We start from the raw sequence: 42,433 nt of genomic DNA, 5'->3' as shown, positions 1-42,433 counted from the left end.
CGCCCGGTTACATTCCGAACCCGGAAGCTAAGCCTTACAGCGCCGATGGTACTGCAGGGGGGACCCTGTGGGAGAGTAGGACACCGCCGAACAATTCTTGAGAAAACCCCCGTGCCATTCGGCACGGGGGTTTTCTGCGTTTAGGGTCCCATCATGCGCTATGACCTCGTCATCTTCGACAACGACGGCGTTCTCGTCGACAGTGAGCCGTTGTCCAACCGGCTCCTCGCCGCCTACCTCACCGAGCTGGGGCACCCGACCACCTACGAGGACTCGCTGCGGGACTACATGGGGGCCGCCATGCACCGCGTCCACGATGTCATCGGGGAGCGGACCGGGCGGCGGTTGCCGGCGGACTTCGACGACGTCTTCCACGCGCGCGTCTTCGCCGCCTTCGAGCGGGAGCTGGAACCGGTGCCGGGGGCCGTCGGCGTGCTGGAGAAGCTCGCGGTGGACGGGGTGCCGTACTGCGTGGCGTCGTCCGGGAGCCACGAGCGGATTCGGGTCGGGCACCGGAAGACCGGGCTGGACCGGTGGTTCGACGACGGGCGGATCTTCAGCTCGCAGGACGTCGGACGGGGGAAGCCGGCGCCGGACCTGTTCCTGTACGCGGCCGAGCGGATGGGAGTCGCGCCCGGGCGGTGCGTCGTCGTCGAGGACAGTCCGCTGGGGGTGCAGGCGGCCGTGGCGGCGGGGATGGACGTGTACGGCTTCACGGCCATGACGCCGGGCGAGCGGCTCGCGGGTGCCACCGGACTCTTCGCCGACATGGGGGAGTTGGTGGACCTGCTGGCCCGGTAGACCGGTCCGGAGCCGAGCGGAAGTCACCTCCGGCCGGATCTACCCACGGGTACGGCGGGGCCCTACGCTCGCCGCCATGACCGATGTGCTGCGGCGCGGCAGGGCTTCACTGGCGTTCGGCTTCCTGGTGCAGGGCGTCGCCTTCGCTCTGCTCGTGACGCGCATCCCGGCCGTCCAGGAGCGGTACGGGGTCACCGACGCGCTGCTGCCGGTCTTCCTCGCCGCGGTGCCGGTCCTCGCCGGAGTGGGCAGCGTGCTGACCGGGCGGCTGGTGAGGCGGGTGCGGCCCAGCCGGGTGCTGCGGTGGTCCCAGCCGGTCGTGCTCCTGGCGCTGCTCGCGGTCGGGGCGGGGGAGGGGGTGGCCGGCCTGGCCGTGGCGCTCGCCGTGTTCGGGCTCGCCGTCGGGGCGCTGGACGCGTCGATGAACATGCTCGGCGTGAGCCTGCAGCGGGCGTACGGGCGCAGCATCATGCTCGGCTTCCACGCCGCGTACAGCCTGGGCGGGATCGTCGGGGCCTCGCTGGCGTGGGCGGGGGCGCACTGGCATCTCGCGCTGTGGGTGTCGTACCTGCCGGTGGTGGCGGTGCTGTTGCCGGCGGTGCTGGCGGGGAGCCGGTGGTACGTCGACGGGCGGGCGGACGCGGTGCCGGGGACGGCGGCCGCCGGTGGCTCCTCGCGGTGGCTGCTGCCGCTGTGCCTCGTCATGACGTGCGCGTACATCGGGGACTCGACGGTCTCCAACTGGAGCGCGAAGTACCTGCAGGACGTGCTGGGGAGCTCCGAGCAGACGGCGACCGTGCCGTACAACGTGTACATGGTCACCACGCTGCTGGGGCGGGCGGTCGGGGACGCCGGGGTGCGGCGGTTCGGGGCCGTGGCGGTGGTGCGGGGCGGGGCGTTGCTGGCGGCGGCCGGGTTCGCGGTGGTGGCCGTGGCGCCCGGGGCGCGGGTGGGGATGCTGGGGTTCACGCTGCTGGGGTTCGGGCTGTGCGTGCTGGTGCCGCAGACGTTCGCGGCGGCCGGGCGGCTCGCCGTGGAGAAGGGCGGGCCGGGGGCTTCGGACGCGGCCGTCGCGCGACTGAACGTCTTCAACTACGTGGGCTTCCTGGTCGGTTCGCCGCTGGTGGGGGCGCTCGGGGACGCGTGGAGCTATCGCGGGGCGATGCTGGTGCCGATGGTGCTGGTGCTGGTGACGTCGGCGTGCGCCCGGTCGTTCGCTCCTCGACCGGACCGATACGGTGGCGGGCATGAGCGGCCGCGCACAGCTGATGTGGGACGAGGCAGTAACGGGCTATGACTTCGGCCCGGGCCATCCGATGGACCCGGTCCGGCTCGCCCTGACCCGGAGCCTGGTGAGCGCCTTCGGGCTCGACCGCGAGGTGGAGGTGGTCGCGGCGAAGGCGGCCGGGGAGTCGACGCTGCGGCTCGTCCACCGGCCGGACTACATCGAGGCGGTGAAGGCCGCGTCGGCGGATCCGGCGGCGGCGGACCCGTCGTACGGGCTGGGGACGACGGACGATCCGGCGTTCGCCGGGATGCACGAGGTGTCGGCGCTGATCGCCGGGCAGTCGGTGGGGGCGGCGGAGGCCGTGTGGCGGGGGGACGCGGCGCACGCGGTGAACTTCGCGGGCGGGCTGCACCACGCGATGCCCGGGGGTGCCGCGGGGTTCTGCATCTACAACGACGCCTCGCTGGCCGTCGCCCGGCTGCTGGAGCTGGGGGCCGAGCGGGTCGCGTACGTGGACGTGGACGTGCATCACGGCGACGGGGTGCAGGCGGCGTTCTGGGACGATCCGCGGGTGCTGACGATCTCGCTGCACGAGCATCCCCGGACGCTGTTCCCGCAGACCGGGTGGCCGGAGGAGACCGGGGGCGAGGCGGCGCAGGGGTCCGCGGTGAACGTCGCGCTGCCGGCGGGCACCGGGGACGCGGGGTGGCTGCGGGCGTTCCACGCGGTGGTGCCGGAGCTGCTGGCGGAGTTCCGGCCGCAGGTGCTGGTGACGCAGCACGGGGCCGACACGCACTTCGAGGACCCGCTCGCGCACCTCGCGGTGTCGCTGGACGCGCAGCGGGCCGTGCAGGTCGCCTGCCACGATCTGGCGCACGAGTACGCCGGCGGGCGGTGGGTGGCGCTCGGCGGGGGCGGCTACGCGGTGGTGGACGTGGTGCCGCGCTCGTGGACGCACCTGGTGGGGATCGCCGCGGGGCGGGCGATCGAGCCCGGGGCGGAGACTCCCGAGGGGTGGCGGCAGGAGGTGTACGCGCGGACGCGGCAGTTGGCGCCGGCGCGGATGTCCGACGGGCGGTGGCCGGTGTCCTGGGCGGGCTGGGAGGCGGGGTACGACCCCGCCGACCGGTTGGACCAGGCGGTGGTGGCGGCGCGGCGGGCGGTGTTCCCGTTGCGGGGGTTGCTGGCGTAGGGCCGGTGAGCGGCTGACGGGGGCCGGGGCCCGGTTCCCGGCTCCGCCGGGGCGGGGGGAGCCTGCCGCCCCGGCGGTACGCCTGCCCGCGGCTCGGGGGCAGGGGGGCCGTCGTTCCGGGGGTACACGTGTCCGCCGGTGTGGGCCGACCGTGCGGTGTCGGGCGGTTTCCGGGACGGGCGGCGGCTGTGTGGCGCACCATCGCTGCGTGTTGTCGTCCGTCGCCCTCCGGGCGCATCTGCTGGGTGCGCGGCTCGCCGGGACCGTGGCCACGCCGCGCGAGGAGAGCCTGCGCCGCTACCGGCTCTTCGCCGCCCGGGACCCCCGGGTGCTGATCGGGATCGATCCGGAAGGGGACTGGGGTCAGCGGGAGTTGCTCGGTCTGATGGCGGACCGATGCGGGGTTTCGGCCGATCCCCGACGGATTTCCGGTCATGATGTGATCGACCCGGGGCGGACGCTGGCCGCTCTGGACGCCTTCGCGGAGCGGCTCGCCGCGGCGGTGCGGTGCCGTGCGCACGTGCTGCTCGGCACCGGGCACCCCCATCGGCTGCTCGGTTTCTACGTCGCTCTCGCAGACGCCCTGTCGGCGGCGGGATGTACTGTCCTCACCCCGGCGCAGGGTCGCTGTGTCGACATAACGACCCGGTTCGGTCTACGCACGCACCACCTCGCCTACGTACGGGGGGTCGCGCTGGTGAGGGCGCCCGGCACGGAACGCCCCGGTGGTGAGCCCGGCGCGCACACCCACTCCCCCCTCCCGGTTCGTACCGCGCTGGCCGCCGCGGCGGAGGCCGGCGGGCCGCTGCCCGGGCTCGTGATCGGAGACCACGGCTGGGTCTGCGGAGCAGGTCAGCTGGGGTTCGAGGCCATCGGGCTGGCCGATACGGACGATCCCGCGCCGTTCGTCGGAGAGGCCGAGGGGTCGGTGTCCGTCGTCGTTCCACTTGATGACGGCGTGCGGTCCGATTACTACCGGCCGCTTACCCGCTACGTACTCAATCGGGCGTGTCTGTCACAGTAGGCCGCCGATGGGTGCACCTCTTCCCCACTCGCATCACCCGCCCCTAGTCTGGGGAGTGAGCACGCAGCGACGAAGAGTCACCGGAAGGGGAAGCCGGTGGCCGTCGAGTGCGGAAGGTGCAGGTGTGTCATGGCTGCAGCTGGCGAGAGGCCTCTGAACGAGGTTCAGTTCCTTACCGTGGCGGAAGTCGCCTCGGTGATGCGAGTGTCGAAGATGACCGTGTACCGCCTGGTGCACAGTGGTCATCTGCCCGCGATCCGGGTGGGGCGGTCCTTCCGCGTCCCCGAGCAAGCGGTTCACGAGTACCTCCGCGACAGCTACGTGGGGGTGGAAACGGCCTGACAGCGACCCGGGGAGATCCGCCCGGGACACGGCGTGGATCTCCCCGGCACCCTCGATTACGACCTCGGCGCGCGGTTGGGTAGGCTAGCCCCTCGTAGGTCGTGTGGGCCCATGGCGCCCAAACAACCGAGTGATGAGAAGTGAGCGAGGGTAGTCGTGGGCTCTGTTATCAAGAAGCGGCGCAAGCGGATGGCCAAGAAGAAGCACCGCAAGCTGCTCAAGCGCACGCGCGTCCAGCGTCGCAACAAGAAGTAAGCGCGACGCGGCGCCGCGAAGGCGTGCTGTGGCCCTCCACCGTCCGGTGGGGGGCCACACGTGTGTCCGGCGGCGGTGTGCGGCGGGTCGAACCCGGTGCGTACCACGGGACCGGCACCCTGGCTGATCTGGTCGTACGTCCGGGCGTTGTCGTCGCTTCGCGCTCCGGGCGGTCGTCACAGCGCGACGACGAACCGCTAAGTTGGCCACACGGGGGAACGCGGCGGGATACGAGGTCCTGGAAGGAAGGCGCTGATCTTGGGCAAGGTCGTGCTCGTGACCGGAGTGGCCCGCCAGCTGGGGGGCCGGTTCGTACGACGGATCCAGCGTGACCCCGGGGTGGAGCGGGTCGTCGCCGTGGACGCGGTGCCGCCCGAGCACCACCTGGGCGGTGCCGACTTCGTCCAGGCCGACATCCGGCAGCCGACCGTCGCCCGGGTGCTCGCCGAGTCGGGTGCCGACACGGTGGTGCACCTGGACGTGACCGGGACGCCGCTGGGCAGCGGCGGCCGGACCGCGCTGAAGGAGACCAACGTCATCGGCACCATGCAGCTGCTCGGTGCCTGCCAGAAGTCCCCGGCGGTCAGGCGGCTGGTCGTGAAGTCCAGCACCAACGTCTACGGCTCCGCGCCGCGCGACCCGGCCGTGTTCACCGAGACCACCCCGGCCAAGTCGCTTCCCAGCGGCGGCTTCGCCAAGGACATCTGCGAGGTCGAGGGGTACGTCCGGGGCTTCGCGCGGCGCCGGCCGGACGTGGCGGTGTGCGTGCTGCGGTTCGCCAACATCCTGGGCCCCACGACGGACACCCCGCTCGCCTCGTACTTCTCGCTGCCGGTGCTGCCGACCGTGTTCGGCTACGACCCGCGGCTGCAGTTCGTGCACGAGGACGACGTGATCGAGGTGCTGCGGATCGCCTCGCACGAGCCGCGCCGCGGCACGCTCAACAGCGGCACCTTCAACATCGCCGGCGACGGCGTCCTGACGCTCGCCCAGTGCTCGCGGCGGCTCGGCCGCCCCACCGTGCCCCTGCTGCTGCCGGCGGTCACCTGGGCGGGCTCCCTGATGCGTACGCTGGGCATGACGGACTTCTCTCCCGAGCAGATCCGGCTGCTCACCCACGGGCGGGTGGTCGACACGACCCAGATGCGCGAGACACTGGGATTCCAGCCGAAGTACACGACCGCGGAGACGTTCGCGGACTTCGCGCGCAGCCACGGACCCGGCCTGCTGCCGCCTCAGGCCGTTGCCGGGGCCGTCGACCGGATCGCCGCGCTGCCCCTGGCGGGCGGCGGCCACCCCCCGACGCAGAGCGCCAACTGAGGAGCGCATCAACGATGGCGGACGCCAAGGTCATTCCGTTCGACGACGACCGGTCCCGCGGGGGTGCCGCGGCGCGCCCGCCGCGGCGCCGCGGCGCGGGCAGCGGGCGCCAGGGCGCGGAGCCCGCGCGGGTGCGCGAGGTCCAGCCCCTGCCCGGCAGGGCGTCCGCGCAGGATGACGGGCCGGTGAGCCGGGAGGAAGCCGTGCCGCCGCGGCCGGGCGACGAGGGCGGTCTGGAGCGGCGCATCGCGGGCGGCCTGGCCTTCCTGCGCCGCCGCCTCACCGGCGAGTACGAGGTCGACGACTTCGGCTACGACGAGGAGCTCACCGACCAGGTCCTGATGTCCCTGCTGCGCCCGGTGTACGAGAAGTACTTCCGGGTCGAGGTGAAGGGCGTCGAGAACATCCCGGCCGAGGGCGGCGCCCTGATCGTCGCCAACCACTCCGGGACGCTGCCGATGGACGGCCTGATGATGCAGGTCGCCGTCCACGACCACCACCCGGCCGGCCGCCACCTGCGGCTGCTGGCGGCGGACCTGGTGTTCATGCTGCCGGTGGTCAACGAGCTGGCCCGCAAGCTCGGTCACACCCTGGCGTGCGCGGAGGACGCGGCCCGGCTGCTGGAGCAGGGCGAGCTGGTCGGGGTGATGCCGGAGGGCTTCAAGGGCCTCGGCAAGCCCTTCGGCGACCGCTACAAGCTCCAGCGCTTCGGCCGCGGCGGCTTCGTCTCCACGGCGCTGCGCGCCGGGACGCCGATCGTCCCGTGCTCGATCGTCGGGGCCGAGGAGATCTACCCGATGATCGGCAACGCCAAGACGGTGGCCCGGCTGCTGGGCTTCCCGTACTTCCCGATCACTCCGACGTTCCCGTGGCTGGGGCCGCTGGGTGCGATTCCGCTGCCGACCAAGTGGACGATCCAGTTCGGCGAGCCGATCCCCACGGACGGCTACCCGCCGGAGGCGGCGGAGGACCCGATGCTGATGTTCAACCTGACCGACCAGGTCCGGGAGCAGATCCAGCACACCCTGTACAAGCTGCTGGTGCAGCGCCGGTCGGTCTTCTTCTGACGGCCCCGGGCGGGTCGTGACGGCCCGGACGGGCCCGCGGCGGACGCGTACGGCGGTGGGGGCGCCCCTCGCCCGAGGAGCGCCCCCACCGCCGTGCGCGTCGCCCTAGCCGGCGTCCTCGCCGTCGATGCCCAGGCCGGGCAGCAGGCCCGGCAGGAGCGGCGGGAGCGTGACGTCCGGCTCGGTGGCCGGCGCGCTGCCTCCGGTGGACGGCGGCGGGGTGCTGGTGCCGGTGTCCTGCGGCGGGTCGAGCAGGCCGCCGGTGTTGCCGCCGAGCAGGCCGTCGCTGTCGCCGCCGGTGCCGGCCGACCTGCTGGGCGTGCCCGTGCCGGTGCTGCCCGTGTCGGTGCTTCCGCCGCCGGTGCTCGGGGTCCGGGAGCGGTCGGAGGCGGACGACTCGGTGGTGGCCGGTCCGGTGCCGCTCTGCCGCCGGTCCGGTGCGTCGCCGCCCGGGGCCGGGGGCCGGGGGAGCAGGGACTGCAGCGGGGCGACGTCCTCGTCTATGGCGTCGAAGACCGACGACACCTGCTCGCTGACGTCGCCGAGCTGGACCGGCAGTCTCTCGCGCAGGGCGCCCCAGACGTCGCGGTGCGAGCGCGAGAACGCGTCGAGGGCCTGGATGGGGGCGAGGGAGTCCGGGTCGCGTTCGTAGGCCTCGCGGAGCAGCCGGTGGCCCTCCGTGGCGTCGTGGCGCATGCCGGACAGGGCGCGGCGGACCTCGCCGAGCGACTCGTGGTCCAGGGGCCCGCCCCGGTCCCGCTCCATCAGCCGGCGGGCTTCGCTCAGCCGCGTGGAGGCCTGGTCGAGGTAGACCCGGCCCCGTTCGTCGCTGCCGTCGGCCAGGCCGCGCCGGACGTCCTCGATGCCGCGTTTGAGGCCGTAGAGCGAGTCGCCGGGCAGGGCGTCGGAGCTGGCGGCGGCCACGCCGCCGAAGGCTCCCGCGGCCACGCCCACGCTGAGCCCGCCCGCGGTGAGGCCCTTGGCCAGCCGTGAACGCGGCCGGAACTTGCCGAGCGAACCCGCCCGGTGCGCGCCCCGCGACCGGGACCGCTGCTCGGGTACCGAAGGATTCGCCGCCTCGCCCGCCGCGGTGCCCTCCTGGAGCATGGCCTCGAAGGCGGCCACCAGCTGCGCCCGCTGAACGACCTTGACCTCGGGATCCAGCTCGGGCTTGGGCAGCGCGTCGAGACCGGAGGCGAGCGCCAGCAGGCGCGCCCGCTCGGTCTGTTCCGCAGCGGCCGGGGCCGGTGCCGATCCTTCGGACTGCTCGGCCGCCGTGCCCTGTCCGGACTGCTCCTCCAGGGCCTGGGCGAAGGCGTTCGCCCGCCGGTGCGCCGATACGTTCGCGATCACTGGCGGCACCTCCTCTCGTCATGACGGTCGACTCCCCAGGGGGTCCTGAGGGTTGCACGCCCTGACCACGAGGACACGATCGTGTGATCGAAGTCGGCCAGGGAGTGACCACAGGGAGCCTGCATCCCGTGCAACGAGCGGCGCGGCACTTGGGTTACGGACGACGGTTCACCGGTTCGGGAAGTCAACGCGGTTCAACGGTGCGTGAGTTGAGTGTCGCGGAGAGTGAGGAGGGGTCAGCGGGCGTCTTCCGGGAGGAGCCGGGCGAGGGTGCGGACGGCCCGGTACTGGAGGGTCTTGATGGCGCCCTCGTTCTTGCCCATCACCCGGGCGGTCTCGGCGACGGAGAGGCCCTGGAGGAAGCGGAGCGTCACGCACTCCTGCTGCTGGGGGTTGAGCCGCCGGACGGCGTCGAGCAGGGCGGCGTTGGAGAGGGACTCCAGGACGGAGTCCTCCGGGGAGCGCTCGACCTCGTTGGCGTCGAGCATCTCGCCGGTGGTGACCTCGAGGCGGAAACGGCTGGACTTGAAGTGGTCGGCGACCAGGTTGCGGGCGATGGTGACGAGCCAGGCGCCGAAGTCGCGGCCCTGCCAGGTGAAGGTGCCGATCCGCCGCAGGGCGCGCAGGAAGGTCTCGCTCGTCAGGTCCTCGGCGGTCGCCTTGCCGCCGACCCGGTAGTAGATGTAGCGGTACACGGTGTCGCTGTACTGGTCGTAGAGGCGGCCGAAGGCGTCGGCCTCGCCGGCCTGGGCGCGCTCCACGAGGTCCATCATCCGGGCGCTGTCGCTGTCCGCGGCGGGCCGGCGCGCGGCGGGCGCCCCGGCCGAGCGCCCGCGTCTGCCGACCGCGGCGCCGCCGTCGGCCAGTGCGTAGCACGGGCCGACGGGTGCGGCGGTGGCGAATGCGGGGACGGCGTACGCGGTGGGGACGAAACCGCGCAACAGGTCTTGGACCGATTTGACCGTTGCGCGCAGCGTAGCCAGGCCCGAGGCGTCAACCCCGACGTGTGGGTACACGGGACTCCCAGAGGCAGAGCTTCCATCACGAGCAGTGCGGGACCTTTCACCCGTCGTAGCGACGGAGGGGTACCGGATTGCGTCTGAGGAGAATAACGCTTCGTGCAGGCCCTGCTACGCCCAGTTGCTCAAATCATCGATTACGTCGCTTCCGTAACCGATTCCCGGTCGATCAAGTGCATGCCGATGACCGATTGTTGACCGGAAGGGTTCGGATTGGGGGTGGAGGCGGGGCGTGTTGTGGCCGTGTGCAGCCAAGAGGACTGGACAGGCGGTCGCGGGGGTACGCCAGTCGGATTGGCCGGGTCCGGGACGGACGCGTCGTCGTCGATCCCGGGTGATCAGGTTGACCGGTGTGACCGGTGTGACCGGTGTGACCGGTCGGACGGGTCAGCGGCGGCGGCGGTGCAGGGCGATGGCCGCCGCCGTGCCGCCGGCCACCGCGCCGACGCCGGCCGCCGCCGGGATGCCGACCTTGGCCGCCTTGCGGCCGGTGCGGTAGTCGCGCAGGCGCCAGTCCATCCGGCGGGCGTGCTTGCGCAGCTTCGCGTCCGGGTTGATGGCGTAGGGGTGGCCGACCAGCGACAGCATGGGGATGTCGTTGTGCGAGTCGCTGTACGCGGCGCAGCGGGTGAGGTCCAGGCCCTCGGCCGCGGCCAGGGCGCGCACCGCCTCCGCCTTCGCCGGGCCGTGCAGCGGCTCGCCGACCAGCTTGCCGGTGTAGACGCCGTCGACCGACTCCGCCACCGTGCCGAGCGCGCCGGTCAGCCCCAGGCGTCGGGCGATGACCTGGGCGATCTCGACCGGGGCGGCGGTCACCAGCCACACCTTCTGGCCCGCGTCCAGGTGGGCCTGGGCCAGGGCGCGGGTGCCGGGCCAGATGCGCTCGGCCATGTACTCGTCGTAGATCTCCTCGCCGATCGACTTCAGCTCGGAGACGCGGTGGCCCTGCACGATGGACAGCGCGGAGTCGCGGGCGTCCTGCATGTGCTCGGGGTCCTCGACGCCGGCCAGCCGGAACCACGCCTGCTGCCAGGCGAACCGGGCGAGGTCGCGGGTGTCGAAGAACTTCCGTTTGTACAGGCCCCGCCCGAAGTGGAACAGGGCGGCACCCTGCATGACGGTGTTGTCCAGGTCGAAGAAGGCGGCTGCCTTGTCGTCGCCGTGGACCGGGAACTCCGGTTCGCCGGCGGTCTGGACGTGTTCCAGTTCCTGCGTGGACTTGCGGGCTGCCTCCGCAGAGGCCTCGCCTGCCAACACACTCCGCGCCGTGGCGGAGCGCCTACGGGGGGTGAGCCATCCGAGAGCGGCCATGGCGTGAGCATAGCCAGTTTGTTCGGGCATTCCGGCGCCGAGATGTCGGGAGGCTGTGAACTCTCCGCGACCGGGTGGTTAAAGAGCGTGTCCGGCCCGGCGCGTCGCGGCCGCCGCGGGCGGCGTCGGGCTGTCCCTCCGCTGCGCCGGCGCGCGAGAATGGCCGGCATGAGTCCCCTCTTCCGTCGCAGGCCCCCGCGGGACCGGCTCGTCACCCTCGTCCGCAAGCCCGGCTGCCATCTGTGCGACGACGCACAGGCCGTGGTGGAGAAGGTGTGCGGTGATCTCGGCGTCCCCTGGGAGCAGAAGGACATCACCCAGGACCGGGAGCTCCACGACCGGTACTGGGAGCAGATTCCCGTCGTCCTCGTCGACGGCCGCCAGCACACCTTCTGGCGCGTGAACGAGGAGCGCCTGCGCAGGGCGCTCGCCGACTGAACGGCCCCGGGACGGACTGACCGGCGAGTACAAAGTGGCCGAAAGTCGCTTAGGATCGATGGCGGTCTGGTCTCGGGGGCGGGATGCGTAAGGAGAGTGTGCGGTTTTGCCCCCAGAAGAGAAGGAACGAGGGCGCGTGTGCGCCGGTTCCCCGCGCGTGCGCCGGGGGCGCGTGACCCCTATCACGTTGGCCGGGCAAATCGGACACCATCTTTGTGCACGCGTTCACAAAGACATAGCCTGCATTCGACGGGGCGGTCATGTAGGGACGTATGACCGCCTACAGCCCCGCTCTACCCGCAGGAGCACCGTGGCAACTGGCCGAACACACCGACCGGCGACCCGCAGCCGAGGGATTCCCGAGGCCACCGTCGCCCGGCTTCCCCTGTACCTCCGAGCCCTCACCGCGCTCTCGGAGCGCTCGGTGCCCACGGTCTCGTCCGAGGAGCTGGCGGCGGCCGCCGGGGTCAACTCCGCGAAGCTGCGCAAGGACTTCTCGTACCTCGGCTCCTACGGGACCAGGGGCGTCGGCTACGACGTCGAGTATCTCGTCTACCAGATCTCCCGTGAGCTCGGCCTCACCCAGGACTGGCCGGTCGTGATCGTCGGCATCGGCAACCTCGGCGCCGCGCTCGCCAACTACGGCGGGTTCGCCTCCCGCGGTTTCCGGGTCGCCGCGCTCATCGACGCCGACCCCGCGCTCGCCGGCCGGCCCGTCGCCGGGATCCCGGTGCAGCACACCGACGAGCTCGAGAAGATCATCAAGGACAACGGCGTCTCGATCGGCGTGATCGCGACCCCCGCCGGTGCCGCCCAGCAGGTCTGCGACCGGCTCGTGGCCGCCGGGGTCACCTCCATCCTGAACTTCGCGCCGACCGTGCTGTCCGTCCCGGACGGCGTCGACGTGCGCAAGGTCGACCTCTCCATCGAGCTGCAGATCCTCGCCTTCCACGAGCAGCGCAAGGCCGGCGAGGAGGCCGCCGCGGAGGCGGCCGTGCCCGCCGCCGCCGCCCGCAAGGAGGCCGCCGCCGACCAGGGGCCCGACGGGGACATGCCCGCCGTGATGCCGGCATGAGCCTCCTCGTCGTCGGACTGAGCCACCGCAGCGCCCCGGTCAGCGTGCTGGAGCGGGCCTCGCTGAACGCGGACGCGCAGACCAAGCTGCTGCAGGACACGGTCGCCGCCGAACCGGCCGCCGAGGCCGCCGTGCTGGCCACCTGCAACCGCATCGAGCTCTACGCCGACGTGGACAAGTTCCACGCCGGTGTCGCCGAGCTGTCCACGCTGCTCGCCCAGCACAGCGGCGTCGGCCTGGAGGAGCTCACCCCCTACCTCTACGTCCACTACGAGGACCGGGCCGTCCACCACCTGTTCTCGGTGGCCTGCGGACTGGACTCGATGGTCGTGGGCGAGGGGCAGATCCTCGGCCAGATCAAGGACTCCCTGGCCCGCGCGCAGGAGCTGCACACCGCCGGGCGCCTGCTGAACGACCTGTTCCAGCAGGCGCTGCGGGTCGGCAAGCGCGCCCACACCGAGACCGGCATCGACCGCGCCGGGCAGTCCCTGGTCACCTTCGGCCTGGAGCAGCTCGCCCGGGGCGGGGACGTGCGGGCCTGGGCGCGGGGCAAGCGGGCCCTGGTCATCGGGGCCGGGTCGATGTCCTCCCTGGCCGCCGCCACGCTGGCGCGCGCCGGGGTCGGCGAGGTCGTCGTCGCCAACCGCACCTTCGACCGCGCCGAGCGGCTCGCGCAGATCCTGCGCGACGGCGACGACACGGACGTGACGGCCCGCGCGGTACCGATGGAGTCGGTGGCGGACGAGCTGACACGTGCCGACGTCGCCGTCTCCTGTACGGGGGCGACGGGACTGGTCCTGACCGCCGACGCGGTCGCGGCCGCGGTCGAGGGCCGCACCGGGGCGCCCGTCGCCTTCGAGGAGGACCGCACGGCCGGACCGGGCGAGGTGCGGCAGCTGCCCGCGCCCGCCGCCGCGGACGAGAACTGCCCGCTGGACCTGTCCGCCGCGCAGCCCGGCTTCTCCGTGATGGGCGAGGCGGCCGTGGCCGGCATGGACGCCGCGACGCTGGAACAGCACGCGGCCTGGGTCGACAAGGGCACGGTCGTCGAGCGCGGCGAGGGCGCCCGCCGGACGGCCGAGGCCGACGCCGAGCTGATCGGCGCGCTCGCCGCGACCGCCGCGACCGCCGGCCGGATCCCCGAGCGGCGCCGGGCCGAGCCGGCCGGGCCCGCGCGTCCGGAGCCCGTGCTCTTCCTGCTCGACCTCGCCATGCCCCGCGACATCGACGCGGCCGCGCACCGGCTCGCCGGGGTGCGCCTCGTCGACATCGAGTCGCTCGCCGAGGCGTCCGCGGACGCCCCGATGGCGGCCGACGTGGACCAGGTCCGGCGTATCGTCTCCGACGAGGTCGCGGCCTTCGGGGCGGCGCAGCGGGCCGCGCACATCACGCCGACCGTGGTCGCCCTGCGCACCATGGCCGCCGACGTCGTGGCCGGCGAGATCGCCCGGCTCGAAGGACGCCTGCCCGGCCTGGACGACAAGCACCGCGCGGAGATCACCCAGACCGTGCGGCGCGTGGTCGACAAGCTGCTGCACGCGCCGACCGTACGGGTCAAGCAGCTCGCGGCCGAGCCCGGCGGCGCCGGGTACGCGGACGCGCTGCGGACCCTGTTCGACCTCGACCCCGAGACGGTGGCCGCCGTCTCCCGCGCCGAGGACAGCACCGAGAAGAACCGAGGGCCAGCATGAGTACGAAGGCGCTGCGGCTCGGGACCAGGCGGAGCAAGCTCGCCATGGCCCAGTCCGGGATGGTGGCCGACGCCGTGAGCCGGGTGACCGGGCGGCCCGTCGAACTCGTCGAGATCACCACGTACGGCGACGTCTCCCGCGAGCACCTCGCGCAGATCGGCGGCACGGGCGTGTTCGTGACCGCGCTGCGCGACGCGCTGCTGCGGGGCGAGGTCGACTTCGCGGTGCACTCGCTGAAGGACCTGCCGACCACGCAGCCCGACGACCTGGTCGTGGCCGCGGTGCCGGTGCGCGAGGACCCGCGGGACGTGATCGTCGCCCGGGACGCGCTGAAGTTCACCGACCTGGCCGCGTCCTCCCCGACCGGGGTGGTGCGCATCGGCACGGGTTCGCCGCGCCGCATGGCGCAGCTGAACGCGTACGCGCGCAGCCACGGACTGAAGATCGAGACGGTCCCGATCCGGGGCAACGTCGACACGCGGATCGGGTACGTCCACAAGGGCGAGCTCGACGCCGTCGTGCTGGCCGCCGCCGGGATGAACCGGATCGGCCGCAGCGACGAGGTGACCGACGTCCTGTCGGTCGACACGGTGCTGCCCGCCCCCGGCCAGGGGGCCCTGGCGATCGAGTGCGCCGCCGACCGGGCGGACCTGATCGCGGCGCTCGCGGAGCTCGACGACCCGTTCACGCGGGCCGCCGTGACCGCCGAGCGGTCACTGCTCGCCGCCCTGGAGGCCGGTTGCAGCGCCCCTGTGGGCGCGCTCGCCGACTTGCTGGCCGACGGGCAGATTGTCAAGGAAATGCGCCTGCGGGGCGTCGTCGGCACCACCGACGGCACCGCGCTGGTGCAGCTGTCCACCACCGGTCCCGTGCCCGAGACGCACGACCAGGCGCTGGCGCTCGGTCGCGAACTCGCCACCGAGATGCTCGCCGCGGGCGCGGCCGGTCTGATGGGGGAGCGAGCACAGTGAGCCCCACCACCCTTCCCGCCGGTCCGGAACACGGGCACGTCACCTTCCTGGGTGCCGGACCCGGAGATCCGGGACTTCTCACACTGCGCGCCGTCGAGGCGCTGGCGCACGCGGACGTCCTCGTCGCCGAGCACGAGGTGCTCGACGTCGTGCGCCAGCACGCCAGGCAGGGCGTCGCCGAGGTGCACACGGACGCGGATCCGTCGGATCCCGCCGCGCTCCCGGTGCCGGGCACGCCGCAGCTGACGGTGGTCGACGGCACGTCGGCCACCCCCGCGGTCCCCGCCGTCCGGGATGCCGCACATCTTGTCATGGAGGCCGCGCGGGGCGGCAGGCGGGTCGTACGTGCCGTCTGCGGGGACCCGGGGCTCGACGCGTACGCCGCCGGCGAGATGCTGGCGTGCGCCGCGGCCGGGGTGCCCTTCGAGGTCGTCCCCGGCATCGCGACCGCGGTCGGCGTGCCCGCGTACGCCGGTGTGCCGCTGCGCGACGCGCAGGGCGCGGACGTGCGGTTCGTGGACGCGCGCACGGCGTCGGACCGGTGCTGGACGGAGGTCGGGGCGTCGGACGGCACCGTCGTCGTCTCCACCACGCTGGACTCGGTGACCGCGGCCGCCGGTGAGCTGGTGTCCGCCGGCCGCAAGCCCGACACCCCGCTCACCGTCACCGTCGCCGGTACGACGACCCGGCAGCGGACCTGGACCGCCACGCTCGGCACGATCGCGCAGACGCTGAAGCAGGCCAAGGTGCTGCCGTCGCCGGACGGTGGGCGGCCCGTGATAGCCGTGGTCGGTGAGCGTTCCGCCGCCGCCCAGCGCGACCGGCTGTCGTGGTTCGAGAACAAGCCGCTGTTCGGCTGGAAGGTTCTCGTGCCGCGCACGAAGGAGCAGGCGGCGTCGCTCTCCGACCAGCTGCGGTCGTACGGGGCCGTGCCGCACGAGGTGCCGACCATCGCCGTCGAGCCGCCGCGCACGCCCCAGCAGATGGAGCGGGCGGTCAAGGGCCTGGTGACCGGGCGGTACGAGTGGATCGCCTTCACCTCGGTCAACGCGGTCAAGGCCGTCCGGGAGAAGTTCGAGGAGTACGGGCTCGACGCGCGGGCCTTCGCCGGCATCAAGGTCGCCGCGGTCGGCGAGCAGACCGCCAAGGCGCTGGTGGCCTTCGGCGTCAAGCCCGACCTGGTGCCGAGCGGGGAGCAGTCGGCCGCCGGTCTGCTGGAGGACTGGCCGCCCTACGACCCGGTCTTCGACCCGATCGACCGGGTGTTCCTGCCGCGCGCCGACATCGCCACGGAGACGCTGGTCGCCGGGCTGATCGAGCTCGGCTGGGAGGTCGACGACGTCACCGCCTACCGGACCGTGCGGGCCTCGCCGCCGCCGGCGGAGACCCGGGAGGCGATCAAGGGCGGCGGGTTCGACGCCGTGCTGTTCACGTCGTCCTCCACCGTGCGCAACCTGGTCGGCATCGCCGGCAAGCCGCACAACGTGACCGTCATCGCCTGCATCGGGCCCGCCACGGCGAAGACCGCCGAGGAGCACGGGCTGCGGGTGGACGTCATGGCGCCCGAGCCGTCCGTGCACAAGCTGGCGGAAGCGCTGGCCGACTTCGGGACGAAGCGGCGGCTGGCGGCGATCGAGGCGGGCGATCCGGTGACGCGGCCGAGCGAGCGGCGGCCGGGGGGCCGCCGGCGGCGGACGACGACCTGAGCGACGAGCGGGGCGGACCATCGACGGGTCCGCCCCGCTCGCGCGAGGCGCCAGGCCGAGGCTGCCGGTCGTGTCAGTGCCCGGAGGCGTACGGCAGGAAAGCCGTCCAGGTGGCTGGAGCCAGGGTGAGGCGGGGGCCGTTCGGGTTCTTGGAGTCACGCACGAGGATGGTCGCAGGAGCGGTGGCGACCTCGACGCAGGACGGGCCGTCGTCTGTGCTGTAGCTGCTCTTTATCCACTCCAGCTCGGGGCTGGGATTGAGGCTCATGTCTCTCCCCGCAGTTTCTCGATGAAGGTAAGGGACTCTCGTGGCGTGAGAGCTTGCGCCCGGATGATCCCATAGCGCATATCGAGGACGGTCGTCTCTTTCGGGTTGCACAGCACACGGCTGATGAGTGGTGCCTCACTGAGTCCCACGGCCGTCCCGTCCTTGAGCTTGAGCAATCGGAAGAGACCACCGAGCCCGGAGTTCTCTTCGCTGCGCAGGGGGAGCACCTGCAGGTCGACGTTGGGCAAGCGGGCCACATCCAACAACCGTTCGAGCTGTCCACGCATGACCATCTTGCCCCCGATCAGCCGCCTCAGCGTCGCCTCGCACAGGACAAAGCTGAACAGAGGCTTGGCTGTCGTGCTGCTGACGATCTCCTGACGGGCCAGTCGCGCAGCCAGCTGCTGCTCCAGCTCTTCCTCCGTGAAAGGCGGTCGTCTGGAACCGAAAACGGCCCGCGCATAGGGCTCGGTCTGCAACAACCCGTCGATGACAGAGTTGTTGTAGGAGCAGATCTCGACGGCTTCCGCTTCCAGGCGTTGCACGTCCCGCACCTTCTTCGGATACCGGGCCTCTGCCACGTCCCTCTTCATCGCCGCGATCTTCCCGCCCGCCCCCAGCACCTCGTCCGCCGCGTCCAGGTACTCCGGGCGGGGAATCCGCCGCCCCCGCTCCACCGAGGAGACCAGTTCCTCGCCGTAGCCGATGGCCGCGCCGAACTCCGCCTGGGTCAGGCCGGCCGCCTCGCGCCACAGCTTCAGCTGCCGTACGACCGTGCGCATCACGGCCCCGGCCTCTTCGTCGTCCAGCCCCGTTTCCCACCCGCTCATGTCCGCCGCCTCCTGCCGCGCGCCCTTCCCCGGGCCAACTCCGGCTGTCCGCACCCGGTCACCCCGGGCAGTCCGGACGGAACCGGACACACCCCGGACAGCCGCTGGCCGCACGGGCTGCCCTTCTTCACAGCGTACGCACGTGTGAACACGCTGAGTCACGTGAATCAGGAAACCAACACGCTGCGGACCCCGCTCCGCCGGTTCTCCGTGCCGCTGTCCGCCACCCGCCGGGGCGCGCGTCTCGCCCGGCTGCTCGCCGCCGAGCAACTGCTCTCGTGGGGAATGCCGTTGGACCCGGCCCGGCTGATCGTGGCCGAACTCGCCGCGAACGCCGCCGTGCACGGCAAGGTCCCCGGGCGCAGCTTCCGTCTCGGCCTCGCGGTCACCGCGTGCGGGGTGCTGCGCATCGAGGTGACCGACGCCAGGGGGGAGTGCGTGCCCAGGTGCCGGGACGCCGCACCGGATCCCGCCGAGTCGGGCTACGGTCTGCTGCTCGTCGAGGAACTGGCCGATCGCTGGGGGGTGTTGCCGGGGCCGGTGCCGTGCAAGACGGTGTGGGCCGAGCTCGATCTCGGTGACCGCCGGTGACCCGCTGCCGACCGGCCCGCACCGGCGCCCGGGAACACGTGATCCGGTGCGACGTCGACCGGGGCCGCGGGCGGTAAAAGACCAAAGAACCCGGGGAAAAAACCCTCCCAACCAACCAAACCTCGCGTGTGTCACCCGGGTGGGTGAAACCGGTCGGTGCGGCTGGCGCGTCGGTGGCCCGGGCGTGCAGTCTCGCCCCGAGGCACCACCACAACCCCACACATGCATCGGCCCCCGCAGGGACTGGCATCCCAAGCGAGGGCCTGACCATCGAGGAAGCAGGACCTTCCCCATGGCTGAGAAGAAGCCTAACGCTGCCTTGCGCCCGAATCAGGGTGTTCGGCGGACCGCCACCCACTCCGGTGTCACCCACGTACGGGCGTACCAACCCGACCGGTACACGATCGTCGGCAACCACCTCGCCCAGCACCGCGAGCTGTCGCTGACCGCCATCGGACTGGCCACCCACATCCTGTCGCTGCCGGAGGGCGCCCCGGTCGACATCCGCAGCCTCGCCGAGCGCTTCCCCGAGGGGCGGGACCGGATCGCGTTCGCGCTGCGGGAGCTGGAGGCGTACGGCTATCTGGAGCGGGTGCGCGAACGGACGGAGGCGGGGCGCCTGTTCACGCGTACGTACGCCCACCACGCCCCCGGTGGAGCGGCCGGGTCTCCCGTCCCCGGCTGCGCCGCCCCGCCCCGTGCGCGCGACCGCGGTCCCCTTCCCCGCCCTCCGGCGGACGGCCGGGAAGCGGCCCGGGGGGACGATCAGCCCGAAGTGCCCGCCCCCGTCGCGCCGCCGGACCCGCCGGAGCGGGACGCCCGTCGCGGTCGGCACCACGAGCGGGCCGTCGCCCTCCTCGCGGGGCTGCGCCGTACCGACGAGCGCCTCACCCTCTCCCTCCGGGACGTGAACCGGCTCGCCTCCGCCGTCACCGCCTGGTTCGAGGGCGGTGCCACGGCCGCCGCCGTCCACCGTGCCCTGACGGCCGATCTCCCCCCGGACCTCGGACACCCGGCCGGGCTGATCGCCTACCGTCTCAGGGAACTGCTGCCGCCACCCCTTCCCGCGGCCCCCGCGCCCGTGCCGTCCGCCGCGACGGACGGCGGAGCTGCCCGCCGCCGGCTCCCCTTCCAGAACTGCGACGGCTGCGAACGCGCCTTCCGGGCCGCGCACCCCGGTCGCTGCCGCGACTGCCGGTCCGAGCCGCCGACGGCAGCCGGGGCACGTCACGCGGCTTGAACGCCCCGGTGCCGGACCGCGACGCGGTGCGCGTCCCGGGCAGTCGTGGACGTGCGCGATCCACCCGGCCGGATGCCGCGGCGCGGGCATCCTCCTCCGGTCCGCCCCGTGATCCGGACGGGGATTCCTAGCCGTCGACCTCGTACCGGCCGACCTCCAGGAAGTGGCGCAGCGCTTCCGGAGTGTTGTCGTCCAGGGCCGCGCCCGCCGCCGCGCGCAGGGCGTCGCTGCTGCCGGGGTCGGCGAGGATCCTGGCGATGGCGACGCGGTCGTCCTCGGCCTGGGCGAGGCGGTATCCGGTTTCGAGCCAGGTGCGCATCTGTTCCGGGGTGCCGTTGTCGAGGAGTGCGTTGGCCTCCCGGGTGACGCGCCTGCCGCTGTCGGGGTCGGCGAGGATCCTGGCGATGGCGACGCGGTCGTCCTCGGCCTGGGCGAGGCGGTATCCGGTTTCGAGCCAGGTGCGCATCTGCTCGGGGGTGCCGTTGTCGAGGAGTGCGTTGGCCTCCCGGGTGACGCGCCTGCCGCTGTCGGGGTCGGCGAGGATGCGGGCTATCGCGACGCGCAGGTCGTCCACGTCCATCTCGTCGTAGGGGGAGTCCGTCCCCGACGCCGCGGTGGCGGCCGGGGACGTCGTCGTGGCGGCGGCGTAGGACGGAGTGGCGAGCAGCAGGGCCGGGACGAGGGCGCCGGCGGCCACGGCGAGGGTTGCACGGGTCGGTCTCATGGAGCGAACCACCTTGGGTCGTAGTCACGGAACGGTCCGGCGGGGGGACCGCTCCACAGGAAGGCGGCCGGGACGCTACCAGGGCCGCGCGGGCTTCGCAGATCTTTAACTGCCCACGCCACGCAGGTGGTTCCGTTGCGGTCCGGGGCGCCCGGGCCCGGTCCCGCAGGACCAGGAAGGGAGCTGCGCCGGGGGCCGGGGGTGCGCCGCCCGGCGCCGCGGGGTGCCGACATTGCGTCGGTATAGGTGGGGGTGGGGCGGGCGTAGCGTAGGTGTATGACGACGTACGGATCCTTTCCCGGCACGCGGCCGCGGCGTCTGCGGACCACCCCCGCCATGCGTCGGATGGTCGCCGAGACCAGGCTGCACCCCGCCGACCTCATCCTCCCGGCCTTCGTGCGCGAGGGCGTCAGCGAACCCGTGCCGATCGCGGCGATGCCGGGCGTCGTGCAGCACACCCGGGACAGCCTGAAGAAGGCGGCCGCGGAGGCCGTCGCGGCGGGGATCTCCGGGATCATGCTGTTCGGCGTGCCGGAGGAGTCGAAGAAGGACGCGCTCGGCACGGCGGGGACCGACCCGGACGGCATCCTCCAGGTCGCCCTGCGCGACGTGCGGGCCGAGGTCGGCGACGACCTGCTCGTCATGTCCGACCTGTGCCTGGACGAGACCACCGACCACGGCCACTGCGGGGTGCTGGACGAGCAGGGGCGTGTCGACAACGACGCCACCCTGGAGCGGTACGCCGAGATGGCGCAGGTGCAGGCGGACGCGGGCGCCCACGTGGTCGGCCCGAGCGGGATGATGGACGGCCAGATCGGTGTCGTGCGCGACGCCCTGGACCAGATCAGCCGGGAGGACGTCGCGATCCTCGCCTACACCGCGAAGTACGCGTCCGCCTTCTACGGGCCGTTCCGGGAGGCCGTGGGCTCGTCGCTGCGGGGCGACCGCAAGACCTACCAGCAGGACCCGGCGAATACCCGGGAGTCGCTGCGGGAGCTGGCGCTGGACCTGGAGGAGGGCGCCGACATGGTGATGGTCAAGCCGGCCGGCCCGTACCTGGACATCCTGGCGCGGGTCGCGGACGCCGTCGACGTGCCGGTCGCCGCCTACCAGATCTCCGGTGAGTACGCGATGGTCGAGGCCGCCGCCGAGAAGGGCTGGATCGACCGGGACCGGGCGATCCTGGAGACCCTCACCGGCATCAAGCGGGCCGGGGCCCGGAACATCCTGACCTACTGGGCCACCGAGGTGGCCCGCAAGCTGGCTCAGTAGGCCAGCGCGTCGGCCATGTCGGCCTGCCAGTACGTCACCGCCAGGGAGCTGTCGTAGTACACGCCCCCGGCGGGCAGGGACGGGACCGCGGCGGGGCCGCCGTCGCTGTTCGGGGTGCGGCCCTGGAAGCCGACCGTGAGCTTGCGGGCGGTGGTGCCGTGTTCGCCGCTGCCGTCGGCGGCCGAGAGCAGCACGCCCGCGTAGCCGGACTCGCCCGGCGCGAGGGTGGTCACCGCCTGCGGCCGGGAGGCCGCGACCGCCTGCGGCACCCACTGCATCTCGTCGAAGCGGAGCACCGGGTAGTACGTCAGGTCGCAGTTCTTCGAGCCGGTGTTGGTCACCGTGATCAGCAGGTGGTTGAGCGGGCGGGGCACCGGCCGGGCGGTGACGGTGGTGTTGGAGCCGTTGCAGGAGACGCGGTTCTCGGTGGCGTCCGGGTCGCTCGTCCCGCCGGTGGTCCTGCCGGTGCCCTTGCCGGTGTTCTTGCTGGAGACCGCGGTCTTGCCGTTGCCGGGGGTGGTGCCCGTGGCGCCGTCCTGGGCGGTGCCCGAGCCGGCCGTGGGCTTCGCCGCGGGCCCGGAGGCCGGTGCGGAGGGGGACGCGAGGGCGGCGGGCCGGCTGGTCGTCGCGGTCGCGGCGGGCTGCGAGGCGCCCTCGTCCTGCATGCCCGTGCCGTCCTCGCACGCCGTCAGGGCGAGGGCGGCGAGGGCGACGCCGGTGGCGGCGAACAGGGCCGAACGGGAGCGGGCGGTGCGGTGCGTGCGGAAGGTGCGCATGGCGGAGTTTCCTTTCGGACAAAGGCGGTTGGGCGGGAGCCGAAGCGGGGCCGCCCGGCGTGGTCACCAGGGGCGGCGTGCTTGGATGACCAGAGCTTGTGCGGTGATCCGTCCCGGCCGCCACACCCGGCGGACGATCGGGGACGGTGGAACGCCCGCAGGGGGAACGACCTGGTGAAACACCCGCCGCCTGGAACGGTGGAACGGGACGCGGGGGAGGGAGGAACGGTGTCGGAGGGCACTGCCGCGGCGCACTTCGCCGCGCTGCTGGGGGAGTTGAAGGAGCGTTCCGGGCTGAGCTACGGCACGCTCGCCCGGCGGCTCCACATGAGTACGTCGACGCTGCACCGGTACTGCAACGGGGAGGCGGTGCCGGCCGACTACGCGCCCGTGGAGCGGCTGGCGCGGCTGTGCAAGGCCGCGCCGGAGGAGCTCGTCGAGCTGCACCGGCGGTGGGTGCTGGCGGACGCGGCCCGGGGACGGAAGGGGGCCGGGGCACCGGGAGCGGTCGCGGCGGCCCCGGCCGCCACCGGGCGCGCGGGGGCGGCCGCGGCTTCGGACACCGCCGCGGAGGCGGCTGTGCCCCGGGACGCGGCTGCGGGGGCGGCCGCCGAAGGGGGTGCTTCCGGGAGTGCCCGTGCGGCCTCCGGCGCGGGCGGGTCGGGTGGGCCCGGGTCCGTCCCGGTGGCGCCGACGGTCGCGACGGACGCGACGGCCACGACGGACGCGACGGCCACGACGGACGCGACCGCCGGGACCGCGGAGGTCGCGGAGACCGCGGGGGCCGTGGGGGTCGATCCCGTACCGGCCCGGCCCTCGGAAGCCGGTCCCGCGCACCCGCGTCGGCGTCGCCGGGCCCGCACCGCCCTCGTCGCGGGGGCCGCCGTGGCCGCCGTGCTCGGTGCGGTCACGCTCGCCGTGAGCCTGCCCTCCGGCGGGACGGACGACGACACGGCCCGGCGCGGCCCCTCCGCCGGTGCCGCCTCCGGCCACGGCGGGGCCCGCGCGGCCGCCTCCGCCCCGCTGTCCGCGTCCCCGTCGCCGTCGGCGTCCGCGTCCGCGAAGGACAAGGACGAGGACGAGAGCGGGGACAAGGGCAAGGGCGCGGCGAAGGACGGCGGGTCCTCCCCGGCCCCCGCGAAGCCCGCCCCGAGCTCCGGCGGTGCCGCCGGGGGCGGCACCGCGGCCGACGCCGTGCCGCTGACCGTGACGACCTCCCCGTACGCCTGGGAGGGACCCTGCTCCCAGCACTACCTGATCGACCGGCCGCCGGCCCGGGTGGGCCCGCCGCCCCTGGAGCAGGAGGCGGGCGCCTGGGTGTCGGCGAACGGAGCCGTCTCGTCGGGCGAGCAGTTCCTGAAGATCACCGTGCAGGGGACCGGGGACGAGACGGTGGTCGTGGACGGGCTGAAGGTCCGTACGGTCGGCAAGCGCGCCCCGCTCGCCTGGAACGACTACGTCATGGGCGTCGGCTGCGGAGGCGACGTGCAGACCCGGGCGTTCACCGTCGCCCTCGACGACGCGCGGCCCGCCCTCGTGCCGCAGGCGGGGCAGGAGGACTTCCCGGCCAAGGTGAGCGAGTCCGACCCGGAGGTCTACTACGTCAAGGCCAGGGCGCTCTCCTACGACGTGAGCTGGTACCTGGAACTGAGCTGGTCCAGCGGCGGCCGGAGCGGCACGGTCCAGGTGAACGACGGCGGCCGCCCGTTCCGCACCAGCGGGAACGCCGGGCGCCCGGCCTACGGCTTCCCCCTCGGCAGCGAGGAGTGGCAGCAGGCCGCTCCCTCCGAGGGGTCCTAGCGGGGCGCGGCGGCGGGGACGTCCGGATGCCGGAAACCTGTTTGTAGACGGCACCTATTTTCCTAGGCTACGGGCACGAGCCGTCACCGCAGACCGAGGAGCCGTGTCATGACCGTCGCCGAGCCCGCGCCCGCCCCCGGCTCCGTCCCGGCCCCCGGCTCCGTCCCGGCGGCCCCCGCCTCCGGGCCGGCTCCCGTGCCCGGGCTCGCCGCGCGGGCGCGCGCCGTCGGCGGCTCGCCCGTGCGGGACATCCTCGCCGTCACCGCCCGCCCCGAGGTGATCAACTTCGCGGGCGGGCTGCCCGCGCCCGAACTCTTCGACGCCGACGGCATCGCCGCCGCCTACCGGGCGGTCCTCGTCGGGGACGCCGCGCGGGCCCTGCAGTATTCCACGACCGAGGGCGAACCGGCGCTGCGGGCCGCGCTCGCCGGCCGCACCACCGCGCGCGGACTGCCGACCGGCCCCGACGACCTGCTCGTCACCAGCGGCTCCCAGCAGGCGCTGTCCCTCCTGGCCACCGCGCTGCTCGAACCCGGCGACACCGTCCTCGTCGAAGACCCCTGCTACCTGGCGGCACTCCAGGTCTTCCGCTTCGCCGGGGCGCGGGTGGTGGCCGTGCCCGGCGACGCGCACGGCGTCGACCCCGAGGCCCTCGAGGAGCTGGTGGTGCGGACGCGCCCCAAGCTGCTCTACACCGTGCCCACCTTCCAGAACCCCACCGGCCGCACCCTGCCCGCCGGGCGCCGCGCCGCCGTGGCCGCCGTCGCCGCCCGGCGCGGGCTGTGGATCGTCGAGGACGACCCGTACGGGGAGCTCCGGTACGAGGGGGAGCGGGTGCCGTGGATCGCCGCCCACCCGGGGGCCGAGGACCGCACGGTGCTGCTCGGCAGCTTCTCCAAGGTGATGGCGCCCGGCCTGCGGCTGGGCTGGCTGCGGGCGCCGGCCGCCCTGCGCCGGGCCTGCGCCGTCGCCAAGCAGGCCGCCGACCTGCACACCCCGACCGTCAACCAGCTCGCCGCGGCCCGCTACCTGGCCGACAACGACCTCGACGCGCACGTCCGGCGGGTCGCCGGCGCGTACCGCGAGCGCCGCGACGCCATGCTCGCGGGCCTGCCCGGCGCCCTGCCCGAGGGCTCGGTCTGGAACCGTCCCGAGGGCGGCATGTTCCTGTGGGCGCGCCTGCCGGAGCGCTACGACACGACCGCGCTGCTCCCGCGGGTGGTGCGGCACGACGTGGCGTACGTCCCGGGCGCCCCCTTCCACGCCGGCGAGCCCGACCGGGCGACGCTGCGGCTGTGCTTCGTGACGCAGACGCCCGAGGAGATCCGGGAAGGGCTGCGCAGGCTCGGGAAGGCGCTCGGGGAACAGGAACCGGTGGCCTGAGGGCGCGGGGCCCGGGACCGGCGGACCGCGGCCGTCCGGGCCGAGGGGCCGCGGGCCGCCGCCCGGCGCGTCCCGGACGAGGCGTCCGGGACCGGGGCGCCGCGGGGCGCGACCCTGCCGACGTGATCGGGTCCCCGTACGGCACTCAGCGCACGCGGCCGTCGAAGCACTCCCTGCCGCCGCCCGCCGCCGGCCGGAAGCAGACCCGGACGACGGTGCCGGGGCGGGCCGCGGTCATCGGGGTGTAGACGAAGGACCGGGCGTCCACGGCGTCCTCGATCTCCACGCCGCGCACACCGCCGCCGCGCCCGGCCGCGGTCACCTCCAGCCGGTCCCCGATCCGCGTCCGCCACATCCGGGCCCAGCCGCTGCGGCAGGCCGCGCTGTAGCGCAGCTCCAGCTCGGCCCCGGTGGCCGTGCGGTACGTGGTGAGGGTCCGCGGGCCGACCCCGCACTTCATGCGCATCGGGTCCTCGCCCTCGCAGGCCTCGCCCCGGCAGCGGGGGGCCGTCGCGGCCGCGGACGGGGGCGCGGCCGCGCGCGGCCCGCCGTCCGGCCGGGGCAGCAGGAACAGGGCCGCGGCCACGCTCCCGGCGGCCACCGCGGACACCGACGCGAGCACGGCCACGGCCGTCAGACCCCGGTGGGCGCGCGGAGCGGCACCGCGCGGAACCGGTGCCGCCCCCGGTCCGTCCGCACGGGGCCCGGCCGCCTCCGGCCGGCCCTCGCCCGGCCGACTCGCCCCGGGGCGGTCCGCCCCCGGCCCCGTCTCCGTGCGCGGTTCCTGCGCCGCGCGTCCGCTGCACTCCGACTCCGCGATCTCCCACAGCGCCAGGCAGCGCCCGCCGTCCTCGCCGGCCAGGCGGCACAGCTCCCGCACCGCCTCGCGCGGCGGCAGCGTCCTGCCGTTGAGATAGCGCTCCCAGGACGACTTGCTGTACGTGGTCTTCGCCGCGAGGCCCGCCATGCTCAGACCGGTGCGCGCCCTCAGCTCCCGCAGCGCCCCGGTCAGCCGGGCGCGTCCCGGGGCCGGCGGGGGCGGCGGTGTCGGCCGGGTCATCCCCGCAGGGCTTTCCAGGTGTGCGGCCCGACGATGCCGTCCACGACCAGGCCGGCCCGCTGCTGCGCCTGCCGGACCGCGCGGCGGGTCAGCGGCCCGAAGATCCCGTCGACGACACCGGGCGAGAAACCCGCCCTGCGCAGCAGGCACTGCGCCTCGGCGACCTCCGGCCCCGCGTGGCCCTCCGCCAGGACGGCATTTCTGGTGCGGCTGTGGCCCGCGTACCAGCGGCCGTCCACCCGCTCCACCCGGCAGGTGTACGCGGGGGACGGCGAGGCCGGTGCGGTGGCGGCCGCCGACACGAGGGGAGGCGACGCCGTGCCGTCCCCCGTGCCGCCGCCGAGCCGGACGGCCAGCAGGACCGCCGCGCAGAGGACCGGCACCAGCGCCACCGCCCCCGCCACGAGCGCGATCCGCAGGGAGCGTCCCGGCGGGCGGGGCGCGTCGGCCGCGGCCGGCAGGACCTCCGGCTCCGGCGTCCCGGCCGCCGCGCCGGGAGCCGTTCCGCGCCGCCCGGCCCAGGCGTCGGCGGCGACCTCGTGCAGCGCGAGCAGCCGGACCGGGTCGTCACCGCCGATCCGGGCCAGCGCCTCGACGGCCTCCCGGGGCGGCAGCGTCCGGCCGCCCAGGTACCGCTCCCAGGACTTCGCGCTGTATCCGGTCTTCGCGGCGAGCCGCCGCAGGCTCAGCCCGGCGCGGTCCTTCAGCAGGCGCAGCCGTACCACCAACTGCCGCACGCGGGGATCCAGTTCCGCGGGCAGCGCCTTCCAACGCGACATGTTCCCCCCACTCGCGTACCGCGGACCGGGGTCAGCGGTCCGCGTGTCCGGGCGCATTCTGCATCAGCATCCACGACGGGCCCCGGGCACCGGTTCCCGTCCCGGCCCGATCCGGCCACCACCCGTCGCGGCCGTCCCGCCGCGGCCGTCCCGCCGTGCCGTCCCGGCGGACGGTGCCGTGGCAGGTCAGGGGGCGGGACGTCCCGCGCCGGCGTCACTTCCGCGGCGACCGTGGCGGGCGGCGCCGCCCGCGCCGCAGTCTCGTTGCCGGGCCGGCCGCTGCGGCCGGACCACCATCGCACCCAACGGAGGGGACAGTATGCGAGCTCTGACGAGGACCGTCGTCAGCGTCACCGCGGCCGTGGGCATCGCCGCCGGGACGCTGGCGGGGGCGGGCACCGCCTTCGCGGACTCCGCACGGACCACGACGCCGGCGGTGAGCACCCAGGACGTCTCCGTCCTCGCGGTCGAGAACCTCGGCCTGAACACCACGCAGGCCAAGGGCGTCCAGCGCTGGCTGGCGGCGAACTGGGGCTACACCGGCGCGATCGACGGGCAGCTCGGCACCAACAGCTGGAAGGCCTTCCAGCGCCACCTCAAGGCCTACCACGGCTACACGGGCGCGATCGACGGGATCGTCGGAAGCGGCACGATCAAGGCGCTGCAGCGGTTCCTGAAGAACAACGGCTGGGGCTACACCGGCGAGATCGACGGCATCGCCGGCTCGGGGACCCGGGCGGCGTTCAAGACCTTCGCCGACTGGTGCGTCGCCAACTACTAGGCCGCACCCACGCCCTGCCGGGCCGCACACACGCCGCGGCCCGTCCTCCCAGCGGGGGAGAGGACGGGCCGCGGTCCGCGTGCGCCGCGGAGGCGCGCGTGTGTCTCAGAGGCGCTCGGGCGTCCGGATGCCCAGCAGGTCCATGCCCCGGTGCAGCGTGCGGGCCGTGACGTCGCACAGGAACAGGCGGTTGGCCACCTGCTCGGGCGTCTCGGCCTTCAGCACCGGGCACTTGTCGTAGAACGACGTGAAGAGCGACGCCAGCTGGTACAGGTAGGCCGTCATCTTGTGCGGGGCGTACTCCGCCGCCGCCTCGGCCACCGTCTCCGCGAACGCGTCGAGGTGCAGGCCCAGGGCCCGCTCCGCCGCGTGCAGCTCCAGCTCCGGGTGCGCGGCCGGACGGACCTCGCCGGCCTTGCGCAGGATCGACTGGATCCGGGCGTACGCGTACTGGAGGTAGACGGACGTGTCGCCGTTCAGCGAGACCATCTGGTCCAGGTCGAACTTGTAGTCCCGGTTCGCCGACGTCGACAGGTCCGCGTACTTCACCGCGCCGATGCCCACCTGGGCGCCCCGCTCGGCGATCTCCCCGTCGGACAGCTGGTGCTGGACGTCCTTCTCCCGCACCACCGCCGTCGCCCGCTCGATCGCCTCGTCCAGCAGGTCGACCAGGCGGACCGTCTCGCCCTCACGCGTCTTGAACGGCTTGCCGTCCTTGCCGAGGACCGTGCCGAAGGCGAGCTGCGCCGCCGTGACGCCGTCGCCCAGCCAGCCCGCCCGGCGGGCCGTCTCGAAGACCATCTTGAAGTGCAGCGACTGGCGGGCGTCCACCACGTACAGCAGGGTGTCCGCCTTCAGGTTGAACACCCGGTCGCGGATCGCGGACAGGTCGGTCGCCGCGTAGCCGTACCCGCCGTCCGACTTCTGCACGATCAGCGGGACCGGCTTGCCGTCCGGGCCCTTGACGTCGTCGAAGAACACGCACAGCGCGCCCTCGGAGCGCACCGCCACGCCGGACTCCTCCAGCAGGCGGCAGGTCTCGGCGAGCATGTCGTTGTACCCGGACTCGCCGACGATGTCCGCGTCCCGGATCTCCATGTCCAGCTTCTCGAAGACGGAGAAGAAGTAGATCTTCGACTCGTCCACGAACTTCTGCCACATGGCCAGCGTCCGCTCGTCGCCCGCCTGGAGGTCGACCACCCGGCGCCGGGCCCGCGTCTTGAACTCCTCGTCGGAGTCGAAGAGCCGGCGCGCGGCCTTGTAGAGGCGGTCGAGGTTCGACATCGCCTCCTCGCCGGTCACCTCGCCGGCCCCGTGGTCCAGCTCGTGCGGGTGCTCGTCCAGGTACTGGATGAGCATGCCGAACTGGGTGCCCCAGTCGCCGATGTGGTGCCGGCGCACCACCGTCTCGCCGGTGAAGTCCAGCAGCCGCACCACCGAGTCGCCGATCACCGCGGACCGCAGGTGGCCGACGTGCATCTCCTTCGCCACGTTCGGCTGGGCGTAGTCGATCACCGTGGTGCCGGGGTTCCCGGCGAGCGGCACGCCCAGGCGCTCGGGGTCCGCGTAGCGCGCGGCGAGGTTCCCGGTGATCGCCCGGTCGGTGACCGTGATGTTGAGGAAGCCGGGCCCGGAGACCTCGACGTCCCCGATCAGGTCACCGGTGTCCACCCGGGAGACGACCTGCGCGGCCAGCTCCCGCGGGTTGGCCTTGGCCTTCTTGGCGAGCGCCAGGATGCCGTTGGCCTGGAAGTCCGCCCGGTCGCTTCGTCGCAGCAGCGGGTCCGCGGCGCCGGCCTCCGGCAGGGCTGCCGAGAGGGCGTCCGCGAGACGCTGGTGGACGGAGGCGGTGAGGGACGTGACCGAGGCCATAGGTAGGGGTGCCGTTCTCCTCGTGGGGATGGATAGACACGGTCAGTATCCCATGGGGGGTAAAGCGGTTTTTCGGCCGCGAGGCCGTCTGGGAGAATGAAGCGGTCGGCCGTGCCACCGCACCGGCCGCTGCTCGCGGAGAAACCTCCAGCTAACTCCCAGGGAAAAAGAGGACGTGCCGATCGTGGCTCAGAGCACCGAGACCACCGACTGGGTCTCCCGTTTCGCGGATGAGGTCATCGAGGAGTCGGAGCGTCGGGCCCCGGGCAAACCGGTCGTCGTCGCGTCCGGGCTGTCGCCGTCCGGCCCCATCCACCTGGGGAACCTGCGCGAGGTCATGACCCCGCACCTGGTCGCCGACGAGATCCGCCGCCGCGGCCGGCAGGTCCGGCACCTGATCTCCTGGGACGACTACGACCGCTACCGCAAGGTCCCCAAGGGCATCGCCGGCGTCGACGAGGAGGCCTGGGCCGAGCACATCGGCAAGCCGCTCACCTCCGTCCCCGCCCCGAAGGGCTCCGCCCACCCGAACTGGGCCGAGCACTTCAAGGCCGCCATGATCGAGTCGCTCGCCGAGCTGGGCGTGGAGTTCGACGGCATCAGCCAGACCGAGCAGTACACCTCCGGCGCCTACCGCGAGCAGATCCTGCACGCCATGAAGCACCGCGGGGACATCGACGCCGTCCTCGCCCAGTACCGGACCAAGCCCAAGCCCGCCGACCAGAAGAAGCGGCAGGCCCAGCAGAAGCCGGTCGACGAGGCCGAGCTGGAGGCCGCCGAGGGCTCCGGCGCCGCCGCCGAGGACGACGGCTCCGGCTCCGGCGGGTACTTCCCGTACAAGCCGTACTGCGGCAACTGCGAGAAGGACCTCACCACCGTCACCGCCTACGACGACGACTCCACCGAGCTGACCTACGCCTGCACCGCGTGCGGCTTCTCCGAGACGGTCCGGCTCAGCGAGTTCAACCGCGGCAAGCTGGTCTGGAAGGTCGACTGGCCGATGCGCTGGGCGTACGAAGGAGTGATCTTCGAGCCGAGCGGGGTCGACCACTCCTCCCCGGGCTCCAGCTTCCAGGTGGGCGGCCAGATCGTCGGCATCTTCGGCGGCGAGCAGCCCATCGGCCCCATGTACGCCTTCGTCGGCATCTCCGGCATGGCCAAGATGTCGTCGTCGAAGGGCGGGGTCCCCACCCCCGCCGACGCCCTGCAGATCATGGAACCGCAGCTGCTGCGCTGGCTCTACGCCCGCCGCCGCCCCAACCAGTCCTTCAAGGTCGCCTTCGACCAGGAGATCCAGCGCCTGTACGACGAGTGGGACCGGCTCGACGCCAAGGTCGCCGAGGGCACGGCCCTGCCCGCCGACCTCGCCGCGCACTCCCGCGCCGTGCGCACGGCCGCCGGCGAACTGCCCAGGACGCCCCGGCCGCTGCCGTACCGGACCCTGGCCTCCGTCGCCGACATCACCGCCGGCCACGAGGACCAGGCGCTGCGCATCCTCAGCGAGCTCGACCCCGAGCAGCCGCTGACCTCCCTGGACGAGGCCCGGCCGCGCTACGACAAGGCCGAGGCGTGGATCAACACGCACGTCCCCGCCGACCAGCGGACCATCGTGCGCGACGAGCCCGACACCGAACTGCTGAAGTCGCTCGACGACCAGGGCCGGGAGTCGCTCCGGCTGCTGCTCGACGGGCTGGCCGACCACTGGTCGCTGGACGGGCTCACCCACCTCGTCTACGGCGTGCCCAAGGTGCAGGCCGGCTTCTCCGCGGACGCCACGCCCAAGGAGCTGCCGCCGGAGATCAAGACCGCCCAGCGGTCCTTCTTCGCGCTGCTGTACCACCTGCTGGTCGGCCGGGACACCGGCCCCCGGCTGCCCACCCTGCTGCTGGCCGTCGGCCAGGACCGGGTGCGCAGGCTGCTCGGGGCGTGACCGCGGCACCGCACGACGAGAAGGGGCCCTCCCTCGAGGGCCCCTTCCTCATGCGATGTGCTCTTCCTCCAGCTCCTTGTTGAAGCGCCCGCTGAAGCGCTCCACCATGCGCTTGGCCTCCGCACCGTCGAGCCGGACGCCGAACGCGGCCTCGACGTTGTCGGCGAGCTGGTTCGCCGTCGGGTAGCTGCCGTTGATCGACTGCTTGAAGACCTGGTAGAGGGCCTCCTCGTCCGGCTCCGGAACGCCCCCGCCCTCACCCAGCTCACGGGTGCGGCCCGGGCCCGCCGGGACCGGGAAGGTGCCGGTGTCCTCCGGGGACGGCTCCTGGGGCGGCTCCTCCTGGTACTGGTCCTGGTACTGCTCGGCCTCCTGCTGCTCCGCGTACCACTGGGCGTACTGCTCGGCCGGGTCGTAGTCCGGGTCGTAGCCGCCCTGGTACGCCACCTCGCGGGGGACGAACCACGGGCTCTGCTCGGGCTCGGGTTCCGGCTCCGGCTCGGGCTCGGGTTCCGGGGCGGGGGCCGGCCCGGGCGCGGGGCGCTCGGCGGGCCGGGGGGTCTCCAGCTGCGGGCGCTGCTGCGCCGCGGGCGCCACCCGCGGCGCGGTCACCTCCGCCTGCGCGGGCGCCGGCGGGATGAGCGCCGGCTCGATCCCCGCCGCCGCCAGCCCCGCCGGAGCCGTCTCCGCCAGCGGGACGCCGTAGCGGGCCAGCCGCAGCGGCATCAGGGACTCCACCGGGGCCTTGCGCCGCCAGGCCCGCCCGAAGCGGGACCGCAGCCGCGCCTGGTAGACGAGACGTTCCTGCTCCAGCTTGATCACCTGGTCGTAGGAGCGCAGCTCCCACAGCTTCATGCGGCGCCACAGCAGGAACGTCGGGACCGGCGAGAGCAGCCAGCGGGTGAGGCGGACGCCCTCCATGTGCTTGTCCGCCGTGATGTCCGCGATCCGGCCGATCGCGTGCCGGGCCGCCTCCACCGACACCACGAACAGGACGGGGATGACGGCGTGCATGCCCACGCCCAGCGGGTCCGGCCAGGCCGCCGCGCCGTTGAAGGCGATCGTCGCGGCCGTCAGCAGCCACGCCGTCTGGCGCAGCAGCGGGAAGGGGATGCGGATCCAGGTCAGGAGCAGGTCCAGGGCGAGCAGGACGCAGATGCCCGCGTCGATGCCGATCGGGAAGACGTAGGAGAAGTTCCCGAAGCCCTTCTGGACGGCCAGTTCCCGCACGGCCGCGTACGACCCGGCGAATCCGATACCGGCGATGACGACGGCACCGGCGACGACCACACCGATGAGAACCCGGTGCATCCGTGTCAGCTGCAGTGGCGCGGCCACCCGTCCTCCCCTCCCTTGCGCGTTGTTGCGCGCAACAGAGTGGCACATGTGTGCGGGGGACGGGTGGCCGGTCCGGGGTCGGGCGCGGTTCCGGGACCGTGCCGGCTCCCGGCCGCGCCCTTCGTCAGCTCTTGCGCGCGGCCGAAGAGGTCGCCTTCGAGGGCGACTTGGACGAAGCCGCGGACGGCGAGGCGGACGCCGGCTTCGACGCGGACTTCGACGGCGTCTTCGAGGGCGCCTTGGACGGCGAGCCGCTCGCCGTGCCGCCGCCCTCGCCGTTCGCCGACACCACCGAGGCCACCGCCTCCTCGGCCGCCTTCTTCGCGTCCTTCATCAGCTCGCCGGCGTCCGGCGTCTTGTCACCGGCCAGACCCGCGCCGTTGTAGTCGACCGTGACGACGACGTTCTCGGCGCGCGCCACCACCGTCTGCTGCTTGAAGGTGCCTTCCTTCTTCTTCAGCTCGTACCGCACGGCCGTCGCCTCGTCGCCCGTGCCCGCGACCGGCTCCGACTTGGTGCTCTTGGCGCCCTCCACGGCCTGGGCGTCCTGCACCTGCTTCTGGTAGTACTCCCGCGCCAGTTCGTCGCCCGCGCCACGCGTGACGTCCGACTCGAAGCGCAGCAGCGACACGTTCAGCCAGCGGAACTGCGAGCCCTTCACCCCGTTGTTGTCCAGGCTGCTCCACGAGCAGCCGGCACGCGTCGACAGGTCGTCCGACGTGCCCTCCTTGCCGGACTTGGCCTTCGGGACGAGGTCGTCCAGCGTCTTCTCCGCCAGCACGTCGCACGGCTCGGGCAGCGTGTCGTACGCCGCGGGCCGCACGGTCGGCGACGGGCTCGCGGACGCCGACGCGGCGGCGTTCTCCGGCTTGTCCCCGCCGTCCGAGCCGGAGTCCGAGGAGCAGCCGGCTGCCACCAGCATCACGGGGACGGCGGCCGCGCAGACAAGGACGCGGGTCAGACGCTTCGCTCGCTGGTGGGGCAGGTCTCGCTGTGCTCGTCGCATGGTTCCTTCACTCATGACACTCGTGGTTCCTGCGGTCCGGAACGGGTCCGAGGGGTCACGGTACGCGGTGCGTCAGCCGAGCGGACGGCCTTCGCCGGCTTCGCGGACGCGCGCGCCACACCCGTCGAGGTGGCTCAGCCGCCCAGCGAATCCGCCAGCCGCGCGGCCAGTTTCCGGGCCCTGTCCTGCATTTCCTTGCTGTCCGGGACCACGCCGACCGTGACCGGCTGCTCCGCGTACTCGATCGTCACGATCACGTTCGACGTGCGGAACGCCACAGTCACCGTGCGCTGCTTGGCCGTCGAACCCGAGCTGCTCAGCTCGTCGTCGAGGAACGCCTCGTCGCCGAGGTCCTCCAGCAGCCGGGGCTGGAGGTCGGCCGGGGTGACCGAGGAGGACGAGGACGAGGAGGCCGTGCCCGAACCGGTCGGGGACGCCGAGGACGAGGGCGAGGCCGACGCGGAGGGCGAGCCGCTGGGGGCGGCGGGGGAACCGGAGTCCGTGCCGACGGAGTCCGTCACCGCCGGCACGGGCAGCTCGGCGTCCGCCGCCTTCTCAGCGAACAGCTGCTCGGCCTGGCTGTCGTCACTGACGGCGGTGTCGTACGACACCACCCGCTCGAAGTCGACGAACAGGTGGTCGGTGGCGTTCGCCGACTCCACCTTCCAGCGGCAGCCGACCTTGCGGTCGGTGTCGTACGTGAGGGTCGCCTGGCCCGCGTACGCCTTCTCGCGCTGCTCCTCGTCGGTCATCTCCCGCACGCCGGGCAGGAGTTCGTCGAGGCTCTCGCTGCCGACCGCGCCGCAGGGCTCGGGCAGGGTGCGGTACCGGCCCGGTTCCGCCGCCGCGGTCGCCTGGCCGGCGTCGCCCGGGTTGGCGTCGTCCGTCACGCCGCCGTCGCCCGAGCCGCCGGTGCAGCCGGCCAGCAGGACCGCGAGGAGCGCGGCGACGCCGGGTACGTACGCCTTCCGCTGCACGGTGAGGCTCCTCTCGACGGTGTCCGTTGTCCGGATGATCCAGTGTCCCCGCTGGTTAATCGCTTGCCGCACGGGGGCGTCCCCTGGAGACAATGTGTATCGCACGCACTGCCGTGGACGCCGGTCCGTCATCCCTTTTCGTCGACCTTGGCACCGGTTTTGCGCTTCACCGCTTTCTGTTGTTTTCCGGGGGAACGAGGACGATATGTCGTACGTCGAGGTGCCGGGTGCGAAGGTGCCCATCCGCATGTGGGCCGACCCGGCGTCGGTCGAGGACGGGGCGATGCAGCAGCTCCGGAACGTCGCGACCCTGCCGTGGATCAAGGGCCTGGCCGTGATGCCGGACGTGCACTACGGCAAGGGCGCGACGGTCGGCTCCGTCATCGCGATGCGCGGCGCGGTGTGCCCGGCCGCGGTGGGCGTCGACATCGGCTGCGGCATGTCGGCGGTCCGGACCTCCCTCACCGTCAACGACCTGCCGGGCGATCTCTCCCGCCTGCGGTCGAGGATCGAGCAGGCGATCCCGGTGGGGCGGGGGATGCACGACGAGCCGGTCGATCCGGGGCGGTTCCACGGTCTCGCGACGGGCGGGTGGGACGACTTCTGGCGGCGGTTCGGCGGGGTCGCCGAAACGGTCAGATTCCGTCACGACCGGGCCGGAAAGCAGATGGGAACGCTCGGCGGCGGGAACCATTTTGTCGAGGTTTGCACGGATACATCCGGCTCTGTCTGGCTGATGCTGCACTCCGGTTCCCGCAACATCGGCAAGGAACTCGCCGAGCACCACATCGGCGTCGCCCAGCGGCTCCCGCACAACCAGGGCCTGGTCGACCGGGACCTCGCCGTCTTCGTCGCGGACACCCCGCAGATGGCGGCGTACCGCAACGACCTGTTCTGGGCGCAGGAGTACGCCAAGTACAACCGCTCGATCATGATGGCGCTGCTGAAGGACGTCGTCCGCAAGGAGTTCAAGAAGGCGAAGCCGGTCTTCGAGCCGGAGATCTCCTGCCACCACAACTACGTGGCGGAGGAGCGGTACGAGGGCATGGACCTGCTGGTGACCCGCAAGGGCGCGATCCGCGCGGGCTCGGGCGAGTACGGGATCATCCCCGGCTCGATGGGCACGGGTTCGTACATCGTGAAGGGCCTCGGCAACGAGAAGTCCTTCAACTCGGCCTCGCACGGCGCCGGCCGGCGCATGAGCCGCAACGCGGCCAAGCGCCGGTTCACGACGAAGGACCTGGAGGAGCAGACCCGGGGCGTGGAGTGCCGCAAGGACTCCGGCGTCGTGGACGAGATCCCGGGCGCCTACAAGCCGATCGAGCAGGTCATCGACCAGCAGCGGGACCTCGTCCAGGTCGTGGCCAAGCTCAAGCAGGTCGTCTGCGTGAAGGGCTGACGCCCGTCAGCGCGTCTCCCGGTGCACCTTCGTGTTCGACGCCTGGGCGCGGGGGCGGACGATCAGGAGGTCGATGTTGACGTGGCTGGGGCGGGTGACCGCCCAGGTGATGGTGTCGGCGACGTCGTCGGCGGTGAGGGGGTCGGCGACGCCCTCGTAGACCTTCGCGGCCTTCTGGGCGTCGCCGCCGAAGCGGGTCAGGGCGAACTCGTCCGTCCTGACCATGCCCGGCGCGATCTCGACGACCCGCACCGGCTGGCCGACGATCTCCAGGCGGAGGGTCTCGGCGAGGACGTGGGCGCCGTGCTTGGCGGCGACGTAGCCCGCGCCGCCCTCGTACGTGGCGTGGCCGGCGGTGGAGGACACCACGACCACCGTGCCGTCGCCGCTGGCGATCAGCTTGGGGAGCAGGGCCTGGGTGAGGTTGAGGGTGCCGAGGACGTTCGTCTCGTACATGCGGCGCCAGTCGTCCGGGTCGCCGGTGGCGACCGGGTCGGCGCCCAGCGCGCCGCCCGCGTTGTTGACGAGGACGCCGATCGTCCGGAAGGCGGTCGCGAACTCGTCGACGGCGGCGCGGTCGGTGACGTCCAGCGCGTACGCGGTGGCCGAGTGGCCGGCCCGGGTGATCTCCTCGGCGAGCGCCTCGATGCGGTCCTTGCGGCGTGCGGTGAGGACGACGCGGTAGCCGGCCGCGGCGAGCTGCCGGGCCGTGGCGGCCCCGATGCCGCTGCTCGCACCGGTGACGACGGCGATGCGGGAGGCGGCGGGCGGTGCGGCGGTGGCCATGGGCTGCTCCTGGGCGGGTGAGGCGGTGGGCCGGTGGTCGCCGTCCAGCGTAGGTGACGGGCCGTGAGCTGTCCGGGCCCCGTCCACGGGGCGGACGGGCCGGGAGGATCCCGGCGGCTCGCGCGCTCGACCGGCGCGCGCGGCGCCCCGGGCCGGCCGCGGTGCCCGCGCACGCCCGGCCGGACCGGGCCGGGCGCCGATGGTCCTTCGCGTCGCCTGACGCCCGCCGGTTCCCCGCGGGCCCGTCAGCGCACGCTCTGCGCGTACGCCGTCGGCGGCACGCCCACCGTCGCCGTGAAGTCCCTGACGAGGTGGGCCTGGTCGGCGTAGCCGAGGTCGGCGGCCAGCGCGGCCCAGTCCGTGCCGGAGGACGACTCGGCCCGCTCCAGGGCGTCGTGGACGCGGTAGCGCAGGATGACCCACTTGGGGCCCACGCCGACGTACTCGGCGAACAGGCGCTGCACGGACCGGACCGACATGCCCTCGGAGCGGGCGAAGTCGCCGACGCGGCGGATGGTGCGGTCGCGGCGGATCCGGTCGGCCAGGGCCATCGCGAGGGCGGCCTGGGGGTCGGGCCGCGGCCCGTGGCGCAGCAGGAAGGCGTCCAGGGCGGCCACGCGGTCCCGTTCGCCGTCGGGGCCGAGGACGGCGTCGACGTCCGGGTCCGTCCCCGGGTACGCCTCGGCCAGCGGCACGCGCCGCCCGGTCCAGCCGGACACCGCGCGCCCGGGCGCGAAGGGGCGGAAGCCGCCGGGCCGGAACTGGACGCCGCACACCCGTCCGCGTCCGCGCAGCTCATGCGTGAACAGGCCGAGCCCGATCCCGGCGACCTCGCCGAAGGGCTCGCGTCCCTCGAACCGCTGGAAGACGATGTTCACGCTCGGGTGCGGGACCACGTGGGAGACGTACGGCTCCGTCAGGTCCCAGTCGATGAGCCAGTAGTGCTCCAGGTAGGGGCGCAGCGGTTCGGCCGGCGTGTGGCGGCGGAAGCGGACGCGGGCGAGGAGGCCGGGGGCGTCGACGATGCCGCGGGTGTCGCGTCGGGGAGCGGCCATGGCCGGATCGTATGCGGTGGCACCCCGGGCCCGCCCGGGTCCGTCCGGTGCCGCCGGGTGCCGTCCGGTGCCGCCGGGTCCGCGGTCCCGCCCGCCTGTCGCGTTTTTTCAAGCCCCGGCGGCGGTGCCGTCCGTACGGTCGCGGCATGACGTACGAGAACGAGACCGTGGTGCGTGGGCAGGAGGGCGGAGCCCCGGGAGGTGTGCCGGGGGCGACGCGGGCGCCCTCGCTCGGTGTGCTGCTCGGCGCGGCCGCCGAGCGGGCGGTGCCCGTGGTGCGGGGCATCCCGGACGAGGCCCTGGCGGCCCCGACGCCGTGCGGCGACTACGACGTGCGGGCCCTGGTGAACCACCTGTTCCACGTGGTGGTGGAGTTCCGGGCGCTGGCCGCGAAGCAGCCGGCGGACTTCTCCCGCACGCCGGACCGGGTGGGCGCGGGCGGCGACTGGCGGGAGGAGTTCGCCGGGGCGGCGGCGCGGCTGGTGGCGGCCTGGTCCGCGCCGGGGGCCGAGGAGGGCACCACCGGGGGGATGGGCCTGCCGGCCCGGACGGTGGGCTGCATGGCGCTGCTCGACCTGACCGTGCACGCCTGGGACCTGGCGCGCGCGACCGGCCGGACGTACCTGCCGGACGCCGGTGTCCTGGACACCCTCGACGAGGCGGTGGCCGAGATGGCGCCGACGGCCCGGCGGATGGGCTTCTTCGCCGATCCGGTGCCGGTGGCGCGGGACGCGGGCCGCTTCGAGCAGCTCCTGGCGGCGACGGGGCGCGACCCTTCCTGGGAGCGGCCGGGGGATTGAGCCGTGCGGGGGCGGCTGCGCAGGGGGTGGTCGTACGTGAACCCTGTGCGGGGTGGGCCGGGGAGGGTGTCCCGCACGGGGGTGGTCCGGGGTATGCGCCCCGTGTGGGGTGGCCGGGGGATCGGCTTCCGCGCGGGGCGGACTGAGATCGGCTTCCGCGTGGGGCGGACCGGGATCAGCCTCCGCGCGGGGTGGCCCGGGACGTGTGTCCCGCGCAGGGCGGACCCGGATCGGCTCCCGCGCGGGTCCGGTCCCGGGAGGGTGTCCCGCACGGGCCAGTCCCGGGAATGCGCCCCCCGCAGGTATGGTTGAACAGTAAACAACCTGCGGAGGGTGAGCGACCATGCAGTTCGGGATCTTCAGCGTGGGCGACGTGACGCCGGACCCGGTCACGGGCCGGACGCCGACCGAGCGGGAGCGCATCAAGGCCATGGTCGCGATCGCGCTCAAGGCGGAGGAGGCCGGGCTCGACGTCTTCGCGACCGGCGAGCACCACAACCCGCCGTTCGTGCCGTCGTCGCCGACCACCATGCTCGGGTACATCGCCGCCCGCACCGAGCGGCTGGTCCTGTCCACGGCCACGACCCTGATCACCACCAACGACCCGGTGAAGATCGCCGAGGACTTCGCGATGCTCCAGCACCTGGCCGACGGCCGGGTCGACCTGATGCTGGGCCGCGGCAACACCGCGCCGGTCTACCCCTGGTTCGGGCAGGACATCCGCCAGGGCATCCCGCTCGCGATCGAGAACTACGCCCTGCTGCACCGGCTGTGGCGCGAGGAGGGCGTCGACTGGGAGGGCCGGTTCCGCACGCCCCTGCAGGGCTTCACGGCCACGCCCCGCCCGCTGGACGGCGTACCGCCGTTCGTCTGGCACGGCTCCATCCGCTCCCCGGAGATCGCCGAGCAGGCCGCGTACTACGGCGACGGCTTCTTCCACAACAACATCTTCTGGCCCGCCGACCACACCCGGCGGATGGTCGAGCTGTACCGGGAGCGGTACGCGCACTACGGCCACGGCACGCCCGAGCAGGCGGTCGTCGGGCTCGGCGGGCACGTGTTCATGCGGCGCAACTCGCAGGACGCGGTGCGCGAGTTCCGGCCGTACTTCGACGTCGCGCCGGTGTACGGGCACGGGCCGTCGCTGGAGGAGTTCACGGCCCAGACCCCGCTGACCGTCGGCTCCCCGCAGCAGGTCGTCGAGAAGACGCTGGCCTTCCGCGAGTACGCCGGCGACTACCAGCGGCAGCTCTTCCTGATCGACCACGCGGGCCTGCCGCTGAAGACCGTGCTGGAGCAGATCGACATCCTCGGCGAGGAGGTCGTGCCCGTGCTGCGCAAGGAGTTCGCGACCGGCCGGCCGGCCGACGTGCCGGACGCGCCGACGCACGCCTCCCGGGTCGCCCGGGCCCGAGGGTGAGAGCGCAGTAAGAAGGCCGCCCGGGCGCGACGCACCCGATCACGCCGCCCGGGCGCCTTGGCACACTGGACGCGTGCCCCAGACAGTTCTGCTCGCCGAGGACGACCGCGCCATCCGCCACGCCCTGGAGCGCGCCCTGACGCTGGAGGGCTACCGGGTCACGGCGGTCGCCGACGGCGTCGAGGCGCTGGCCCAGGCCCACCGCAGCCGTCCGGACGTCCTCGTGCTGGACGTGATGATGCCCGGCATCGACGGGCTCCAGGTGTGCCGCGTGCTGCGCGCCGAGGGCGACCGCACGCCGATCCTGATGCTGACGGCGCTCGTGGAGACCGCCGACCGGATCGCGGGTCTGGACGCGGGCGCCGACGACTACGTCGTCAAGCCGTTCGACGTCGAGGAGGTCTTCGCCCGGCTGCGCGCCCTGCTGCGCCGCACCGGCCCGGCGCCCGCCGACCCCGGCACCGCCCCGCCGGAGGCCCCGCGGCGTACCCCGGAGCCCGCCGGGCGCTCCGGGGAGCCGGGCGCCCCCGAGCCGGCCGCGTCACCGGCGGGCCCCGCGGCGTCCGCGTCCCCCGTGTCCCCGGCCGGCCCCGCGGCGCCCGGGCCCTCCGCGGTGGCCGCCCCCGCCGCCCTCCCCGAGCACCTCGTCGAGGCCGCCGGCATCCGCATGGACCCGCGGGCGCGCCGGGCCTGGCGGGGCCGGCGGGAGCTGGAGCTGACCCGCACCGAGTTCGAGCTGCTGGAACTGCTGGTCCGCAACGCGGGCATCGTCCTGGACCACTCGACCATCTACGACCGCATCTGGGGCTACGACTTCGGCCCCGGCTCCAAGAACCTCGCCGTCTACGTCGGCTACCTGCGCCGCAAGCTCGACGAGCCGGGCGCTCCGCAGCTCATCCACACGGTGCGCGGCGTGGGTTACGTGCTGCGGGAGGACTGAGTGCCCGCCCGTCCGCGGTGGCTGCCGGCCCTGCGGCGGCCCCACCTGCTGTCGCTGCGGACCACGTTCGCGGTGTCGTTCGCCACGGTCACGGCGGCCGTCACGGTGCTCGTCGGCATCCTGTCCTACAGCGCCGCGGCCCGGCTGGTGCGGGTCGACCAGCAGACGGTGTTCGACGAGGTGGTGCAGGACCTGCGCAACGAGGTCCGGCGCAACCGCATGACCCCGGGCGACTTCCTCTCCTCCGCGCCCGGTCACGACCTCGTGCGGCCCGCCCGCACCGACGTGCAGGTGCTCGGCCCGGACGGCCGGATCGCGGACCCGGGCAGCCCGGGGCTGCCGGTGACCGGTGCCGACCGCCGGGTCGCGGGCGCCGCCGTCGCCGGGCTGCTGACCCAGCACAAGGACGTCGACGTCGGCGACGACGTGTACCGCGTGGCGACCGTCGCGCTCGGCGACCGGCAGGGCGCCGTGCAGGTCGCGCAGGAGTTCAGCGACACGGAGGACCTGCTGCGGGCGCTCCAGCGGCGCACGCTGGTCCTGATGGCGGCCGTGGTGACCGGCGCCGGCCTGTTCGGCTGGTGGCTGGCCCGGCGCATCACGCGCCGCCTGG

Annotated in this window: 40 protein-coding genes and 1 rRNA gene (1 of these 41 running past the window's edge); 26 read left to right on the top strand and 15 right to left on the bottom strand. The window is 73.6% G+C overall.

What is annotated here, in order from left to right; genetic code table 11:
• The 9 genes from rrf to ACIF8T_RS30650 all read left to right on the top strand — a co-directional run.
• A 5S ribosomal RNA gene (gene rrf / locus ACIF8T_RS30690) occupies nt 1–92 on the top strand; the annotation flags it as partial.
• Between the two features lie 61 nt (nt 93–153).
• Nucleotides 154–801, top strand: a complete 648-nt coding sequence (locus ACIF8T_RS30685) for an HAD family hydrolase (protein ID WP_400039436.1) — start codon at nt 154–156, stop codon at nt 799–801.
• A 37-nt stretch (nt 802–838) separates the two neighbouring features.
• Nucleotides 839–2,098, top strand: coding sequence for an MFS transporter (locus tag ACIF8T_RS30680; protein ID WP_400039449.1), 1,260 nt, complete (start codon nt 839–841; stop codon nt 2,096–2,098).
• Nucleotides 2,049–3,221, top strand: coding sequence for an acetoin utilization protein AcuC (locus ACIF8T_RS30675; protein ID WP_400039434.1), 1,173 nt, complete (start codon nt 2,049–2,051; stop codon nt 3,219–3,221). The genes ACIF8T_RS30680 and ACIF8T_RS30675 overlap by 50 nt, the downstream gene beginning before the upstream one ends.
• 208 nt (nt 3,222–3,429) lie before the next feature.
• Nucleotides 3,430–4,245: a phosphatase gene (locus ACIF8T_RS30670; RefSeq protein WP_400039432.1), complete on the top strand. Its 816-nt coding sequence runs from the start codon at nt 3,430–3,432 to the stop codon at nt 4,243–4,245.
• Between the two features lie 129 nt (nt 4,246–4,374).
• On the top strand, nt 4,375–4,587 hold the full coding sequence (locus tag ACIF8T_RS30665; RefSeq protein ID WP_121791081.1) for a helix-turn-helix domain-containing protein: 213 nt from the start codon (nt 4,375–4,377) through the stop codon (nt 4,585–4,587).
• A 156-nt stretch (nt 4,588–4,743) separates the two neighbouring features.
• The gene (locus tag ACIF8T_RS30660; protein WP_003948845.1) at nt 4,744–4,842 is read left to right on the top strand and encodes a 30S ribosomal protein bS22; all 99 of its coding nucleotides are present in this window, start codon (nt 4,744–4,746) and stop codon (nt 4,840–4,842) included.
• 258 nt (nt 4,843–5,100) lie between these two features.
• Nucleotides 5,101–6,162, top strand: a complete 1,062-nt coding sequence (locus ACIF8T_RS30655; RefSeq protein WP_400039430.1) for an NAD-dependent epimerase/dehydratase family protein — start codon at nt 5,101–5,103, stop codon at nt 6,160–6,162.
• Between the two features lie 14 nt (nt 6,163–6,176).
• A complete protein-coding gene (locus tag ACIF8T_RS30650) occupies nt 6,177–7,229 on the top strand; it encodes a lysophospholipid acyltransferase family protein (RefSeq protein WP_400039429.1) in 1,053 nt (350 codons plus the stop codon).
• A gap of 105 nt (nt 7,230–7,334) precedes the next feature.
• Here ACIF8T_RS30650 and ACIF8T_RS30645 read toward each other — a convergent pair whose 3' ends face one another.
• The 3 genes from ACIF8T_RS30645 to ACIF8T_RS30635 form a co-directional block, all read right to left on the bottom strand.
• The gene (locus tag ACIF8T_RS30645; RefSeq protein WP_400039427.1) at nt 7,335–8,582 is read right to left on the bottom strand and encodes a DUF5667 domain-containing protein; all 1,248 of its coding nucleotides are present in this window, start codon (nt 8,580–8,582) and stop codon (nt 7,335–7,337) included.
• A gap of 236 nt (nt 8,583–8,818) precedes the next feature.
• Entirely contained in the window at nt 8,819–9,598 is a 780-nt protein-coding gene (locus tag ACIF8T_RS30640; protein WP_400039425.1) for an ECF subfamily RNA polymerase sigma factor, BldN family, read from the bottom strand.
• 390 nt (nt 9,599–9,988) lie between these two features.
• Nucleotides 9,989–10,912 (bottom strand): HAD family hydrolase, encoded by a 924-nt coding sequence (locus ACIF8T_RS30635; RefSeq protein ID WP_400039423.1) that lies wholly within the window; start codon nt 10,910–10,912, stop codon nt 9,989–9,991.
• 168 nt (nt 10,913–11,080) lie between these two features.
• Here ACIF8T_RS30635 and ACIF8T_RS30630 point away from each other — a divergent pair, with 168 nt between their 5' ends.
• From ACIF8T_RS30630 to ACIF8T_RS30610, 5 genes are all read left to right on the top strand, one after another.
• The gene (locus ACIF8T_RS30630) at nt 11,081–11,350 is read left to right on the top strand and encodes a glutaredoxin family protein (protein ID WP_400039421.1); all 270 of its coding nucleotides are present in this window, start codon (nt 11,081–11,083) and stop codon (nt 11,348–11,350) included.
• Between the two features lie 310 nt (nt 11,351–11,660).
• The gene (locus tag ACIF8T_RS30625) at nt 11,661–12,425 is read left to right on the top strand and encodes a redox-sensing transcriptional repressor Rex (RefSeq protein WP_400039419.1); all 765 of its coding nucleotides are present in this window, start codon (nt 11,661–11,663) and stop codon (nt 12,423–12,425) included.
• The gene (locus ACIF8T_RS30620; RefSeq protein ID WP_400039417.1) at nt 12,422–14,116 is read left to right on the top strand and encodes a glutamyl-tRNA reductase; all 1,695 of its coding nucleotides are present in this window, start codon (nt 12,422–12,424) and stop codon (nt 14,114–14,116) included. Before ACIF8T_RS30625 ends, ACIF8T_RS30620 begins: the two co-directional genes overlap by 4 nt.
• Nucleotides 14,113–15,087, top strand: a complete 975-nt coding sequence (hemC, locus tag ACIF8T_RS30615) for a hydroxymethylbilane synthase (RefSeq protein ID WP_400039415.1) — start codon at nt 14,113–14,115, stop codon at nt 15,085–15,087. The genes ACIF8T_RS30620 and hemC overlap by 4 nt, the downstream gene beginning before the upstream one ends.
• On the top strand, nt 15,084–16,793 hold the full coding sequence (locus ACIF8T_RS30610) for a uroporphyrinogen-III synthase (RefSeq protein ID WP_400039413.1): 1,710 nt from the start codon (nt 15,084–15,086) through the stop codon (nt 16,791–16,793). Before hemC ends, ACIF8T_RS30610 begins: the two co-directional genes overlap by 4 nt.
• A 73-nt stretch (nt 16,794–16,866) precedes the next feature.
• On the opposite strand, the gene ACIF8T_RS30605 is transcribed toward ACIF8T_RS30610, so the two are convergent.
• Both ACIF8T_RS30605 and ACIF8T_RS30600 read right to left on the bottom strand, forming a co-directional pair.
• Nucleotides 16,867–17,061 (bottom strand): DUF397 domain-containing protein, encoded by a 195-nt coding sequence (locus ACIF8T_RS30605; protein WP_400039411.1) that lies wholly within the window; start codon nt 17,059–17,061, stop codon nt 16,867–16,869.
• Nucleotides 17,058–17,891: a helix-turn-helix transcriptional regulator gene (locus ACIF8T_RS30600; protein WP_400039410.1), complete on the bottom strand. Its 834-nt coding sequence runs from the start codon at nt 17,889–17,891 to the stop codon at nt 17,058–17,060. The genes ACIF8T_RS30605 and ACIF8T_RS30600 overlap by 4 nt, the downstream gene beginning before the upstream one ends.
• 162 nt (nt 17,892–18,053) lie before the next feature.
• Between ACIF8T_RS30600 and ACIF8T_RS30595 the strand changes: the two genes are divergently transcribed.
• Both ACIF8T_RS30595 and ACIF8T_RS30590 read left to right on the top strand, forming a co-directional pair.
• On the top strand, nt 18,054–18,482 hold the full coding sequence (locus tag ACIF8T_RS30595; protein WP_400039408.1) for an ATP-binding protein: 429 nt from the start codon (nt 18,054–18,056) through the stop codon (nt 18,480–18,482).
• Nucleotides 18,483–18,774: 292 nt separating this feature from the next.
• Nucleotides 18,775–19,722 (top strand): helix-turn-helix domain-containing protein, encoded by a 948-nt coding sequence (locus ACIF8T_RS30590; protein WP_400039407.1) that lies wholly within the window; start codon nt 18,775–18,777, stop codon nt 19,720–19,722.
• A gap of 127 nt (nt 19,723–19,849) precedes the next feature.
• Here the strand turns inward: ACIF8T_RS30590 and ACIF8T_RS30585 are convergent, their stop codons facing one another.
• Nucleotides 19,850–20,446, bottom strand: a complete 597-nt coding sequence (locus ACIF8T_RS30585; protein ID WP_400039406.1) for an ALF repeat-containing protein — start codon at nt 20,444–20,446, stop codon at nt 19,850–19,852.
• Nucleotides 20,447–20,722: 276 nt separating this feature from the next.
• Between ACIF8T_RS30585 and hemB the strand changes: the two genes are divergently transcribed.
• Nucleotides 20,723–21,718: a porphobilinogen synthase gene (gene hemB, locus ACIF8T_RS30580; RefSeq protein WP_400039405.1), complete on the top strand. Its 996-nt coding sequence runs from the start codon at nt 20,723–20,725 to the stop codon at nt 21,716–21,718.
• On the opposite strand, the gene ACIF8T_RS30575 is transcribed toward hemB, so the two are convergent.
• Entirely contained in the window at nt 21,712–22,494 is a 783-nt protein-coding gene (locus ACIF8T_RS30575; RefSeq protein ID WP_400039404.1) for a DUF4232 domain-containing protein, read from the bottom strand. The two genes, hemB and ACIF8T_RS30575, sit on opposite strands and share 7 nt — an antisense overlap.
• 228 nt (nt 22,495–22,722) lie before the next feature.
• On the opposite strand from ACIF8T_RS30575, the gene ACIF8T_RS30570 reads away from it, so the two are divergent.
• Together ACIF8T_RS30570 and ACIF8T_RS30565 are read left to right on the top strand one after the other, a co-directional pair.
• Complete coding sequence (locus tag ACIF8T_RS30570; protein ID WP_400039402.1) at nt 22,723–24,294, top strand: helix-turn-helix domain-containing protein; 1,572 nt, start codon at nt 22,723–22,725, stop codon at nt 24,292–24,294.
• A gap of 108 nt (nt 24,295–24,402) precedes the next feature.
• Nucleotides 24,403–25,677, top strand: a complete 1,275-nt coding sequence (locus ACIF8T_RS30565; protein ID WP_400039400.1) for a PLP-dependent aminotransferase family protein — start codon at nt 24,403–24,405, stop codon at nt 25,675–25,677.
• Between the two features lie 145 nt (nt 25,678–25,822).
• Here the strand turns inward: ACIF8T_RS30565 and ACIF8T_RS30560 are convergent, their stop codons facing one another.
• A complete protein-coding gene (locus ACIF8T_RS30560) occupies nt 25,823–26,737 on the bottom strand; it encodes a DUF2690 domain-containing protein (protein ID WP_400039398.1) in 915 nt (304 codons plus the stop codon).
• Nucleotides 26,734–27,516, bottom strand: coding sequence for a peptidoglycan-binding protein (locus ACIF8T_RS30555; protein ID WP_400039396.1), 783 nt, complete (start codon nt 27,514–27,516; stop codon nt 26,734–26,736). Before ACIF8T_RS30555 ends, ACIF8T_RS30560 begins: the two co-directional genes overlap by 4 nt.
• Nucleotides 27,517–27,835: 319 nt before the next feature.
• Between ACIF8T_RS30555 and ACIF8T_RS30550 the strand changes: the two genes are divergently transcribed.
• Complete coding sequence (locus tag ACIF8T_RS30550) at nt 27,836–28,297, top strand: peptidoglycan-binding domain-containing protein (RefSeq protein ID WP_400039394.1); 462 nt, start codon at nt 27,836–27,838, stop codon at nt 28,295–28,297.
• A 105-nt stretch (nt 28,298–28,402) separates the two neighbouring features.
• On the opposite strand, the gene argS is transcribed toward ACIF8T_RS30550, so the two are convergent.
• Nucleotides 28,403–30,169, bottom strand: coding sequence for an arginine--tRNA ligase (gene argS, locus ACIF8T_RS30545; protein WP_400039393.1), 1,767 nt, complete (start codon nt 30,167–30,169; stop codon nt 28,403–28,405).
• A 175-nt stretch (nt 30,170–30,344) separates the two neighbouring features.
• On the opposite strand from argS, the gene lysS reads away from it, so the two are divergent.
• The gene (gene lysS / locus ACIF8T_RS30540; RefSeq protein ID WP_400039391.1) at nt 30,345–32,099 is read left to right on the top strand and encodes a lysine--tRNA ligase; all 1,755 of its coding nucleotides are present in this window, start codon (nt 30,345–30,347) and stop codon (nt 32,097–32,099) included.
• A gap of 48 nt (nt 32,100–32,147) precedes the next feature.
• On the opposite strand, the gene ACIF8T_RS30535 is transcribed toward lysS, so the two are convergent.
• The 3 genes from ACIF8T_RS30535 to ACIF8T_RS30525 all read right to left on the bottom strand — a co-directional run bounded on the left by ACIF8T_RS30535 (nt 32,148) and on the right by ACIF8T_RS30525 (nt 35,420).
• Complete coding sequence (locus ACIF8T_RS30535) at nt 32,148–33,437, bottom strand: DUF2637 domain-containing protein (RefSeq protein WP_400039389.1); 1,290 nt, start codon at nt 33,435–33,437, stop codon at nt 32,148–32,150.
• A 124-nt stretch (nt 33,438–33,561) separates the two neighbouring features.
• Nucleotides 33,562–34,458 carry a DUF3558 family protein gene (locus ACIF8T_RS30530; RefSeq protein ID WP_400039387.1) on the bottom strand — a complete coding sequence of 299 codons (897 nt, stop codon included), beginning with the start codon at nt 34,456–34,458 and terminating at the stop codon, nt 33,562–33,564.
• A gap of 119 nt (nt 34,459–34,577) precedes the next feature.
• Entirely contained in the window at nt 34,578–35,420 is an 843-nt protein-coding gene (locus ACIF8T_RS30525) for a DUF3558 domain-containing protein (RefSeq protein WP_400039386.1), read from the bottom strand.
• 205 nt (nt 35,421–35,625) lie between these two features.
• Between ACIF8T_RS30525 and ACIF8T_RS30520 the strand changes: the two genes are divergently transcribed.
• Complete coding sequence (locus ACIF8T_RS30520) at nt 35,626–36,819, top strand: RtcB family protein (RefSeq protein WP_400039384.1); 1,194 nt, start codon at nt 35,626–35,628, stop codon at nt 36,817–36,819.
• Nucleotides 36,820–36,825: 6 nt separating this feature from the next.
• Here the strand turns inward: ACIF8T_RS30520 and ACIF8T_RS30515 are convergent, their stop codons facing one another.
• Both ACIF8T_RS30515 and ACIF8T_RS30510 read right to left on the bottom strand, forming a co-directional pair.
• Entirely contained in the window at nt 36,826–37,605 is a 780-nt protein-coding gene (locus tag ACIF8T_RS30515; protein ID WP_400039383.1) for an SDR family NAD(P)-dependent oxidoreductase, read from the bottom strand.
• A 245-nt stretch (nt 37,606–37,850) separates the two neighbouring features.
• Nucleotides 37,851–38,660 (bottom strand): DUF6597 domain-containing transcriptional factor, encoded by an 810-nt coding sequence (locus ACIF8T_RS30510; protein WP_400039381.1) that lies wholly within the window; start codon nt 38,658–38,660, stop codon nt 37,851–37,853.
• A 146-nt stretch (nt 38,661–38,806) separates the two neighbouring features.
• On the opposite strand from ACIF8T_RS30510, the gene ACIF8T_RS30505 reads away from it, so the two are divergent.
• From ACIF8T_RS30505 to ACIF8T_RS30490, 4 genes are all read left to right on the top strand, one after another.
• The gene (locus ACIF8T_RS30505; RefSeq protein WP_400039380.1) at nt 38,807–39,460 is read left to right on the top strand and encodes a TIGR03086 family metal-binding protein; all 654 of its coding nucleotides are present in this window, start codon (nt 38,807–38,809) and stop codon (nt 39,458–39,460) included.
• Nucleotides 39,461–39,803: 343 nt separating this feature from the next.
• The gene (locus ACIF8T_RS30500) at nt 39,804–40,880 is read left to right on the top strand and encodes an LLM class flavin-dependent oxidoreductase (RefSeq protein WP_400039378.1); all 1,077 of its coding nucleotides are present in this window, start codon (nt 39,804–39,806) and stop codon (nt 40,878–40,880) included.
• A gap of 73 nt (nt 40,881–40,953) precedes the next feature.
• Nucleotides 40,954–41,820 carry a response regulator gene (locus tag ACIF8T_RS30495; RefSeq protein ID WP_400039376.1) on the top strand — a complete coding sequence of 289 codons (867 nt, stop codon included), beginning with the start codon at nt 40,954–40,956 and terminating at the stop codon, nt 41,818–41,820.
• Nucleotides 41,821–42,433 carry the beginning of an ATP-binding protein gene (locus tag ACIF8T_RS30490; protein ID WP_400039374.1) on the top strand. 821 nt of this gene lie beyond the right edge of the window, so only the first 613 of its 1,434 coding nucleotides appear in the window; it begins with the start codon at nt 41,821–41,823; its stop codon lies beyond the right edge, outside the window.

The sequence above is a fragment of the Streptomyces sp. NPDC085946 genome (assembly GCF_044540485.1).
GTDB lineage: Bacteria > Actinomycetota > Actinomycetes > Streptomycetales > Streptomycetaceae > Streptomyces.
Note: the sequence above shows the minus strand (reverse complement) of the source record. Positions and strands in the feature narration are given on the sequence as shown.

Coding starts and splice junctions, on each gene's coding strand:
- ACIF8T_RS30555 (WP_400039396.1), bottom strand. CDS start 27,516: ATGTCGCGTTGGAAGGCGCTGCCCGCGGAACTGGATCCCCGCGTGCGG.
- ACIF8T_RS30585 (WP_400039406.1), bottom strand. CDS start 20,446: ATGAGACCGACCCGTGCAACCCTCGCCGTGGCCGCCGGCGCCCTCGTC.
- ACIF8T_RS30675 (WP_400039434.1), top strand. CDS start 2,049: ATGAGCGGCCGCGCACAGCTGATGTGGGACGAGGCAGTAACGGGCTAT.
- ACIF8T_RS30565 (WP_400039400.1), top strand. CDS start 24,403: ATGACCGTCGCCGAGCCCGCGCCCGCCCCCGGCTCCGTCCCGGCCCCC.
- hemC (WP_400039415.1), top strand. CDS start 14,113: ATGAGTACGAAGGCGCTGCGGCTCGGGACCAGGCGGAGCAAGCTCGCC.
- ACIF8T_RS30620 (WP_400039417.1), top strand. CDS start 12,422: ATGAGCCTCCTCGTCGTCGGACTGAGCCACCGCAGCGCCCCGGTCAGC.
- hemB (WP_400039405.1), top strand. CDS start 20,723: ATGACGACGTACGGATCCTTTCCCGGCACGCGGCCGCGGCGTCTGCGG.
- ACIF8T_RS30550 (WP_400039394.1), top strand. CDS start 27,836: ATGCGAGCTCTGACGAGGACCGTCGTCAGCGTCACCGCGGCCGTGGGC.
- ACIF8T_RS30575 (WP_400039404.1), bottom strand. CDS start 22,494: ATGCGCACCTTCCGCACGCACCGCACCGCCCGCTCCCGTTCGGCCCTG.
- ACIF8T_RS30635 (WP_400039423.1), bottom strand. CDS start 10,912: ATGGCCGCTCTCGGATGGCTCACCCCCCGTAGGCGCTCCGCCACGGCG.
- argS (WP_400039393.1), bottom strand. CDS start 30,169: ATGGCCTCGGTCACGTCCCTCACCGCCTCCGTCCACCAGCGTCTCGCG.
- ACIF8T_RS30505 (WP_400039380.1), top strand. CDS start 38,807: ATGACGTACGAGAACGAGACCGTGGTGCGTGGGCAGGAGGGCGGAGCC.
- ACIF8T_RS30510 (WP_400039381.1), bottom strand. CDS start 38,660: ATGGCCGCTCCCCGACGCGACACCCGCGGCATCGTCGACGCCCCCGGC.
- ACIF8T_RS30605 (WP_400039411.1), bottom strand. CDS start 17,061: ATGAGCCTCAATCCCAGCCCCGAGCTGGAGTGGATAAAGAGCAGCTAC.
- ACIF8T_RS30600 (WP_400039410.1), bottom strand. CDS start 17,891: ATGAGCGGGTGGGAAACGGGGCTGGACGACGAAGAGGCCGGGGCCGTG.
- ACIF8T_RS30590 (WP_400039407.1), top strand. CDS start 18,775: ATGGCTGAGAAGAAGCCTAACGCTGCCTTGCGCCCGAATCAGGGTGTT.
- ACIF8T_RS30560 (WP_400039398.1), bottom strand. CDS start 26,737: ATGACCCGGCCGACACCGCCGCCCCCGCCGGCCCCGGGACGCGCCCGG.
- ACIF8T_RS30530 (WP_400039387.1), bottom strand. CDS start 34,458: ATGAGTGAAGGAACCATGCGACGAGCACAGCGAGACCTGCCCCACCAG.
- ACIF8T_RS30520 (WP_400039384.1), top strand. CDS start 35,626: ATGTCGTACGTCGAGGTGCCGGGTGCGAAGGTGCCCATCCGCATGTGG.
- ACIF8T_RS30685 (WP_400039436.1), top strand. CDS start 154: ATGCGCTATGACCTCGTCATCTTCGACAACGACGGCGTTCTCGTCGAC.
- ACIF8T_RS30500 (WP_400039378.1), top strand. CDS start 39,804: ATGCAGTTCGGGATCTTCAGCGTGGGCGACGTGACGCCGGACCCGGTC.
- ACIF8T_RS30665 (WP_121791081.1), top strand. CDS start 4,375: ATGGCTGCAGCTGGCGAGAGGCCTCTGAACGAGGTTCAGTTCCTTACC.
- ACIF8T_RS30650 (WP_400039429.1), top strand. CDS start 6,177: ATGGCGGACGCCAAGGTCATTCCGTTCGACGACGACCGGTCCCGCGGG.
- ACIF8T_RS30515 (WP_400039383.1), bottom strand. CDS start 37,605: ATGGCCACCGCCGCACCGCCCGCCGCCTCCCGCATCGCCGTCGTCACC.
- ACIF8T_RS30630 (WP_400039421.1), top strand. CDS start 11,081: ATGAGTCCCCTCTTCCGTCGCAGGCCCCCGCGGGACCGGCTCGTCACC.